Annotated in this window: 40 protein-coding genes and 1 pseudogene (1 of these 41 running past the window's edge); 23 read left to right on the top strand and 18 right to left on the bottom strand. The window is 46.4% G+C overall.

The annotated features are described in order from the left end of the window. The 8 genes from QUB10_RS17530 to QUB10_RS17495 all read left to right on the top strand — a co-directional run. The coding region annotated (locus QUB10_RS17530) for a calcium-binding protein (protein ID WP_445300790.1) crosses the window boundary (this coding region is incomplete at its 5' end): on the top strand, positions 1-531 show 531 of its 567 nt. 36 nt of the annotated region lie to the left of the window's left edge. A gap of 641 nt (positions 532-1172) precedes the next feature. Next, positions 1173-2180 (top strand): threo-3-hydroxy-L-aspartate ammonia-lyase, encoded by a 1008-nt coding sequence (locus tag QUB10_RS17525; protein ID WP_333204032.1) that lies wholly within the window; start codon positions 1173-1175, stop codon positions 2178-2180. After that, positions 2161-5388 carry a DUF499 domain-containing protein gene (locus tag QUB10_RS17520; protein WP_333204030.1) on the top strand — a complete coding sequence of 1076 codons (3228 nt, stop codon included), beginning with the start codon at positions 2161-2163 and terminating at the stop codon, positions 5386-5388. Before QUB10_RS17525 ends, QUB10_RS17520 begins: the two co-directional genes overlap by 20 nt. 218 nt (positions 5389-5606) lie before the next feature. After that, positions 5607-6035 (top strand): DUF7680 family protein, encoded by a 429-nt coding sequence (locus tag QUB10_RS17515; protein WP_333153784.1) that lies wholly within the window; start codon positions 5607-5609, stop codon positions 6033-6035. A 184-nt stretch (positions 6036-6219) separates the two neighbouring features. After that, positions 6220-6603 carry a hypothetical protein gene (locus QUB10_RS17510; protein WP_333204028.1) on the top strand — a complete coding sequence of 128 codons (384 nt, stop codon included), beginning with the start codon at positions 6220-6222 and terminating at the stop codon, positions 6601-6603. A gap of 329 nt (positions 6604-6932) precedes the next feature. Beyond that, positions 6933-9689, top strand: a complete 2757-nt coding sequence (locus QUB10_RS17505) for a DUF1156 domain-containing protein (RefSeq protein WP_333204026.1) — start codon at positions 6933-6935, stop codon at positions 9687-9689. A 379-nt stretch (positions 9690-10068) separates the two neighbouring features. Then, the gene (locus QUB10_RS17500) at positions 10069-13236 is read left to right on the top strand and encodes an SNF2-related protein (protein WP_333204025.1); all 3168 of its coding nucleotides are present in this window, start codon (positions 10069-10071) and stop codon (positions 13234-13236) included. A 221-nt stretch (positions 13237-13457) separates the two neighbouring features. Next, positions 13458-13763, top strand: a complete 306-nt coding sequence (locus tag QUB10_RS17495) for a small RNA NsiR4-regulated ssr1528 family protein (RefSeq protein WP_015178377.1) — start codon at positions 13458-13460, stop codon at positions 13761-13763. Positions 13764-13849: 86 nt separating this feature from the next. Here QUB10_RS17495 and QUB10_RS17490 read toward each other — a convergent pair whose 3' ends face one another. The 7 genes from QUB10_RS17490 to deoC form a co-directional block, all read right to left on the bottom strand. After that, positions 13850-14761 (bottom strand): NAD(P)H-dependent glycerol-3-phosphate dehydrogenase, encoded by a 912-nt coding sequence (locus QUB10_RS17490; RefSeq protein WP_333204022.1) that lies wholly within the window; start codon positions 14759-14761, stop codon positions 13850-13852. Positions 14762-14798: 37 nt separating this feature from the next. Beyond that, positions 14799-15029 carry a hypothetical protein gene (locus QUB10_RS17485; protein ID WP_333204021.1) on the bottom strand — a complete coding sequence of 77 codons (231 nt, stop codon included), beginning with the start codon at positions 15027-15029 and terminating at the stop codon, positions 14799-14801. Positions 15030-15090: 61 nt separating this feature from the next. Beyond that, entirely contained in the window at positions 15091-15519 is a 429-nt protein-coding gene (locus QUB10_RS17480; RefSeq protein ID WP_333204019.1) for an NUDIX hydrolase, read from the bottom strand. 90 nt (positions 15520-15609) lie between these two features. After that, positions 15610-16836, bottom strand: coding sequence for a glycosyltransferase family 4 protein (locus tag QUB10_RS17475; protein WP_333204017.1), 1227 nt, complete (start codon positions 16834-16836; stop codon positions 15610-15612). 27 nt (positions 16837-16863) lie between these two features. Further along, entirely contained in the window at positions 16864-18435 is a 1572-nt protein-coding gene (locus QUB10_RS17470) for an MFS transporter (RefSeq protein ID WP_333204015.1), read from the bottom strand. A gap of 231 nt (positions 18436-18666) precedes the next feature. After that, positions 18667-19542 carry a DNA repair protein RecO gene (gene recO / locus QUB10_RS17465; RefSeq protein ID WP_333204013.1) on the bottom strand — a complete coding sequence of 292 codons (876 nt, stop codon included), beginning with the start codon at positions 19540-19542 and terminating at the stop codon, positions 18667-18669. A 280-nt stretch (positions 19543-19822) separates the two neighbouring features. After that, positions 19823-20503, bottom strand: coding sequence for a deoxyribose-phosphate aldolase (gene deoC, locus QUB10_RS17460; protein ID WP_333204011.1), 681 nt, complete (start codon positions 20501-20503; stop codon positions 19823-19825). Positions 20504-20980: 477 nt separating this feature from the next. Here deoC and QUB10_RS17455 point away from each other — a divergent pair, with 477 nt between their 5' ends. Both QUB10_RS17455 and QUB10_RS17450 read left to right on the top strand, forming a co-directional pair. Further along, the gene (locus QUB10_RS17455) at positions 20981-21343 is read left to right on the top strand and encodes a hypothetical protein (protein WP_333204008.1); all 363 of its coding nucleotides are present in this window, start codon (positions 20981-20983) and stop codon (positions 21341-21343) included. 351 nt (positions 21344-21694) lie between these two features. Beyond that, positions 21695-22717 (top strand): tetratricopeptide repeat protein, encoded by a 1023-nt coding sequence (locus QUB10_RS17450; RefSeq protein WP_333204006.1) that lies wholly within the window; start codon positions 21695-21697, stop codon positions 22715-22717. 88 nt (positions 22718-22805) lie between these two features. On the opposite strand, the gene QUB10_RS17445 is transcribed toward QUB10_RS17450, so the two are convergent. From QUB10_RS17445 to QUB10_RS17435, 3 genes are all read right to left on the bottom strand, one after another. Beyond that, a complete protein-coding gene (locus QUB10_RS17445; RefSeq protein WP_333204004.1) occupies positions 22806-23552 on the bottom strand; it encodes a hypothetical protein in 747 nt (248 codons plus the stop codon). A 728-nt stretch (positions 23553-24280) separates the two neighbouring features. Next, positions 24281-25003: a pyridoxine 5'-phosphate synthase gene (locus tag QUB10_RS17440; protein ID WP_333204002.1), complete on the bottom strand. Its 723-nt coding sequence runs from the start codon at positions 25001-25003 to the stop codon at positions 24281-24283. Between the two features lie 191 nt (positions 25004-25194). After that, on the bottom strand, positions 25195-25980 hold the full coding sequence (locus QUB10_RS17435; RefSeq protein WP_333204000.1) for a nucleotidyltransferase domain-containing protein: 786 nt from the start codon (positions 25978-25980) through the stop codon (positions 25195-25197). Positions 25981-26253: 273 nt separating this feature from the next. Between QUB10_RS17435 and QUB10_RS17430 the strand changes: the two genes are divergently transcribed. The 3 genes from QUB10_RS17430 to QUB10_RS17420 all read left to right on the top strand — a co-directional run bounded on the left by QUB10_RS17430 (position 26254) and on the right by QUB10_RS17420 (position 29890). Next, complete coding sequence (locus tag QUB10_RS17430) at positions 26254-27114, top strand: Tab2/Atab2 family RNA-binding protein (RefSeq protein ID WP_333153802.1); 861 nt, start codon at positions 26254-26256, stop codon at positions 27112-27114. 353 nt (positions 27115-27467) lie between these two features. Beyond that, positions 27468-28763 (top strand): TldD/PmbA family protein, encoded by a 1296-nt coding sequence (locus QUB10_RS17425; protein WP_333203998.1) that lies wholly within the window; start codon positions 27468-27470, stop codon positions 28761-28763. A 170-nt stretch (positions 28764-28933) separates the two neighbouring features. After that, entirely contained in the window at positions 28934-29890 is a 957-nt protein-coding gene (locus QUB10_RS17420) for a GDSL-type esterase/lipase family protein (protein WP_333203996.1), read from the top strand. Positions 29891-30055: 165 nt separating this feature from the next. Here QUB10_RS17420 and QUB10_RS17415 read toward each other — a convergent pair whose 3' ends face one another. Further along, the gene (locus QUB10_RS17415) at positions 30056-35560 is read right to left on the bottom strand and encodes a S8 family serine peptidase (RefSeq protein WP_333203994.1); all 5505 of its coding nucleotides are present in this window, start codon (positions 35558-35560) and stop codon (positions 30056-30058) included. Between the two features lie 24 nt (positions 35561-35584). Continuing rightward, the gene (locus QUB10_RS17410; RefSeq protein WP_333203992.1) at positions 35585-35725 is read right to left on the bottom strand and encodes a hypothetical protein; all 141 of its coding nucleotides are present in this window, start codon (positions 35723-35725) and stop codon (positions 35585-35587) included. Between the two features lie 489 nt (positions 35726-36214). Between QUB10_RS17410 and QUB10_RS17405 the strand changes: the two genes are divergently transcribed. Together QUB10_RS17405 and QUB10_RS17400 are read left to right on the top strand one after the other, a co-directional pair. Beyond that, complete coding sequence (locus QUB10_RS17405; RefSeq protein WP_333203990.1) at positions 36215-39028, top strand: chloride channel protein; 2814 nt, start codon at positions 36215-36217, stop codon at positions 39026-39028. Between the two features lie 77 nt (positions 39029-39105). Continuing rightward, positions 39106-39384 (top strand): hypothetical protein, encoded by a 279-nt coding sequence (locus tag QUB10_RS17400; RefSeq protein WP_333203988.1) that lies wholly within the window; start codon positions 39106-39108, stop codon positions 39382-39384. Here the strand turns inward: QUB10_RS17400 and QUB10_RS17395 are convergent. Further along, positions 39359-40873, bottom strand: coding sequence for an FAD-dependent oxidoreductase (locus QUB10_RS17395; protein WP_333203986.1), 1515 nt, complete (start codon positions 40871-40873; stop codon positions 39359-39361). The two genes, QUB10_RS17400 and QUB10_RS17395, sit on opposite strands and share 26 nt — an antisense overlap. Before the next feature lie 101 nt (positions 40874-40974). Between QUB10_RS17395 and QUB10_RS17390 the strand changes: the two genes are divergently transcribed. Then, entirely contained in the window at positions 40975-41823 is an 849-nt protein-coding gene (locus QUB10_RS17390; RefSeq protein WP_333150991.1) for an ABC transporter permease, read from the top strand. A gap of 137 nt (positions 41824-41960) precedes the next feature. On the opposite strand, the gene QUB10_RS17385 is transcribed toward QUB10_RS17390, so the two are convergent. Further along, positions 41961-44021, bottom strand: coding sequence for a dynamin family protein (locus QUB10_RS17385; RefSeq protein WP_333203984.1), 2061 nt, complete (start codon positions 44019-44021; stop codon positions 41961-41963). 94 nt (positions 44022-44115) lie between these two features. Here QUB10_RS17385 and QUB10_RS17380 point away from each other — a divergent pair, with 94 nt between their 5' ends. The 3 genes from QUB10_RS17380 to QUB10_RS17370 all read left to right on the top strand — a co-directional run bounded on the left by QUB10_RS17380 (position 44116) and on the right by QUB10_RS17370 (position 47387). After that, positions 44116-44973, top strand: a complete 858-nt coding sequence (locus QUB10_RS17380) for an ABC transporter permease (protein WP_333203982.1) — start codon at positions 44116-44118, stop codon at positions 44971-44973. Positions 44974-45024: 51 nt separating this feature from the next. After that, positions 45025-46086 carry a spermidine/putrescine ABC transporter substrate-binding protein gene (locus QUB10_RS17375; protein WP_333203980.1) on the top strand — a complete coding sequence of 354 codons (1062 nt, stop codon included), beginning with the start codon at positions 45025-45027 and terminating at the stop codon, positions 46084-46086. Positions 46087-46298: 212 nt separating this feature from the next. Beyond that, positions 46299-47387 (top strand): ABC transporter ATP-binding protein, encoded by a 1089-nt coding sequence (locus QUB10_RS17370; protein ID WP_333203977.1) that lies wholly within the window; start codon positions 46299-46301, stop codon positions 47385-47387. Between the two features lie 156 nt (positions 47388-47543). Here the strand turns inward: QUB10_RS17370 and QUB10_RS17365 are convergent, their stop codons facing one another. Then, on the bottom strand, positions 47544-49823 hold the full coding sequence (locus QUB10_RS17365; protein WP_333203976.1) for a DUF255 domain-containing protein: 2280 nt from the start codon (positions 49821-49823) through the stop codon (positions 47544-47546). Positions 49824-49950: 127 nt separating this feature from the next. Here QUB10_RS17365 and QUB10_RS17360 point away from each other — a divergent pair, with 127 nt between their 5' ends. Further along, complete coding sequence (locus QUB10_RS17360; RefSeq protein WP_333203974.1) at positions 49951-51525, top strand: outer membrane protein assembly factor BamB family protein; 1575 nt, start codon at positions 49951-49953, stop codon at positions 51523-51525. On the opposite strand, the gene QUB10_RS17355 is transcribed toward QUB10_RS17360, so the two are convergent. Both QUB10_RS17355 and QUB10_RS34275 read right to left on the bottom strand, forming a co-directional pair. Then, the gene (locus tag QUB10_RS17355) at positions 51526-51726 is read right to left on the bottom strand and encodes a hypothetical protein (protein ID WP_333203972.1); all 201 of its coding nucleotides are present in this window, start codon (positions 51724-51726) and stop codon (positions 51526-51528) included. It lies immediately after the preceding gene. 38 nt (positions 51727-51764) lie between these two features. Beyond that, positions 51765-51878: pseudogene (locus QUB10_RS34275) on the bottom strand (DUF255 domain-containing protein); the annotation flags it as partial. Positions 51879-53058: 1180 nt separating this feature from the next. Between QUB10_RS34275 and QUB10_RS17350 the strand changes: the two are divergent. Continuing rightward, a complete protein-coding gene (locus tag QUB10_RS17350) occupies positions 53059-53778 on the top strand; it encodes a PEP-CTERM sorting domain-containing protein (protein WP_333203970.1) in 720 nt (239 codons plus the stop codon). Between the two features lie 62 nt (positions 53779-53840). On the opposite strand, the gene QUB10_RS17345 is transcribed toward QUB10_RS17350, so the two are convergent. After that, on the bottom strand, positions 53841-54014 hold the full coding sequence (locus tag QUB10_RS17345; RefSeq protein ID WP_333203968.1) for a hypothetical protein: 174 nt from the start codon (positions 54012-54014) through the stop codon (positions 53841-53843). A gap of 928 nt (positions 54015-54942) precedes the next feature. Between QUB10_RS17345 and crtA the strand changes: the two genes are divergently transcribed. Next, entirely contained in the window at positions 54943-55779 is an 837-nt protein-coding gene (gene crtA, locus QUB10_RS17340; RefSeq protein WP_333203966.1) for a cyanoexosortase A, read from the top strand. A 757-nt stretch (positions 55780-56536) separates the two neighbouring features. Beyond that, positions 56537-57409: an exosortase-dependent surface protein XDP2 gene (locus tag QUB10_RS17335; protein WP_333203964.1), complete on the top strand. Its 873-nt coding sequence runs from the start codon at positions 56537-56539 to the stop codon at positions 57407-57409. The last annotated feature ends 262 nt before the right edge of the window (positions 57410-57671 follow it).

Genomic DNA, 57671 nt, shown 5'->3' with positions numbered 1-57671 from the left:
AACGTCACCGGCACTGAGTTTGCTGACATCTTGAACGGCGGTTCTGGGGCCGACATTTTCGACGGCGGTTTAGGTAACGACAGCATCTTCGGCGGCGCGGGTAGCGATACTCTAAACGGCGGCGAGGGGAATGACACTTTAATCGGTGGTGTGGGAACCAATGTTCTCAACGGCGGTGCTGGTTTGGATGTGTTTGTGTTCACCGGAACTACTGCTGACGGCGGCGATTTTATTACCAATTACAGCACTGCTGAGGATCAAATTAACCTCGACAGCACTGGTTTTGCAGCCTTTACGACCGGATCTGGGCCTTTGGGTTCGAGTTTCTACGTTTACAGCAGCACAGTTTCTGTAACTGATCTCGAACTAAATTTAACCGGGCCGTCCATCATGGCTATCTACGACGGTTTGTCTGCGTCTACTAAACTGTATTACGATAGCAACGGTTCTACGGTTGGTGGTAACAGTTTGTTTGCCACTGTCGATGTCGATTTAGGAGTTTCCGGTAATTCTGAATTGTTCTTGTTCTAAACGGCAAGAATCCTAATCGGGATATCGGTACGGTTAGGGACACAGCAATGCTGTGTCCCTACAAGATACGGGTAAGGACACAGCCATGCTGTGTCCTTTTTTTTGGTAATTGTTAAACAATTTAGCTGCTATTTTTTTTGTAGGGAAATGGCATTGCCGTGTTCTCTTTTGCCTTGTTGTCGATGGTTGAAGTCGATCGCACTCGCGAGGGCAATTTCACCATCCAATCCGGTTTATTTTACCCGTTATATCCATGCCGATTGTATGGGAATAATTAAACCGCAGAGGACACAGAGGATACAGAGAAAGGGAAGAGAGAGATGAATAATTCCGATGCCAATGGATTTGATATTACCGAAAATCAGGACACTGCGCCGTGCTGTTTCCCTACAATTAATCGGGCGGTGGTTAAATTTGTATTCCTTAATCCCTCTCCTGTGCAAGTACAAACGCCCCTTTGATTTTTGATAGTAAATTGTCATAACTTTGATTTTAGTCCACAGCTTTTTTAACAATTAAGCGCAACCGCTAATGATAATTCTTAATAAGCTTATGATAAAAATTTATAATTTAATGGTAGGAGTAAAGCGGGAAATGCCCACCCTACAAATAGAGTCCTCGATCGCCCAGATCTAAAATCTATGAGTGCCGACTTCTGTGCCCAAAATCCTTTATCAGTCAGTTTTGCAGATGTGGAGGCGGCGGCAAATCGCTTGCAGGGCAAAGCTTTCAAGACGCCGGTGCTGACTTCGGAAACTTTCAACAAACGCACAAATTCTCAGGTATTTTTCAAGTGCGAGAACTTTCAGCGCACGGGTTCGTTTAAATTTCGGGGTGCTTGCAATGCTTTGATTCAGCTATCTGAAGCCCAAAAACAGCGGGGAGTGTTGACTTTTTCTTCGGGAAATCACGCGCAGGCGATCGCCCTTGCCGCACAGTTGCTACAAATTCCTGCTACTGTGGTGATGCCGGCAGATGCGCCAAAAGTCAAGCAAGAGGCGACTCGCGGCTACGGCGCAGAAATTATTTTGTACGATCGCACTCAAGTTGCGCGGGAAGATCTCGCCGCCAAAATTGCCGAGGAGCGACACTTGACAATTATTCCTCCTTATGATCATTCGTGGGTAATTGCGGGACAAGGTACGGCGACCCTGGAATTAATCGCAGAAGTTGGGGAGTTAGATTTGCTGCTGGTTTGCTGTGGTGGCGGGGGTTTGCTGTCGGGATGCGCGATCGCAGCAAAAACTTTGTCTCCGCAGTGTAAAGTAATAGGAGTAGAACCCCAGCAAGCAGACGATGCTGCGCGATCGTTCCGCACGAAAACGCTGCAAACTGTTACTAACCCGGATACGATTGCTGACGGTGCGCGCACGCCATCTTTGGGGAAATTAACCTTTCCTTTGGTTCTGCATTATGTTGATGATATGGCAACAGTTTCAGAAGAGGCAATTCGCAGCACAATGTTTTTTATGTGGGAACGCATGAAGATAGTTGTTGAACCGACAGGAGTGTTAGCGGCGGCGGCTTTGTTGTCAGGTGTGGTGCAGGCTGAAAATGCGAGGATTGGCGTGATTGTTAGCGGCGGAAATGTAGATTTTAATCATTTACCCAACACCAAAGGATCGTTAGATGCTGCCATTAATCTTTGATACCTGCGTGCCCAGAGATGAGATTTTATCGGGAGACTTGTCTCTAGATTTATTTGCAGCAAAATTGCGGCTGGTAGTCGAAGGAACTGCACCTCAAGTTTATCAAGATGCTAATAAATTCTTTGCCAATACCTTCGCAACTGATGGCATTAAAACCCTAATCCGGGAAGTTTTCAGCCGCTTGATGAAGCAAAGCGCCGGGGCGGGGGTGGTTCGTTTGGAAACGAGTTTTGGGGGCGGCAAAACTCACGATGAAATTGCACTCTGGCATATCTGCAAGCAAGGGCGAGAAATTCACGGATTGGAACGCTTTACAGATATTAGCGTTATTCCCGATCGCCCGATCGCCGTTGCAGCGATCGACGGTCGAGATTTAGACCCAGAACAAGGAGTTTATCACTCGGACAGCGGCTTGACAACCTACACTCTTTGGGGCGAAATTGCTTACCAAATTGGCGGGATTTCAGGCTATCAGTTAGTACACGGCAGCGATCAAAGCGGTGTCAGTCCCGGTACTTCGGTGTTAGAACGGTTGACGGGGGGACAGCCGACTGTGATTATTTTAGATGAAATTGCGCGGTATTTGCGATCGGCAAAAGCGAAAAAAATTGGCAGAAGCGATTTAGCCGAACAAGTGGTAGCTTTTCTATTTTCCTTGATGGATTTGGCCGCAGCCTGCGATAATTTAGTGTTGGTTTATTCCCTCGCCTCGACTGCAGATACTTTTGGGGAAGAAACGGCAGAATTGCAAGAAACGATGCGCGCTTCCGCAAGGCAAGAAAGGGTTTTGAGTCCTTCTACAGATATCGAAATTTACAACATCGTTAAACAGCGCGTGTTTGCCAGAGTTAGCGAGGAAGCGGCGCAAAAAGCGGCATCGGAATATTTGGCTGCTTATCGCAATTGCCGCGTTAATTTGCCCGATGGGTGCAAAGATGCGTCATACTCAAAAGCGATCGCCCAAAGTTATCCGTTTCACCCGGAATTGTTCAATCTTCTTACTAAAAAAATTGCTTCTATTCCCGAATTCCAGAAGACGCGGGGCGCTTTGCGATTGTTCGCGCAAGTCGTGCGGCATTTGTGGGAAAATCGCGACGGTTGGATGCCGATGATTCACACGCATCACATTCCTATAGGGATGGATGGCGAAATTACTAACGATCTGACTTCTCGGTTGCAACGATCGCCCCTGCGGAATGCGATCGGCGCTGATATCTACAATGCCGATGGTAGGGCGGCTTACGCACAATTGCAAGATGGGGAATGGATAGCAGCGGGAAAACCGCCGTTTTCTACTTGGGTAAGCAGAACAATATTTTTGCATTCTCTGACTCAGGGAAATTCTTCGGGTATTCGGCTGGCTGAGTTGAATTTGTCGCTGCTGACTCCGGGGGTTGACAGCGGTTTTGTCGATCGCGCTTTAGAAAGATTGACTAAGGTAGCCTGGTATTTAGACTCCGATCCGATCACATCTTTAGCCCGGTTTAAAGAAGAACCTTCGATCAACAAAATTATCACGGAGGAGAAGGAACAAGTTGGGAGGGGATTCGCGAAAGATGATTTGCGAACTCGCCGGGATAGCATTTTTGCCAAGAAATTCTTTACCTTAGTTTCTAATATCGAAAGTCCCGGAGATGTAGACGATAACCCGGATGATGTGGCTTTGTGCGCGATCGACTTTGACGATGCGACGGTGAATGCTTCTACCGACGCAGCCCCGGAATTAATCGAGAGAATTTTTAACAATAGCGGCGAATCGGGGAAGTTTCGCACCTACCGGAATCGGTTGTTATTTTTGGTGGCAAATCGGCTAGAATTAGAAACTGCGATCGACAATGCCAGAGAATATAAAGCTATTCAAAATATTCTCAAAAGTCAGAATCGGCTGGCAGATTTATCGGGAAGCCAGCAGAAGCAATTGAAGGAACGGGAAGGCGCAAAAGATATAGCTGTGAGAGTATCTTTGACTAATGCTTACCGCCATTTATTTTATCCTTCAAATGACCAAGTAAAAGCACCGAAAGGATTGATGCACTACACTCTTACCGCGCAGGATGCGAGTATGGTGAAAGGCAAAAACAACCAGCAAGATGTGATTCTTAAAGCCCTCAAAGATTGCGGCAAGATTCGCCCGGAAGAAGCTAAACCTTTCGCCCCGGCTTTTATCCTGCAAAAAGTTTGGCCTGCGGGGTTGGATAGTTGGACGACTAAGGCGCTGCGCGATGCTTTTGCTAAGGATTGGAGTTTGAATATTCTCCTTGATGCGGAAGTTTCGATGCTGCGGGAGACGATTCGCGACGGTTTGAAAATGGGCAATTGGGATATGAAAGTCGGGGAGAGACTATTTATCAAAACCGATGATAGCGTGTTGACACTGCCGGAGACGATCGAATTTAGCGATCGCGCCTCCCTATACAAGCGCGGCATTCTCGAACCTCCAGCGCCGAAAGAAGTGGAACTCAGCGCTCAATTGATGCCGAGTGCAGAAGCGGCAAAACCCGTGCGGGTGAGGTGGAAAGCGAAAGGAGCATTGACGGTTAGTTTGTATCAAGATAATACTTTAGTGCCGGGAAATTTCCGCCCTTCCGATGAGTATGACGCCACCATTGTTAATAACAGTATTTTTCGTGTGGTGGCCGATTACGGTAACGGTGAGACAGCAGAAAAAGCAACCAATGTCAATCTAAATCCTCAAGTTCCTAGCGTGCGAGATCCCAGGAATTCTGCTTATCTTGTAGAAACGCTACAGCCGAGTTTGTGGGATGCGAAACCGCCGATTATCGAACTCGACGGCACGATAAATGCGGTATTTGCGGGATTGGGCGATCGCATTAGCGACCACAAAGTGCAAGGCATCGAAGTGCTAGAATTGTCTGTGGATCAAGTAATGGATTATCGTAAATTGGGAACGGCAATTGCCCTATTGCAGCGGTGGCAACCGCAAATCGACCAAACCGCAACCATTCAAACCGGCGATCAATTTGTGCGGCTGGAATATCAAGGTCAAATGCGGGGATTTCAGAGCTTTTTCTCGACTATCAACAGTTTGTTGAACAGTCCCGACGCGCAAGCCGATGTTAGTTTGACACTCACCTTAGAATTCAAGCCAGCTTTGCCAGCAAATGCCTCGGATATTAGTAGTATAAAACAAACGCTCGATCGCAATCCAGTAGAGCGTCTAAATTTAATGGCAAGGGTCATATATTGAAACAGTTCGTATTTATCTGAGTCTAGATCCCCCTAAATCCCCCTTAAGAAGGGGGACTTTGAGTTACTTCCGGTCCCCCCCTTCTTAAGGGGGGCTAGGGGGGATCTAAGTTTAATTCTATTACCAACAATCTGTAACTACCTTTGAACTTAAGTTGATATCAATAAGCAGTGCCACGCCCCTAAAAACCTGGAATATGCTATAATTTTGATTATTTTATGCAAGAATTTCAATTACGAGTTTTGCCTTTACAAAATAACAATTTCGCATTAGAACTCTACCAATGTGCTTACAAGAAAGCCGGAGAGAAAAAACGTCCTGCTGCGAAAAAAATGGGGCGACTCAAAGGAAATGCTCTGGTTTTAGCCAGACAAACAATTTATGCAACTCTCAAAGCGAATAATTACGACCCTAAAAGTTTATCTCAGCAGCGACAAACTCCTTATATATTATCAGAAGAATCCGGCGTAAGTTTGGCGATTTTATTTCAATCGCTGCAACCGCTATCGAAAACCGAACGAATTGCGAATATTGCCGAGGGAATTATGGCGATGAGTAATGAAGAGGCACATTATTGGTTTGGAAAAATTGCCAATGGCAATCGTTCTAATGCTTTGAAAGCTTTGCGAATTTTATTGGGAGATTGATTCGATTTTACTAAAATCCTTGAGAAATCTCGTTTTTACGCTAAGTCTAGATCCCCCTAAATTCCCCTTAAGAAGGGGAGTAGGGGTTGACTTTGACTGCTTCCGGTCCCCCCCTTATTAAGGGGGGTTAGGGGGGATCTAGACTTCGATACAAACAAGCAAAATTTATTGGGAGATTAATCTGATGAAAGTTGCTGATTTGTCTAATGAAACTTTAGCCAAGATTAAAACAGTGCGGTGGGATCGGATTATTGAGAAGCATGAAGGGCCGGAGACATGGGAGTCGGAGTTTAGATACGGCGAACCTGAATTTATCGAGATTGAGGGGCGGTGGGTGTTATTGCCAGTTGAAGCATCTCGTCACCAAAATATCACGATTTTGCGGACAATTTGGAGCGCGGATGGCAACTCGCTGACTCTGTTTCTTAAGGATACAACTTTTGATGATGATATGTTTGTATCGGGATATATGGCTGTGTGCGATCGCCCAAAAGGAGAAGAGTTTTTCTTGGCAGTATTGTACCACGAATGGTTTATCATTGAAAAGACGGAGGTATTTGAAAGTTGAGCGAGAAATTTTGGGATAATACCAATGCACATAGGAGTTGGGAATGAGTCCTTTTAGGGGCTGGCTAGGAGGCACAACCCGGAGATCCCCCCTAGCCCCCCTTAAGAAGGGGGGGACAAGATTTCAAGTCAAAGTCAACCCCTACTCCCCACAATAAAATTAAATCTTTGTGGAACAGGCATCTTGCCTGTTCCGGGCGGGCTAGAAGCCCAACCCCCTACTCCCCACAATAAAATTAAATCTTTGTGGAACAGGCATCTTGCCTGTTCCTAAAAACAATAACCAACAACCAACAAATCATGCGCCCTCACCTCTTCATCGAGAAAATCATGCCCGTAAATCTGCTAAACGAGCAGGTTTATTACGAACACGGCGGCAATCCATTTAAAGGATTGCATCGCTGGTATTCGCGCAAACCATTATCGTTTTCTCGCGCTTCGGTGTTGGGGTCGATTTTACCCGCAGATATCTCTTTAGAAGAGTTTGAATATTTGCTGGGATTGGAACCGGGGAAGGAAATTAAACTCTACAAAACTCCCCCGTCTTCGGTGCGAATTAAAAAAGTTCACGACTATTGCGAGAAGGTGTGGGGGAATCGCACACCGACGATTTTAGATGCGTTTGCGGGTGGGGGAAGCATTCCGTTTGAGGCGGCGCGGTACGGGTTGAATGTGTTGGCGTCGGATCTCAATCCGGTGGCGGTGGTGACGATGAAGGCGGCGATGGAATATCCGCTGAAATTTGGCCCGGATTTGCAGGAGGATATTGATAAATGGGTGAAATGGGTGGGGGATGAAGCGGAGAAAAGATTAACTGAGTTTTTCCCTTCTTTACCGGGGGAAACTGTGCAGACTTATTTGTGGGCTCATACGGTGGTTTGTCCGAGTTGTCAGTCGGTTGTACCGTTGAGTCCGAATTGGTGGTTGTATAAGCGGCCCGAAAAGCAGAATTTACATAAATGGTGTGCGGTGAAACCGATTCCTAACTTGGAAGAGAAGCGGGTTGATTTTGAGTTTGTGAAGGGGAAGAAAGGCAAGGATACGACGATTAAAACGGATGCGGGTGAATACGATCCAAATACCTTATCTACTTTAAGTAGAGCCGTTGGCAAATGCTGCAATTGTAATGCTGTTATCACAGAGCAAGAGATCAAACTTTATACATCTGTTAATAATTTTGGACATCAGCTATATGCAGTAGCTTATAAAAAAAACAAATCTGTATTAGAATTCCGAACTCCTGCTAATCTAGATTTTTACGGTCTTCAAAAAGCACAAGATTATTTAAATCAAACTTATGCGGAATTTATTATTAAGGGATTAATTCCCAATGAAGCGACCAGTACCGACTTGCACAATTCACCGGGCAATTATGACTATGGCTTACGAAAGTATGAAGACTTATTCAATTCCCGTCAGCTTCTAACGCTTGTCACCTATGTAGAAATTATCAACGAAGCTAAGGCGCTGCTACAGGCTGAGTACGAACCGGAGAAGGTAGAGGCTATCGCAACTTACTTAGCTTTAGTATTAGATAGATGTGTAGACCATAATTCTAGATTATCAGGCTGGCATTCAAGCCGTGCAGTAGTAGATAGAGCCTCTAAAACTCACGCTCTAAATTTAACGTGGAATTATCCAGAAATAAATGGGGCCGCAGAATTATGGCATTGGTGTGCTGATGCTTTTGCGTCAGAATATAAAAGTTTATGCGCTTTATTCGGCACAAAACCCCACTCAACCGGCTTACTCGGTATCGAACAATACGACCCCAAAACCATCCAAATCGATAGCGCATCCGCCGATAGCCTTTACTACATTCCCGACAATTCAGTCCATGCCATTATCACCGACCCACCCTATTATTCCACAATTCCCTATGCCGATCTTTCCGATTTTTTCTACGTTTGGATGAAACGAACACTAGGCGATATATTCCCCGATTTATTCTGGTCAGAACTTACTGAAAAAGCGAGAGAAGCTGTAGCGAATCCTTTCCGCTTCCGCAACATGGGCACATCCCCCGATGAACTCGCCAAACAAGATTACGAAGCAAAAATGGCGCTAGCTTTTAGCGAATATTACCGAGTTTTGCGCGATGACGGCGTGATGACAGTCCAATTCAACCATAAAGAATCCGGCGCGTGGGACGTACTCACAAAATCCCTCATTGATGCCGGTTTCGAGATTACCGCATCCTGGGCCGTCAGTACCGAAAACCCGCAAAACTTGCACCAAGCGCAGAAAAACTCGGTTTCTAGTACAGTGCTCCTCGTCTGTCGCAAACGCGATCCTAACGCCGCCCAAGCTTGGTGGGATGATTTGCGCCCGGAAGTCGCCAATCTCGTCGAACAACGCGCCCCGGAATTTGAAGCCAACGACATCAAAGGTATCGACCTTTATTTAAGCGCCTTTGGCCCGGCTTTAAATGTGTTCAGCCGTTCCTATCCCATCCTCGACAGCAGCGGCGAAGAAGTGCGCCCGGAAGTTGCTTTTGCTGAAGCCAGAAAAGCCATTGCAAACTATCGCTTCCGCAAACTTGCACAAACCGATACCGCCGGATTTGACGCCCTGACTCAATGGTATTTCCTCGCGTGGGATGCCTTTGGCGCTGTCGAGTTCCCCTTCGATGAAGCGCGACAACTCGCCCTCGCCGTCGGCGGTTTCAACGTCGTTGATTTAGCAAAAGTCTACAAATTAATTGACTCGACTAGCGGCACTTGCAAACTTTTGACACCGAAACAGCGGCTGAAAAAAGGAGCTTTTTCGGTCAATACGCAAGATTTTTCGATTACCTATTTAGTGGATGGATTGCACGCGATTATCGGTTTGTATCAGGAGGACGGAGATATTCAAATCGTGCGCGAGTTTATGAAAAAAACGGCTTTGACTGATAACGATAATTTCATGCGGGCGATAGAAGTGGCGCTGAAAGTGATTCCGCGTATTGGGGATGAGAAGAAACGCATCCCGGAGGAGAAGGCTTTGTTAGATTTGTGGTTGGCGATGGATGAGATTAAGGCGAAGGTTGTTTATGAACAGATGGAAATTCAGTTTGAGGGACAGTTGAGTTTAGATTTTGGTTAGGTGGTTGAAAGAATCAGGGGACAAAAGGGATACGGCGTTGTGCTTATTGGTGTCAACTTAAGCTGTCAGTCCGCTAGTCCTCTCGCCAACCCGCCAGTCCGCCAGGGAATGAATTCCCTGTCTCAAAGCGAAAGTCCTCTGAAGAGGACTAATCGACATCTGCAGACAAGCCTGTAAAGGGCAAGCAGGATGTCTACCCCACAATAATTATTGAAGATGACTAATGAGTTTTTCAGTCCTCTTCAGAGGACTTTAGCTTTGAGGCAGGGGTTTCAACCCCTGTCGGACTATTGGTGGTACTTTAAGGCAGGGCAGCGTGTTTTCCGTTGCCATATTATCAATGGTTATAACAAATAACCAATAACAAATAACTAATAACATGAATTTAACAGATTATCCCTGGCGCATCAGCTATTCTAGCAACGAAAATAACCCGATCGCCGATTTCTACATTCCCGCGCTAGAATGTGCTCTACAGTACGATCGCAAATCCGGCTTTTTCAACAGCGCCATCCTCAGTAAAGTAGCGCAGGGATTGGGCGCAATGCTGCACAATCAAGGGCGGATGCGGTTAATCATGGGCTGTCAATTCAGCCCGCAAGACTTGCAAGCTATCCAACAAGGTTACGCCCTCCGAGATGCAGTTACCATCCGCCTCGATACCGATTTACAGCCGCCCAAAACCTTCGCCCAACTCAAACATTTTGAAATCCTCAGTTGGCTGATTCAAAACAGTTATCTCGATATTAAAATCGCCGTTCCCCTCAAATCTAACGGCTTACCAATAGATACTGAAAGTTTACTCGATCGCCAGCATATTTTTCACGAAAAAGTCGGCATTTTCACCGACTGTAACGGCGCACAATTAGCCTTTAGCGGTTCCAATAACGAATCTCTCAGCGGTTGGGAAAGCAACGTTGAATCTTTCCACGTTTATTGTGCTTGGGAAGGCGGCAGAGATGCAGAACGAGTTTCTGAAGAGATTTTTCGGTTTGAACAGTTGTGGAACAATTTATCGCCGAATGTGCGCGTTTTTGAAGTGCCGGAAGCGGTGAAAAATAAGCTGCTAAACTACGCGCCCAGCAGTAAACCTGTGTGGAATCGGGAGGAAGGTTCGGCAACGGATTTTGTAGCGGATGTAACGGATGAGGAAGGTTCGGCAACGGATTTTGTAGCGGATGTAGCGGATGTAACGGATGTTAGGAGTCGGGATTTAGGAGGAGTTGTTGGGGATTCTGAATTATTCCTAGATTATGCTAAATTTGAACCGCTTTTCAATTTGTACGCTTCGCCAAGTTGTCTCGATTATTGTTTGAAATCTATTCCGATCGCACCTTGGCCGCATCAGATTAAGATATTGCGTAGAGTGGCGGCAAATTTCCCGAAAAGTTTCTTAATTGCCGATGAAGTTGGATTGGGAAAAACCATCGAAACTGGGTTAATTCTGCGTTACTTACTCGTCAGCCAAAAAGTTAAGCGCGTGTTAATTTTAGCACCAGCCAGCATTCAGCCGCAATGGCACGAAGAATTGCGCGAAAAATTTAACTTGCACTTTTGGAGTTATAGCAAAGGTGAATTAAAAAATCCGCATGGGGAGAAAAGTCAGTCAGGGGAAGAAAATATTTGGAATTCCCAAAATCTCATTTTAGCATCATCTCATTTAGTCCGTCGGAGCGATCGCACAAAACAGCTTTTAGACGCGCAACCGTGGGATTTGGTGATTCTGGATGAAGCGCATCACGCCCGCCGCCAAAGCCCGCAAAACCGCAAGGAAACTCCGAATCGGTTGCTTGAGTTAATGCAGCAATTGAAAGAAAAAAGCCGATCGCTGTTATTATTATCCGCCACGCCCATGCAGATTGATGCGATCGAAGTTTTCGATTTATTGCAACTTCTCGGACTCCACGGACATTGGTCTTATGGTGAGAATTTCTGCAATTATTTTAGCACATTGTCGGAAAAGCCCGATCGCCAAAACTTGAATTTTTGGCAGCAGATGTCTGTGGATTACTTCCACCAAGGCGGTTCGCCCTGTACTCGGTTGCAGGAATATTTACAGAAGGGCGATCGGCTACTATATTATAAGTTGCGCGATGTCTGGGAAAAAAACCAGCGAGTCAACCCGAAACAAGTTGCTGAAGACACGGATTTTATCGCCGCTTCCCGCCAATATTTGACAGTGAATACTCCCCTCAAAGATTTGATGTTTCGCCACACCCGCGACACCTTGCGCCAATACTATCAGCGGGGATTGTTGGATCGCGATATTCCCCACCGCGCAGTCAGAGACAATGCGATTACATTAGAAAATAACCGCGAAGTGCCGCTTTATCTCGCCGTCAGCAATTACGTGCGCCACTTTTACAATCTAGCGCAAAAAGACAACCGCAAAGCGTTAGGATTTTTGATGACTCTTTACCGCAAACGCCTGACAAGTTCGTTTTATGCCATCCGCGAATCATTGCAGCGCCGCCTCGAAGGAATTAGCATTACTGAGGATGATTTTCAGGATTTAGATGATGCCGATGATGTGATTCTGGAAGGAATGGAATCTTATTTTGAACCAGCCGATCCTGAAGAAATTAAATATTTAGAAGATTTACTTTATCAATTTGAGAATACAGGCGAAGATAGCAAGCTTTCGCATTTTATCACAATTTTGCGTCAAGAACTAATCCAGCGCGAAAGTGCGATCGTCTTCACGCAGTACACCGACACAATGGACTATCTCAGAACTGCTTTACAACAATTATATGGTGCTCAGATTGCTTGCTATTCCGGGCGCGGCGGAGAATTGTATCAAAATGGCCAATGGCGAATTTTTCCGAAAGAACAAATCAAAACCAAATTCCGAGAAGGAATCATCAAAATTTTACTTTGTACCGAATCCGCATCAGAAGGGCTAAATTTGCAAACTTGCGGCGTTTTAATCAACTACGATATGCCTTGGAATCCCATGCGAGTCGAACAACGCATCGGCAGGCTCGATCGCATCGGCCAGATTTATGATACTGTAAGAATACACAATTTTTACTATGACGGAACGGTAGAGGCGAAGGTTTACAAGAAATTGCGCGATCGCATCGATGCTTTTCAAACCGTAGTCGGCAATTTGCAACCTATTCTGGCAACAGTTCCCACTTTCATCGAACAGGCTGTGATGAGTGCAGATCCCGAAGAAGAGGGCGTTTTGTTGGGAGAGTTCGATCGCATTTTAGACGCGCCGCCTCGCGGCCCGGCCCTCGATGAAATGGTAGCGATGGATGTAGAATCAGACTTGCAAGAAATCCGTCAACCTCTGCAGCCGACTTCTCTGTTTCCTGAAACAATCGAAAATTTGTTTGTCAATTCTTTGATTTTAAAGCAGATGGGCGCTATCTTCGATCGCTCGGAAAATCGCACTTGGCATCTCAACTATAAAAGTCGCGATTATTATATCACATTTTACCCGGATATCTTTGACGAAAATGCTTCCGTGCAATTGATGAGTTTTGGCAATCCGTTGTTTGAAGAAATGCTAAGTGCGATCGCCCTTGTGTTAAACTGATATCTTGCACCAATTTCAATAAGCCTTTTCTGAACAGGCAAGATGCCTGTTCCACAAAGAATTAATTTTCTTGTGGAACAGGCATCTTGCCTGTTGCTGACATTGGTGTAATATCTCAGTCAAATAGTCCTGAATCGAATATGTTTAGTTTATTTCACTTTTGGTACTTTTAGCTCTAAACTACTTTTAATGACGATCGTCCTTTTTATTTAATTTGCACAATGTCTTCAGAAACAAACTCAGCGGCTCAATCTACAACTGGTGCAGATGCGATCGATGTGGCGATCGCCTCTGGAATCGACTTTGACGGTACTCCGATTCCGCAAGCAAAATTAGACCTCTACAAGCAAGTGATGGGATTAGAAGCCGGCAGACAGCGCAGTGGCGTGTCAAATACAATGCGATCGCGCATTGTCCGAATCGGTGTCAAACACATCGGACAAGAGGAACTGGATAAAATGCTGGTGGCGGCCAACTTTGCACCGCTGAAAGAGAAAGAAATCGCTTTTTATTACGGCGGTAAATAGATAGTATTTATCCTATTTTTCCCAACTCTTGTGGGGTGGGCATCTTGCCCGCCCAAAAGCTTAAATTTTCATGCTAAAAAACTTACTCACTCCGGTTTCAAAGTGCGTTCCATCAGCGATAAAACAGCTTGTTCGGGAGTAATTTCCCCATTCAACAAGCGGTAAACTTGACGAGAAACAGGCACTTCAATGCCGCGTTGATTAGCCAAATCAATCAACACATTAGTAGTATTGACTCCCTCAGCAGTGCTCTGCAATTCGTGCAAAATTTGCTCTAATGATTTGCCTTTAGCCAATCCGAAACCAACCCGATAATTGCGCGATAAAGGACTGTTGCAGGTAGCGAGCAAATCTCCCAAACCAGACAAACCGTAAAAAGTTTCGGCGCGAGCTCCCAAACGAGAACCCACCCGAATCATTTCCGGTAAAGCGCGAGTCAGCAAAGCAGATTTAGCATTAGTTCCTAATTGTAAACCGTCGCAAACACCAGCGGCGATCGCAAATACATTCTTCAAAGTTCCCCCTAACTCAGTCCCCAGCGGGTCTTCATTCACATAAACCCGAAAAATATCGGAACTGTAAACATTTTGCACTTGCTTGGCCGCCGCTAAATCCAAACTCGCCGCTACCGTTGCAGCCGGCAAGCCCTGCTGAATTTCTTCGGAAAGATTAGGGCCGGAAAGTACCACAATTGAATTGTTAGGAAAGGCATTTTGCCAAATTTGAGATGGAGTCCGCGTGCTCGCGGGGTCTAAACCTTTGGTGACGGTAACTATAATTGTACTGGGACTTAACTCTAACGCAAGCAGTCGATCGACTGTTGCTCCAACTCCTTTCATGGAAACTGCCGAAACAACAACATCCGCACCTGTGATAACTGATTCTAGATTAACAGAACTGCTGCGCGACCACAAATTAACTCGATCGCCTTTTTTGCCTCCCAGATTGGCCAATGCCGAACCCCAAGCACCTCCGCCTAATATTGTCAAGCTTGCCATAGAATTTAGTTTAATGAACTCAGATTTTACACCATTCTCAAGAACGGGCTAGAAGCCCGTTCCACAATAACATTAATTTTTTTTTGTGGAACAGGCATCTTGCCTGTTCCTGACGTTCCACAATAACATTGAGTTTTTTTTGTGGAACAGGCATCTTGCCTGTTCCTGATATTATTACAATAACATTGAGTTTTTTTTGTGGAACAGGCATCTTGCCTGTTGCTGACATTATTACAATAACATTGAGTTTTTTTTGTGGAACAGGCATCTTGCCTGTTCCTGACATTAGTGCAAGATGTGAAATGAACAAAGAAACAAAAACTCCCCTCCTACAAACGCGGCCGCAATCCATAATGACGGTAACGCCAATAATCGCGCAAAATGCGATCGTGATCGAAACACAATTCACGAGGAATCTGCCAAGATTCAAAAATCTGTAAATTTTTAGCATCGTCAGCGGCTTGAGGTTCGCCCGTTGCAGAAGCCAAGAATACAATACTGATAGTGTGTTCGCGGGCGTCGCGATTTGGGTCGGAATAAACGTAAAATTGCTCAATTAATTCTACATTCAAACTCGTTTCTTCTAAAGCTTCGCGTTTTGCCGCCGTTTCTACCGCTTCCCCGTAATCGACAAAACCGCCGGGAAGTGCCCAGCCGTAGGGAATATTGCGGCGTTCGATGAGTATGATCGGCCGATGGGGGCGATCGGCTAACTCGATGATAATATCAACTGTAGGAGCGGGATTTTTGTATGTCATTTGTGAAGGAAGAAGGAAGGCACAACACGGATTTTGACACGGATACACGGATTAATTTCAACTGGTTCGGAGTTCCTTCTTCCTGCTGAATTATGCTAAACCGCGAAGTGGCACCCGCTGCTTTTGCAAAACCTCAGAGTACAGCTTTTCCAACTCAGTAATATTCTGACTGAGAGTGTAACGATCGATCGCCCGTTGGCGTGCTTTTTGACCAAGCAGCATTCCCAACTCAGGATGATCACAAAACAGCGGCAGCAAGGTTTGCAACTGACTTCGTACCCTCTGAGTGTTCAAAACTATCCCCGCGCCTTCCTCCAAGGCCTCGCCGTCAGCACCGGCATCGGTTGCCAAACAAGCTAAACCGCAGGCCATCGCTTCCAGCAAGGACAGCGACAGTCCCTCCACCAAAGAAGGCAAAATAAATACGTCAGCACCCCGGAGGATTTCGATCCGGCGTTCCTCCTCAGCAACAAATCCGAGCCACACAATGCCATCATCTTCGCCGTAAAACAGTTGCAGCGAGGCGGCTAGGGGCCCGTCGCCTACGATCGCCAATACGTTCCCAGGGCCAAAATTACAGTGTTTCCAGGCCTTGAGCAAAGCCTCGACATTTTTCTCCTGGGCAATGCGGCCTTGGTAAACAAAAATTCGATCGGCTTTTAATTCCGACTTCAACCCCGAAGGCCCTGGAGAATATTTAATGGCATCCACGCCGTTGGGAATCACGGCTACCCGTTCCTGTGGCACTCCCAACTTCACCAATATATCCCGCTGAATCTGAGAAAAAACGATCGTCGAGTCGTAGTTCGCCAAAAATGGAGCGTACAGTTGATACATCAGGTGTTGGGTTCCCGATGTCAAATTCCGCAATTTGCGATCGAACGGCGGGTGAAAAGTCGCCACCAGAGGCAAATTCAATTCTTGACAAATTTCCGGCAGCAAAAAGTCTAGGGGCGAAAGCGTCAGGGAAGCGTGAACAACATCGGGTTTGAGCCGCCGCAGAGATTTCATCAGCACTGTGCGGGACTTGAGAGTGGGAATCGTATAAATTTGCGATTTGTAGTGACAGGGTAAAGAGACTTCGTTGCAACTGGCGGACGAGAGCGAAGTGGTATATGAGGTTTGAGCAATTCCCTTGCCCCATGAACCATTTGCCATACTCCACCCCGTATTGTTCCTGTCCAGTGGGCCCGCTTCTTGGGCAAAGTGCAGGAAACTAACCTGGTATCCCCGGTCTAATAGTGCGTTGGTGACTTCCCTGGAGTAAGTGACGTTACCGCAAAAAGGTGATTTTTTTCCTAGCCAAGCGATGTGCATTCCAGTAAATCAGAGTTTGTTATTTATTTAGATTCGATCGACTTTGCTATTACTGCTACGGAAAATATACCAGGTTAAGACACCCCCAGCCATCGCTAATCCTGCTAAACCCAAAAATACTGTCGGCAAACCCAGAAAAGTTTCTGCTACCCCGGCCAAAGCCAACGGTAAACTCAAAGCGATATTAGTGGCATTGTTTTGCAGCCCGAAGACTTTTCCGCGCATTTCTTCTGGAGTTTCTGCTTGAATTGTAGTCTGCATCGGCACTCCCACCAATGAGGCAAATAAACCCAACAGGGTAATGAACAGCACCGATAGCCACAAATGCTGTGTAAATGCAGAAAGGCCCATCAGAGCAAGTGCCATGCCAATCGAGCCGATTAAACTCAGTTGGGAGTGAGAAAATTTATGGCCGAGATAGCCAACTGTCGTCGCCCCAGCAGCCATGCCAACGCCTACCGCCGCCAGCAAAAAGCCAAATTGTGATGCTTTCATACCGGGGAGGATTTCTGCCAGCCGCACTGCTAGAACTGCTAAGGCTGCAAAAATGGAAAATAGAATAATTAGTTGAATTAAAGCATTGCGGACTTTCGGTTGATCGTTGATGTAACGCAGGCCATCTCGCAAATCTGCTAAGGGGTGCGGCGGTTCGTGTTCGACTTCGTTTTTTTCGCCTGTTTGCATCGACAGCAACAGCACTCCGGCGAAGGCGTAACTTCCCCCTACTACTAATTCTTTGCCGATGCCGAGTCCGCCGCCGAGGTTGGAAAATAGGGTGTCGGCTAAAGCTAGTAAGGGTTCTCCCACTGCGAAGCCAATAATCACCGACCCCATCATGGTTGTGGTGTAGAGGGAGTTGGCTGATAGCAGGTGGCGGCGTTCCACAATTAGGGGAATCACTGACTGTTCTGCTGGCGCGAAAAATTGAGTTAAAGTCGAAACGAGGAATGTCACTAACAGCAGCAAGCAGAATCCGAGTGGCAGTTGACCGAGTTCCCACCCGTCAGAGAGCCACAGCAGCACTGGCAAGGTTAAAACGAAGGCTCCCCGCAGCAGGTTTGTGGCGACGAGCACTGCTTTTTTCGACCACCTATCGACATACACGCCTGCGGCGGCCCCGAACAGCACTGCGGGAATGGTAAAGGCGATCATGATTGCCGATACCCACCTGCTGATGGTTTGATCTGGCGCTTGAAAGCGGCTGGCCACGAGGGCGATCGTCAGTACGAGATAAACTTTATCTGCTAGTTGGGAGAAAACTTGCCCACTCCACAATGCTAGAAAATTTGGGTTTTTGAGCACTGGCAGAAATCCCGTTTGTTTTTCGGGAATTTCGGCTACTGCTTCGGGGAGTTCTGCTGCTGGCTCTGGTGTGGGAACCGGGGGGATTGCTTCGGGCTGTGGGCTATTGCCGTTGTTCCAGTCTGGTGCTGGAGTTGTGGGGTATTTATCCATTTCTGGGTCTGGGACGTTGCTCCATTGTCGATCGGCGGAGACGGGATAAGAGTCAAACTCTGGAAAATTTTCTCGTTCTTCCATCTTGTGGTGGGTTACGGCTAAAACAGATATTGTCAAATCAGAATCAGACAGTCGCATCATAGAATTTGGGGTGGATGGCCTGGGGTGGTTGAGGTTGGGGGGATGGGAATTTGAATTTGAGGTGTTAACCCCTAAGTTTATTAATAATCTCGTAACTTTATCTCTATCTATTATCTGATGTCGCAACTACCTTGAGAATTTACCTGAAAAGGCCGGCAGGTTCGGGTATCCGGCAGGCTGGGGGTGCGATGTACGATCGCCCCTTCACCTATTTAAATCCACACTCAAAATTTAAAACTCAAAACTCTCTAGGTAGGTGTCGATCGAGCTTCCCGATCGAATCGTGCAACCTAAATGATACTGGGCATATTGTCGCAAAATATTTTCGACAGATACCCAAGTTGTTCGATCGGCAATCCCCTCTCCTAGTTCTGGACTAGCCAACTGTTGCAACGCTGCTAATTCCTTAGCATTTATCTCGAAATTTGTCAAGTGTTTGCTGCCATTCGTTTGCCGGGAACGGGAAGCGGATTTGTACAAGCTACCGATTTCTGAAGAGAGTTCTGCCTCTAGCTTAGCTAGCTCGGACAAGCTGAAGGTTCCCCCAGAGGGTATACTAAACCCGGTTTGCCAGTTCGGATCGGTGAAATTTGGGATAAGCGGCTGTCTGGTGGCGCAGCAGACTTGGACTTGGGGCGCGAGGCCGGCTAAGGCTAGCAAGTGAAAAATGCCGTGGGTGAGGTGAGCAATCAGCACGGCGGCAGATTGGATTTCTGTGCGATCGGACAAACGCTCCAAACGGCTCAAATGTTCGCCCAGCAACCAAAAGAGTTCTTCTTGGGGCTCATCGGAAAGGGCACTGGCGATCGCCAATTCGGCCAGATATTGCGCGGCTGCGAGTTTCCCTAGGTTGCGGCTCAAACCCGGATGGGATTGTACCGTGTCGGCTTGGGTAATTTTGTCGAGCGATCGGCCTTTGGCAATTAGCAATTCGTTGACAACAAATAATTCGCTTCTACCGCCGATGGTCGATCGTTGTTTGCGAACACCCGGTGCTACGGCTCGAATTAAGCCGAATTCCCGCGTCAAAATTGTCAGCACTCGATCGGATTCCCCCATCGGCGCACTCTTGAGATTGATTCCAGTTGCTTTGTAAGTTCGAGTCACTCGATTTTAGATTTTAGATTTTAGATTTTAGATTTACTACAATACTTCGGACAGTTTCATTGTCCTCGTTGGTCGATCGACCTGGAACAGTCATTCTACAGTTGGCAATCAAAAACTGTCCGAAGTATTGTTATTAGACAGTAGCAAAAACAGTCCAGGACGCAGAACTTTTAGTTGTAGGGTGCGTAAGGGCGCACCAATTCCCAATTAGCTATTACCAATTAGCCATTGCTAATGACTACTAACTACTGACTAATGACTAATGACTACTGACTACTGACTAATGACTTTTATCTAAATTATCGCGCTGGCGGAGTAATTCCGGGCCACGAGAAGTCCCCAAACGAGTTGCCCCAGCTACTACCAAATCTAGAGCTTGTTCATGAGTACGAATTCCGCCGGCCGCTTTAATCCCAATCCGTCCCTTCGTAACTTCCTTCAGCAGTCGCACATCGTCAACTTTCGCCGGGCCAAAAAAGCCTGTGTTGGTTTTGATGTAAGCCACACCAGCTTCCATACAAATCTCAGCAGCTAATTGTTTTTCGGCATCCGAAAGCAGAGAACTTTCGATAATTGCTTTGATGGTGAGATTAGTTTCTTCGCAAATTTGGGCTAATTCTCGGTGGAATTCGTCGATTCTTCCAGCTTTCAACAATCCTAAGTTAACGGAGACATCTAACTCTACAGCTCCATTATCTGCTGCTTCTAGAGCTTCGTAAATTTTCACCGTTGAAGTCGAAGCACCGGTGGGAAAACCTATAACTGTACAGACTTTGGGACGTTTGCCGTGCAGCAGATCAACTGCTTGTCTGACGTAGGCGGGATACACGCAAACTGTGACAAACCCAAATCTCTCTGCTTGTTGGCAACAGAATTCTACTTGCTCTGGCGTGGCGGTGGGGTCGATCAGGCCGTAGTCGATCAAGGGGGCAATATCGATGTCTGCCTGGTTTGCAGCCATTGCTGTTTTTTCTCCGAAGTAACTACTTCCTTATTATGTAGCGAATTTACCAATTCTCGAATCGATTGACTTTTGCAGCCCAGCCCAAAATTGGAGCCAGGAGCCAGGAGTCAGGAGTCAGGAGGAAAGAGGAAGAAGGAAGGAGCCAGAATAAGTGTTTTTACAAATATGAGATGCTCCCCAATCTAAAATCTAAAATCTAACATCTAAAATCGATCGACTTTACTCCGGCCGATATCCATCACAAATACTCAATTCGCTGCTTGTAAAAACTCTTGTGGCGATTGGGAAACCAAATTTTTTTAAAAAATATAATTTTGTATCTGCCTTTAGATACATTTTTGATCTTTCTTTAGGTATACTTTGTTAAAAGGACTTACGGTAGAGCCTGCGTCAGCTACGCTATGGCAGAGCCTGGTAGCGGCTACTGTTTTTACTTTTAGTAGTGCTTTAAAAACATAAAAGCCAGTGCCAAGCATGAATCATTTAGAACTCGAACAAGAAATTGGGAAGATGGCTAGAGCGATGATGACTCGCAATAGCTTAATTGGTAAGGATTTGATTGCCGATCTCAGAGGGCGGCTGTCTGTTGACAGTGTAGCTGCTTTGATGATTGTCAGTATTGAGCGTTTGATTTGGTATGACTGCGAGTCCGTGATCTGGAGTTTGAGTTATTTGATTCCTGCTGACGTGATGGAAGAAATTCGCCGGATTACTGCCCTGGTTGTTTGCCAGCGGTTGATGGGCAAGGGTTTTGTGCTGGGGAAAGATTTTAGTATTGATGGAAGAGGCCAGTTGATGTTGAGTGAGAATGCTAAAACAGCGGTTGTGGTTGCTTGAGTTGGGCAAGCACAAGTTGGATCTATTAGCACTATGAGAGTTGCAGTTAGACTTGGGGCGCCCTAGGACTCTTTGTGTAACTGCAAACCTAATTCGGGATGGGGTAAGAGTTGCGTGATTCACGCAGAGTTAAGATTCGCAGCAGCTCTAAAAAACGATGAGTGCGGTTAGCTAAAAGACCATTTTACGAGAGAAAAATAGTTAGTATCAACGGCTAATTGTTGAGGTTGTTAGTAGCAGTTTGTACCGGCGATCGCCCTGTATCAAATTTTTCAGATTTTTAGTGGAATTACAGTTTTACTCCAGGTATGGTTTCATGTAGAATCATACCTAAGATAGATACAAAATATTATGAACTTAATTCAAAACTTGGAAGCGGCTTGGTATTACCATCTGGGCTCGCGCCACCTCGAAGCTAACGATGATCATGGTGCTCTGGCGAACTTTAACAGAGCTTTGAAGTTGCAATCAGATCATTATAAGGCTTGGTTCGGCCGAGGTATGGCTCTGGGGAAATTAGAACGGCACTTAGAGGCGCTGAAGAGTTTTGATGAGGCCTTGGCGGTGGAGCCGAATGCGAGCTTTGGCTGGCACAACCGGGCTATTGCTTTAGGAAAGTTGGGCCGCCCTTTGGAGGCTCTCAATAGTTTTGACCGGGCTCTGGAGTTCAGTCCGTGCGCGGCGAGTATTTGGCACAACCGGGGACTGACGCTGATCGATATGGGGCTTTACCAGAAGGCGGTTCTGAGTTTTGATCGCTGTTTAAATTTGTACCCGGAGGCTGCTTGGGCATGGTACAACCGAGGTAATGCCCTGTTGGAACTCAAGCTTTACTATCAGGCGCTCAACAGTTTTGACCGGGCGATCGAGTTTAACCCAGACGACGCAAAGGCTTGGTACAATCGCGGTATAGCTGCCAACTCAATGGGACTTTACAAACAAGCAGTGGCTAGTTTTAGCCGATCGATCGCTCTACAACCGGGCAGAGCCGATGCTGTGGGCGAACGGAGAGTTGCTTTGGAGAAATTAGTAGGTTTAAATCAGAGAAATGCCAAGTTCACTCCCACTTCTGAGCGTCCCTTTGAAGATTATTTAATTTGGTACAACCGGGGTGTGGAATTGGCGCGAAAAGGCTGCTACTCTGAGGCGATTGCTTGCTACGAAACAGTCTTAGAAATAACTCCTGATTTTGCTAATGCTTTTTACAATAAAGCTTGCTGTTATGCGCTATTGGGATTTGCTGATTTGGCCCTTGACAATTTGCAGCGGGCTGTTGAGTTTATCCCTAATTTATACCGAGAGCTAGCTTTAGCTGACTCTGATTTAAGCTGCATTTGGAAACAAGAACGTTTTGAAGCGCTGATCCAAGGTTGATTTTACAAAAAAAATAGCTCGCCAATGGGGCGAGCTATTTTTTTTGTGGCGCAAATTCGATCGCCCGACTGTATTTGTGCAATCTTTGCTATTGCACAGAAACTTTGATGGAGGACTTGACCGGCCTCTTGGCAACTACGATTACCCGGTAAGTGCCGGATTCCGGTAGTTGAGCAAAAGTTTGACCTTCGCCTTGATCCAGGAGTTGTCCCATCGGAGATTCGATCGCCAGATCTAGATTTTTGGTGCTAGCTGTCACCCTAATTGTCTGTCCCTGCTGGCCTTGAACCGTGATGGGCTGGATTTGGTAGCCGGACATTTTGAGTTTGACTGTGGCTTGTTTTTCCTTGAATGCTATGGGAATTGCGCGATCGGGCCTATAAGTCCACTTGGCGTTAAAGTCGCGTCCCAGTACGAAGCTGGTGGTTTCACCTTTCGGGGTAACTCGCACGCGATAGATGCCTGACTCTGGCAACTGGCCAATCCACTGATTGTCTGCTTTTTCAATAACCCCCATATTTTCACCATTGGGACTGTACAGTTCGGCTGTCAGTTGTCCCGCCCACAGGGAGAGAGTGAGTTCTCGCCCTTTGATGCCTTCAAAAATATAGGTGGTGGGTTGGTTGATTGTTTCTCGGATTTCCGAGGTTGACATTCGCTTGATCGGTTCGAGGTTTGAAACTGATTCAGAAGTAACGGGTTTGTTAAGGGTTTCTGTAATTTCCGAGGCAGCCATCAGCTCGCTCGGTGCAATTTTTGGGGCTACTGGGCTGGCAAATACTGATTTTGCCGTCATCATGAGTAGCATTCCAGTCAGTAAAATTAGTTTTTTCATGTCGCACTTCCGAGGGGGGTAAGGAATTGTATATGGTTACTTGTGTTTGCCTGTTTTCACCGGATTAAATCGGGCGATCGCACAGAGGCTACAGGAGGATATAGGATACACGTAAATATCCCGTACTTGCACAAAATCTGCTGGTAGCAAATTGGCAGTGCGGGAGCTAAGTAGTAGCCTCAGTTTGTCGGGGCATTTCAATGATACTCCCTACCTATAATATCATCACAGAATATTAGTAATTTGGTCGAGGAAAATTCCAGCTTTTTCCGAGGAGCTTGCTCAAAAAAATGCCCACACGCAAAAAACGCGGTGTCTTGGCTCTGGGAGGAGCGTTGCTACTAGAACACGGCTAGCACCCCACGGGGTTACGGCCCCTAGTGTTACTTCATTCTTTACCGAAAGCATCCAGGATACCCGCCACGTGATTCATCCGTCGAGAAATAAAAAACCTGTATCCGATGAAACTTGCCGAACGTATTTATCTCGCGCAAGTCAATGCTTCAATTCTAAAATCTAAAATCTAAAATCTAAAATCTAAAATCGATTGACGATCGCCTAATTATCTAGGGCGCTGCTAACCCCACCTTACCATATTTGTAGCGTGTCAAACCATTTTCTACGTAAGTTTTGATACTGTATGTTTGTAGGGCGGATTTAGTTATTATCTAAGATAAAAACGAGTTTATCACTACCAAATCCGCCCTACCACACGAGGTTAATTTGTACTACGAACCTGCCAGAATTTTTAGGTAAGCTTGTACTGTGTTGGACAACCCCATTTCTAGCGCTTCCGCAATTAAAGCATGACCAATTGATACTTCTAGTATATCAGGAATCGAGCAAAATTTAGCTAAGTTTTGCAAATTTAAATCATGTCCGGCATTCACCCCTAAACCTGCTGATTGAGCGGCTTTAGCTGCTAAGACATATTGTTGAAAAACAAAGTCTACTCTACCTTCGCGAAAAGCAGTTGCGTAGGGTTCCGTGTACAGTTCTACTCTGTCTGCTCCAACTTCTTTTGCTAGCGGCATGAGAGCAGCATCTGCGTCCATAAACAAGCTGACTCTGATGCCGTTGTCTTTTAATTTTTCAATGATTGGTAAGAGCCGATCGCGATTTTCGGGAATATTCCAACCGCTATCGGATGTTAGCACGTCAGGAGCGTCTGGCACCAAGGTACACTGAGCCGGTTTTACGTCGCAAACTATATCCATAAATGGCGGCTGAAATGGATTTCCTTCGATGTTGAACTCAACGGTTAGCATTTTGGCTAATTCGTAAACATCGGCGGCTTTGATATGCCTTTCGTCGGGGCGGGGATGGACTGTAACGCCATGAGCTCCAGCAGCAATTACTGTTTTTGCGGCTTCAGTAACGCTGGGGATGCCGATGTTTCGAGAGTTTCTGAGGAGGGCGATTCTGTTGATGTTGACGCTGAGTTTTGTCATGGGATGTTAATCTTTAAAGTTGAACTCACATCTTGCATCTTTCTCAAGAACGGGCAAGATGCCCGTTCCACAAAGAGTAGATTTTCCTGTGGAACAGGCCGAAAAGCCTGTTCAAAAAAGGATTATTGACAGTGGTGCAAGATATAAGTTGATAATACTATATTAATCGCTTTCGGGACGAAACTTTGAGCCTAGGGCGGTAGTGTTAGGGCATTGTCAGAGGAAAAATTAGCTTGTGCAAGCGGTAAAGTTTCTGCAAAAAAAGCCTCAGCTATTTGCTGTTTTACTGCCAAATCTTCAAGATTTGCAATGCAGAAAAGCGGTGCGACGCGATCGACTATTGGGCGCGGAAAATCTCGGCTAAAATATTTTAGTTCAAAATCGTATCTGTGGGGACGGTAAATCATGCCCAACAGTTCGACTAATGGTAGAAGCGTCCAATTGTGATAGTTGCCGATCGCATCTACTAAATGTCCGCGATAAATCTCTTTTTTTACCAGAGGTTGCAGTAAATCGAAACGGATTTTAAGGTCGTTGAATCTCGACTGCATTGTAGATAAATGTTTGCTTCGATCCAAAAGAGGCGGTACAATTAGATTAGCTTTGTCAAAGGCGATCGGCACTTTCCCGTGTCTCTCTATTTCCAGGAAATCGTTGGGGCTGCTGCGCCGAAAAACAGCGAAATCAATCAGCAAGAACGGCGGGCTTTCTTTCAGCCGCCAGAAGCACTGCGATTGACCGTGCCAAGCGGGTTCGGGAACTCGATATTTGAGTTCTATCTCGCCAATTTCTGCGAGGGCTTGTTCAACAATCTCAAATGTTTCTTCCACGCAGTTATCTTCAACCACAACCGCAATATCTAGGTCTGACCACTCGTCGGTGTATCCGTGGGCTGCTGAACCTCCTTGCCATAAAGCGAGAACATAATCTAAAGGTTGTAAAGTAGAAACAATCTTTTCGAGAATGATTTGTCTCATGGAATCAAGCTATACTGTTTGTTTTCCCTGGCTTGCACAAGTTTAACAAACGATCGCGTGTTGAGAGAGCTCCGCGACTGTTCTCCGAGGAGTTGCTAATGCTTCCGGTTGTGCACTCCTGCCAAAAATTACACGGGAAGCTGCAAGGGAGAGTGGCAATCTTTGAGAAAGTGCGATCGCCCTTGAAAGTGAAAATCAGCCTTAAATTGTCAGAATCAGAAACTTGCCCGCTGTCCGGTAACATGAGAAAGGATTAATTTTTAACAGCGCGGCATGGCTACTATTTGGGAACTCGACTTTTACAGCCGTCCAATCATAGACGAGCGAGAGAAAAAAAAATGGGAAGTGTTAATCTGCGAAAGCCCGCTGAATGTAGGCGACAAGGCCGAATCTCTGTTTCGCTACTCGCAATTCTGCTCCAGTTCTACCGTGAATTCCCTGTGGCTGGCGGGTGCAATTAAAGAGGCGATCGCCGCAGCACCGAAACGACCTGAAAAAATCCGCTTTTTCCGCCGCCAAATGGCGAACATGATTACTAAAGCCTGTGAGGATTTGGATATTCCCGCCGCCTGCAGCCGCCGCACCCTCGCCCTTAGCCTGTGGCTGGAAGAACGGATGCAAGACGTTTATCCCGCCGAACCGGGCTATCAACCGGTTGTGAACCCGAGCGTTCAATTTGTACCTGAAACGCCGGTTGCGCTGCCGGATGCTTTAATCGGCGAAAAATGGGCGTTTGTGAGTTTGCCGATCGCAGCTTTTGACGAAATGTCCGAGTGGGATATCGGATTTGGCGAAGCTTTCGGACTGCCGATGACACGCCTCGCCCCAGAAACGCAAATTCCGGGACTAATTATCTACTCGTCGAGAGCAACCGCTTTGGCAGGTTGGATGTCGGGTTTAGAGTTGGCTTTTCTGAAATTTGAGAGCGGCCCACCCGCTAGGCTGGTATTAGATACGGGAGCTAACGATCGCTGGATTTTAGCTAATCTCAGAGACGCAGCAACTGAGAGAGAAGCGAAAGGATTTGAAGCCGCGAAAAACCAAGCAAAAAAAGTACATTTCTTAGCAATTCAGTCGAATCCCGAATCGGAATCTTTTGCAGGATTTTGGCTCTTGCACGAACTAACTATTTAGTCATCAGTCATTAGTCATTAGTCATTAGTCATCAGTCAGTTGTTAGTAGTCAGTTGTTAGTAGTCAGTTGTTAGTTGTTAGTAGCAGTTAATAATCTACCGTTATTTAGTCTAGAGTTAACAGCTAGATTGACTAATAACGAATAACTCATATAGCGGTTCTCAAATAATTGAGGTATGCTTTTCAGTCCAAGACCCGCGAGGCCTATGCTCTACGAGCATCTCATGTTACTGAGCAAGGCTATAACTAATAACTACTGACTAATGCCAACTGCCAACTGCCAACTGCCAACTGACAACTGACAACTGCCAACTGCCAACTGCCAACTGACTAATTACCAACCACCGAGAACAATGACCAATCACCAATCAGCAGAACAACTGCTAGAACTAGCCACCAAAGCAGGTGCAGAAGCTGCTGAGGTATTGGAATCGCAATCGCTCTCACGGCCGGTCTTTTTTGAAGCAAACCGCCTCAAACAGCTAGAAACCGCCCAAGCAGAAGGCATTGCCCTGCGGCTGTGGCGGGATGGGCGGCCGGGTTTGGCGGTGGCCTACGGGCCCGTGGAACTGCAAATTTTGGTGGACAGGGCGATCGCGCTTTCGCAACTCAACGAACCGGAAACCATCGAACTCGGCACCGGTGAGAAAGTTGTTTATCCCGATCGCGGAGTGTCGGTGCCGGCCGAACAGCTAGTAAACTGGGGCAAAGAGGCGATCGCGATCGTCCGCGAAGCCTATCCAGAAAGCCTCTGCACCGCCGAACTCGACTGCGAAATCGAGAGCACCCGTTTGGTGAACACCAAAGGCTTGGATTCCAGTCACACCGACACCACCCTCAGCGGTTACTTGTCAGCAGAATTAGTGCGGGGCGAAGATTTCCTCAACATTTGGGAAGGCGAAACCGAACGCGGCACCCTCGACTTAAACACCAGCGCCAAGCGGGTTTTGCAGCGTTTAGAATGGGCAAAAGACAATGTAGCCCCCGCCACGGGCCGCGTGCCGGTGCTATTTACAGCCAAAGCCGCCGACTTGCTGTGGGGGACTGTCTGTGCGGCGTTGAACGGCAAACAGGTACTCGAAGGCGCTTCGCCTTGGAACGATCGATTAGGCCAACAAGTGACATCGCCCCTTGTCACCCTCTCGCAGCAGCCGGATATCGGGCCCTATAGCTGTCCTTTTGATGACGAAGGTACTCCCACTCGGGCGATCGTCTTTATCAACAGCGGAGTGTTACAGCTATTTTATACCGATCGCACCACCGGTCGAGCCTTGGGCAGCGGCACCACCGGCAACGGATTTCGCCCGGGTTTGGGCAGCTATCCCACGCCGAGTTTGTTCAATGTTTTGATTAAGCCAGGTTCGCTTTCGCTAATAGATTTAATCGCTCAATTAGACGACGGAATTGTAGTCGATCAAATGCTTGGTGGCAGTGCCGGAATTTCCGGCGATTTTTCAATTAACGTCGATCTCGGCTACCGAGTCAAAAAAGGTCAAATAGTCGGCAGAATTAAAGACACAATGGTAGCTGGCAACGTCTACAGCGTCCTCAAACAATTAGTAGAATTGGGAGGAGACTCCGAGTGGAATGGTTCTTGCCAAACACCGTCTCTAATTGTAGAGGGATTGTCCGTCATCGGCAAGAATTAAAGTCAGTTGTTAGTTGTCAGTTGTTAGTTGTCAGTTGTTAGTTGTCAGTTGGCAGTTGTCAGTTGTTAGTTCTCAGTTGTCATCAATCAACAGTCAACAGTCAACAGTCAACAGTCAACAGCCAACAATTCCCAATTCCCCATGCCCCATGCCCTATTCCCACACATAATATGCGTATTTGTTTTATCGGCGATTCTTTTGTCAACGGTACTTGCGATCCCAAATGTCTCGGTTGGACAGGACGGATTTGCGCGGCTGCTTGCGGACAAGGAAACGATATTACCTACTACAATTTAGGAATAAGGGGAGAAACCAGTGCCGATATAGAAACTCGCTGGTTCAGCGAAGTTTCTTGCCGCTTACCTCACTACTGTGACGGCAGAATCGTATTTTCCTTTGGCGTCAACGACACTTACCTAGAAAACGAAAAAATTCGCATAGAAGTTGAGAAATCAATTGAAAATGCCCGCTCTATTCTCACGTCAGCCAAAAATATATTTCCAGTATTAATGGTAGGGCCACCGCCAGTTATTGATGCCGATCGCACAAGGCGGATTGCCAACTTATCCGAACAGTTTTCCCAAGTTTGCCACGAGTTAAATGTGCCTTATTTAGATGTTTGCACCCCGCTGCAAAACTCGGAAATTTGGCATAAAGAACTTACCGAAAATGACGTTTCCCATCCCCGCGCCGCCGGTTATGCTGAATTGGCTAAAATAGTTCACAATTGGGACGGTTGGAAAGCTTGGTTTAAAAATATCAATATCTCAGATCAAGAGACAGTCACGCTGTTCCGAGCCGTCGGCAAAAAAGAAATGGAACTGATTAAAGAAAGCGATTTTCTGGCATTTCCGCCGCGACTGTCTTTTCAGCCTATTTTTTATCCCGTACTCCACAAAGCATATGCCATACAAATTGCACGAGATTGGAATACAAGAGATGCAGCATCGGGATATTTCGGCTATGTAACCCGGTTTCGAGTTTTGGCTGAATTCTTAAAAAAATATCCCGTCCAAACTGTCGGCAGTTCGATTCATCAAGAATATTGGATTCCGGCAGAAGAATTGGCTCAATTTAATCAAAACATTGTCGGAAAAATTGAAATTTTTGCGGAATATCAACCGTAGAATAGGAGGAAATCATCCTTGAATTCAATCGGTTTGAAGTGATAAATTTTGACTGGTACGGCACTCTGAATAGAGTGGGAAAGGGTAAAAAAACGCAGATCAACGCAAAATGGTAAAATTCATCTGCGTTAATCTACGTGTATCTGCGGTTAAAAAAAGCCGCTTCTAAATGAAAGTGAAATAAGGTTGATCGAGATTCAAATCCATCACCCCTTGCACCGTGGCAATTAAATCATCGGATTCACCGGGTTTTTTGAGGAAAATGCTAGTAACATTCCCCGAAAGCGACAGCGAATAATTGTCCTTAATTCCCGAAAGGACGATCGCATCCTCCGCAGAATTAAAGTCACTAATCACAGCATTACCATCACCAGAGTAGTAGATTTTATCACTATCTCCCAGCAAGAAACGGTCATTACCTTCCCCGCCAGTCAAAGTATCAAACTCCCCAACTCCTGGGTTAGTAGCACTCGGATCGATACCTGCTAAAGTATCATCCCCAACGTCACCGCTAACAACATCATTACCGCTGCCGCCGAGCAAGAAATCCTTATCTAACTGACCAAAAATGCTGTCATCTCCCGCATCGCCGCCGATAGAATCATCGCCCTTTCCACCAAAAATTATATCGTTACCGTCTCCTCCCAAAACAACATCCAAGCCTTTATTTGCGTACAGCGAATCATTACCGCCGCCACCTAAGATGCCGTCGGAAGCTTTACCGCTGTAAACAATATCATTGCCATTCCCAGCATCGATAAAGTCGGTGCCAGCATTGCCCAATAGCGAATCTTCGCCGTCATTGCCCTGGATATTATCAGCACCATCTAAGCCGAAAATCGTATCGTCTCCTGCTAAACCATCCAGTGCGTCAGCTTGGGGAGTTCCGAAGAACAAATCGCTAAGCTGCCCGCCATTGAAAGTAGAATCAACGGTAGTATTCGGACTCGGAATCGGAATGCTGGGCGTTAAAATTTGGGGGCCGTCAGGCGTGGGAGTTGGGGTAGGTGTGGGTGTGGTTGTGAGTGGGGGTAGAGATGGAGGAACAAAGCGATCGAGAATAGTATTTCCCGACAAACCTGCAACAGTTTCGATAAATCCGCTGCCGGGGCCATTGCTGGTGGGAGAATCGAAGAAATTGAGAATTTCGATGTCATCTGCGGCGTTGATTTTACCGTCTTGGTTGATGTCTACTAGCAAGGTAGTACCGCTGCGATCGACTCCGACTTTACCGGGACTTAGAAATAAAGCTGCGGTAACACCCGTGACAACCAGGCTGTCAGTGCCGGCACCTGCTTGAATCTTGCTGGCGGCGGATTGTGTGGGGTCGAGGATAAAGGTATCGTTGCCGCCACCACCGGTGAGGATGTCGGCGCCGCCGTTGCCGATTAAGCTTTCGTCGCTGCTGCTGCCGGTGATGGTATCGGCGAAAGTTGTACCGATGATAACTTCGATACCGGTGAGAGTATCAGTACCTTCGGCTGTGGAACTTCCCCCTGCGAGATTGATATTGACGGGACTCGGGAGAGTAGCATAAGACACCGTATCGATACCGGCACCGCCGACAATACTGTCATTGCCTTCACCGCCAACTAAAGAATCATCACCATCGCCGCCGTCGAGAGTGTCATTGTCTTCTCCGCCGAACAAAAAGTCATTGTCGGCACTACCAAACAAACTGTCATTCCCTTCAGCCCCGTACAGAGAATCTTTGCCATCTCCTCCATTGATAATGTCAGTACCTTCACCGCCCCACAGGCTGTCATCACCGGCAGCGCCTACCAGAGTATCGTTACCTTCGCCGCCGTCGAGAGTGTCGTCGCCATCGCCGCCATCGAGGTAGTCGTTGCCAATCCCCGTACCGAGAATTACGTCACCCTCCGCCTCACTAATCACAATGAGCTCGTCGCCGTTCAACACATCATTGCCAGCGTTGCCGAACAGCGAATCATTGCCTTGATTGCCCTCAATCTCATCGTTGCCGGCCAATCCGTCGATGCTGTCATCGCCGCTGCCACCATTGAGGAAATCATCTTCAGGAGTCGCCTTCAGCGGGAAACTCTTGAGAATATCTGCCCCTGAGAGATTGCCAACTTGTTCGATAAAACCGTCTCCTTGTTCGAGATTTGGTTCAGCGAAGAAGTCAAGAATCAACAAGTCGTCAGTCTCGTTAAAAATCCCGTCCTTGTTGAGGTCAATTAGCAAGTCGGTATCCAATTCGCCGCCCCGCGTGACGCCTGCCGTACCGGCGGCTAAGCCGATCGCCAGCGTGAGACCATTGAGAGTTAGACTATCGGTGCCGCTGTCGTCAGCAATGATGCTGCCCGCTGCGGAAGTACCATTTAACACGTAGAAGTCATTGCCAGTACCGCCAAACAGACTGTCGGCACCACCGCCACCTTCTAGGGTATCGTTACCGTCATCTCCGTAGAGTTCGTCATTGCCAAGGCCGCCATTGATACTGTCGTTATCTTCGCCGCCGCTTAGTTCGTCATTGCCGTCACCGCCTTCTAGGGTATCGTTGTCGTCACCCCCATCTGCAATATCGCTGCCGACACCGCCAGAAATAGAGTCATTGCCTTCGTTGCCATCTAAGTAGTCATCGCCGACATCTCCTGTGAGGGAGTCGGCACCGCTGCCGCCGCTTAGTTCGTCATTGCCGTCGCCGCCGGTGAGCAAATTATTGCCCAATTCATCGTCTAGGATGTCATTTCCCGCGCCGCCAATTAGGCTGTCGTTACCTTCGTCGCCATCTAAGTAGTCATCGCCGGCATCGCCAGAGAGGGAGTCGGCACCGCTGCCGCCGAAAACTCCGTCATCGCCGTCGCCGCCGGAGAGCAAATTATTGCCCGATTCATCTTCTAGGAAGTCATTTCCCTCGCCGCCAAAGAGGCTGTCGTCACCTTCCTCGCCATTTAAGTAGTCATCTCCGGCATTGCCTAGGAGGGAGTCATTTCCTCCTAGACCGGAAATTTCATCGTCACCTGCAAGGCCGTCGATGGTGTCGTTTTGGGCGCTACCTTCGATGGTATCATCGCCCGGTGTTGCCGGAGTTGGAGTTGGGCCGGGAGCTGGGGCTGGAGCTGGGCCGGGAGCTGGGGCTGGAGCTGGAGCTGGGGCTGGGCCGGGAGCTGGAGCTGGGGCTGGGCCGGGAGCTGGGGCTGGAGCTGGGCCGGGAGCTGGGGCTGGAGCTGGGCCGGGAGCTGGGGCTGGAGCTGGGGCTGGGGCTGGGGCTGGAGCTGGGGCTGGGGCTGGGGCTGGGGCTGGGCCGGGAGCTGGGGCTGGGGCTGGGGCTGGGCCGGGAGCTGGGCCGGGAGCTGGGGCTGGAGCTGGTGGAGAGCCGGGAATCTGACTGCTAGGCAGGTTGCCGACATTTTGGAAGCGGCCGCTAGTAGGCAAGTAAAAGTCTTCAATGGTCAAATCATCATTCACTTCTACCTTGCCGTCGGCATTCAAATCGATCAGCAAATTGTTACCTTTTTTGTCAATCCCGTTCTGCCCTACTGCGAGGGTGTTTGTCAGGGTGGCGTTGCTGAGGATTAAATTATTGGCGACACCACCAACATTTTTGATTTTGCTGCCTTTGGCTGTCTTGGCATCGAGGATGTAAGTAGTGTCTCCGATGCCTCCCACTAGAGAGTCGCTACCGCTGAAGCCTTCTAGGGTATCCCCGGTACCGGAGGCGACGAGGGTATCGTTGCCACGGCCGCCGTAGAGGGTGTTGGCTGCTTCGTTGCCGACTATTGAGTCATTTCCTTCGCCAGCAAAGGCATTTTCGATGATGCTGCCGAGGGCGATGGTGAGAGTTTGAGGAGGGAGTTCTTGTCCTGTAACTGTGCGGCCGGGTAGGGTACTTTGTCCACCGGGCGCTAGGTTGACGATAACGTTCTCACTGATGGCGGCAACGTTGATGATGTCGTTGCCATCAGTGTCGCTGAGAGTTTTGCGGGCAGAAGAGGCATCGGTGAAACTTGCGAACTCGTTGGTGTAGATGTAGGTGTTGTCGTTAATTAAGTCGTCGCCGTACAACCGCAAAGTTGCGCCGATGAGTTTGCCAGTGTTATTTTCACTGGTATTTTTGGGGTCGGGGGTGTCGCTATTATCTGAAATGTTCAGCGTCCAATCGCCAAGGCCGGTTTCTCCCCAGTGGCGGGCGCTGCTGAAGGTGTAGTTGATGGTTGTGCCTTTGAAACCGTAGTCTTTTGTTCCACTATTGCCAGCCTGGGTGTAGTAAGGGACACGATCGAGAATTATACTCTCGGTACCACCTGCGGTACCATCTGGTTTTGGAGCAATCAACTTGACTACTAAGTCTTGAAATTGACCGTGCTCGATATTCAAGTCTAGTTCGAGCTTGTCGATGTTGATGCCTTGAGTAATCTTGAAGGTTTGATCGATCCCTGCTGGCTTATTGTCGTCGATAACCACCCCCGATTCTGGCAGGGTCAAATTATCAATTTTCACTTCTCGGTTTATTTCATTGGCCGCAGTTGCTGCTTCATTTTTGGCAGTTCCCAATCCCGATCGCGGCTGCCAAGTTTCAGCCAAACGCACTGCTGCCGTAGCATCGACTAATCCGAAGCCGTAGTCGTGATTGACGTGGAGTCCGCCGCCGTTCCAGTTTTTAGCGCCGTTAAATGTCCAAGTATCGGCGTTGAGGCTAACGGCTGCGCTAACGTTCCCGATCGTGAAATTTTTCCACGACTGATCGGGGTCATTTTTCCGGGCTGAGTAAGCTAGGATTTCCTGAACGTCGCGGTAGCCGAGTTTGGGATTGGCTTGCAGGATTAAGGCTGCAACACCGGCAACCATCGGCGCCGCTGCTGATGTGCCGTTAAAGCCTGCGTGGTAGTTGGTGTTGGGAAAGTTTGTCTTGCTTTTGGCTGTTGCGTTTGTATTGTAGCCATCATTGCCTGTACGATCTATAGTGGCAATACTTTGGGGGAATTCGCTGCCGAAGGTTGAGACGAGAACCGGTGCACCCGGATTGCTGTATGTGGTAAAAACTCCTTGATTGTCGAGCGCTGCTACGGCAATTGTATAGCGGCTGTTTGACAAACGGCTTAAGTTGGCATTTCTCCCCCGCTGTTGCACTCCTGCTCTCAGGTTAGGGTTAAACTGTTGGCGATCGTTTCCCGCAGACCAGGCAAATACTGTTCCCAACTTATTGCGGCCGTTGGTGACAGCGTTTTGGATGCCTTTAACATCATAATCAACAAAGTTAAACAGTGGGCCCCAGCTATTGTTGGAAACGTCGAATTTATCCTGGGCCTGTAAACTGGTATTAGCCTCCTTAAAGTTGTAACCTGCGATCGTCGCTTCGTAAGCAATACCCACTGTACCGAGATCGTTTCTGTTAGCTCCGATAATGCCAGCTGCAGCCATACCGTGACTCTCACCAGGATTCTGTGGCAAGAAGCCGGGCTGGGAAAGCAGTTTATTGAAGTTGCCTGCGAAATCTTCGTGTTCCTCAACACCCTGATCGACGACACCTACTTTGATGCCTTTGCCCGTATACTGTGGCCACAGAGGGAGTACATTCAGGTCAATGCCGGGAGCATTTTCGACTTTCCTATTATTCTCAACTTTCTGTCCTGTGTTCAGCAGCCACCACTGATCCTTGGCTAGAGTATCTTTTAAGTCGTCTGGAAATCTGGATGAATTAGTCATAACAAGCCTCTCCTGATAATTTTCTTAACTGCTTCTGAAAGCGATCGGGTATGAGGAGAAGGCGATCTCATCTGCCATTAGATGAGATCGCCTTCTCCCCGCATCTCCCCTCAGATAGATGTTGTCATAGATTGGTGGCGATCGCTCCAGTAATTTACCAGACATAAAAATTACCTGTTAAAGTTCACAAATATCCAACTGCATATAGAACCCAAGCGATCGCAGGTTGAGTTTCGCTATCTCAATTATTTCTGTCGGTGGCTGTTTGTAGAAGTCGGAAAAGTCGGATCTTCCAGTCGGATAAGTCGGAAAAGTCGGATCTTTGGCGATGAGGGCGGTTGAGGGTTGACTTTTGAGGGGTGTTGTGTAACAGGAATTGAAGAGGTCAAATGGGCGAAAGAATCCTCAGCAAAGTGAGTCTCAACAAATCAGGGAAGTAGTTCTTCCGTACTTGTTATGGTAAATGGACTGCTGTGAGATATTCGACTGCTATGAGCGATCGCTGGCAATATATCAAATTGGTTCTATAAACATATAGAATTAATCAGGGTTAATCTGCGTGAACATCCGGTTAAAAATTAGTTATATTTTGCCAAGTCGAACAATTTTTCGATAAAGTGCGAGCAGACAATTCTCAGGTCATCTACGCTATTTATGCCGTACATAACTATCCCTAAACAATTTAGGGAACCTTCCAGGGTCATCAAATCTCAACTTTTTTTACGACCAAAACGCCTAGCCATTTTTGAAGCTTGTCTGATCGGTTTAATTTCAGGACTCGCTGGGGTTTTGCTCAAATCAGGAGTCGGATGGCTGGGCAGTTGGCGAGTTGCTACCTCGACAGTAATCCCAGCTTGGATATTACTGCCCAGCGTCGGTTTATGCGGCGGGTTGCTGACTGGTTTCTTGGTTGAGCGTTTGGCTCCCGAAACTGCAGGCAGCGGCATTCCTCACGTCAAAGCTGCTCTCGGCGGAGTCAATCTTTCCTTAGATTTGCGAGTAGCTGTCGCCAAACTTCTGACCACTATTTTAGCAGTTGGTTCCGGTTTAACTTTAGGCAGGCAAGGCCCTACTGTGCAAATAGGAGCATCTTTGGCTGGCTGGATAGGTCACTTGATGCCGACTTCCCCAGACTACCGCCGACAATTGATTGCTTGCGGTGCTGCTGCAGGATTGGCTGCAGGTTTCAATGCTCCCATTGCAGGAGTTTTGTTTGTAGTTGAAGAACTCCTGCACGACGTTTCGGGATTGACTTTAGGGACTGCAATTATCGCTTCATTTATCGGTGCAGTTGTCTCGCAGCTTTTGGGCGGCGATAGTTTAAGTTTGAACCTTCGCGCGTACCAAACCAGTTTTGATGCTCAGGAAATCCCGTTTTATATACTATTAGGAGTTTTAGCGGGATGGCTGGGAGCTTTGTTCACCAAAGGGATTATGGCTAGCTTGCAATTTAACAGGCGATCGCTCAAATTAGCTTTGCCTGTGCGAATGGCTCTAGCTGGTCTAATCTGCGGTTCAGTAATAGCTTTTCTTCCAGCAACTTTCCGCGATAATACGGGTTTGCGGGAGTTTATGCTGACAGGCGAAGCAAGCGGCATAACGAGTTTAATTGCCTTTATAGCTCACTTTTTTCTGACAATTATTTCTGCTGCTTCTGGAGCTCCGGGAGGATTGTTTTCCCCAGCCCTAGTTATGGGTTCTGCACTCGGTCACATGGTGGGAATTGTGCAGGCAGATTCCCTGGGTGTCGGTTTGCCGGTAACTTACGCTTTGGCGGGAATGGGAGCGTTTTTTTGTGCGGTTTCTAGGGCGCCGATTACTGCGGTAGTAATTGTGTTTGAAATTACGGCAGATTTCAAATTAGTGCTGCCTTTGATGATCTGTTCTGTAGTTGCTTATTTGGTGGCGGAAAAGGTGGACAGTGGCTCTTTTTACGATCGCCTTTTGGAGTTTAACGGCATTCAACTGACAAAGGCAAAAGCGGCGAGCAATACTTTGAGCGACTTGCACGCAGATGACGTGATGCAGCGCCGAGTTGAAACTCTTTCGAGTCTGCTGACTTTCGATGAAGTGATGCAGGCTTTTTCGCGATCGCACCACCGAGGATTTCCAGTAGTTGAAGATGGCAAATTAGTCGGAATTGTCAGTCAAACCGATTTGGCAAATGCCAGCGATCGCAATTTGTCCGGCAACTCCCTGCTCAAAGAATTTATGACTGTACAGCCGATCGCAGTCAAAGCAAGGGATACTTTAAGCGAGGTATTGTACAGGCTCAACAACTACAATATCAGCCGTTTGCCAGTCATAGAAGGCCGGCGTTTGGTGGGAATTATTACCCGCAGCGACATTATCCGAGTTGAATCCGATCGCCTCAGCGGAGAAACAACCCAGGGCCCGCATCCAGAACCTTCCTATGTTGTCTATCAAACCAGGGCTCCGCAAGTCGGAAACGGCCGCTTATTAGTGCCGCTTTCCAATCCCCAAACAGCACCCGCTTTGCTGCGGCTGGCGGCGGCGATTGCGCGCGATCGTAATTACGAATTAGAATGCCTGCAAATCATCTTAGTACCGCGCAACAGTTCCCCCTCCGAAAGCGCAGTGCGGACAACCAAAAGCCGCCGCCTGCTGCAACAAGCCGAACGAATAATTCGCAATTTGAACTTGCCAGTACACACCCAAATACGGGTAGCTCACGACGTGCCTAACGCGATTTTGGAGACAATTAAGGAGCGACATATCGATTTGATTTTGATGGGCTGGCAAGGCGAATTATCCACAAAAGAACGCATTTTTGGCGATGTGGTCGATACCGTAATTCGGCAAGCAGGCTGCGAGGTAATTTTGGTTAAATGGAGCGAAAAACTATTAGCAACACGTCAGAAAAATGAGTTTTCCGCCGCTTTCAGCGGGCGGAAATATACCTCTATCGAATGGGAGTTAAAGCCGGAAAAAGTTGAGGGCGCAGATAATCCCCCATTGGCGATATCCTCAGATTCATCAGCGACTCCAGAGACTGAACTTTCCCCGCCGAATTCTGACATTCCAGCCCCAGAATTGGGACTGCACACGCTGATGGGTTTGCACCGCTGGTTGGTGCCTATTCGGGGCAGTTACAAGCAAGCTGCGGCTTTGCGGTTGCTACCGGCTTTGGTGGCTGCGAGTGCTGTACCGGAGATTAAATTGTGTCAGGTTCACCAGCCTTCTGTTGCAGAACCCGATCGCGGAGAATTAAAGCAAGCAGCGGAGTTTATCAAGCGCCGGGTTAGCTGTTCGATAATAGCGACTTCGGTTTGCGCTAAATCGGTTTCTGATGCTTTAATTGATTTGGCTCAGAACGATCAGTGCGATGCGATCGTCCTGGGAGCGAGCCGTGAAGGGCTGCTGAAGCAGGTGATTCACGGGAACATCCCGGAAGCTGTGGCGCGCGGGTGCGACTGTACAGTCATTTTAGTGCGATCGGCCTCTTAGCTAACCAGACGGGAATCCCCCTTCTTCCTAACATCTGTTAAATCTCACATCTTGCACCATTCTCAAGAACAGGCAAGATGCCTGTTCCACAAAGAGTGAATTTTCTTGTGGAACAGGCATCTTGCGTTCCACAAAGAGTGAATTTTCTTGTGGAACAGGCATCTTGCCTGTTCATAAAAAGCTTATTGAGAATGGTGCAACATCTCAGTGGGGTCGGGCGGGTTTATAGAACCTATTTGCAAGCTTTAAGGCTGTTGGCGAACCCGCCCCTACGGCTAATTGAGAATGGTGCAAGATATCTGTTAAATGCTTTGCAGAATTTCCTTCTTCTTATGGTAGCCAAAAATCGGGAATGAAAGTTTTAGTCAAAGTGCGAGTAAACTGATTAATCTTTCTCCCGATTTGAATGTGCGGTTCGTCAGCTTCCACGGGAATAATTGCCGCTTTGTTTCCGATTCCGAAACGCGAAATTACCAAATTTGCCGCTTCCAAACCAGTAACATAAGCTTTTTCCTGCGACCAAGAACCGTGACGGGTGACAACCCAATCGCCACTCATAAATACATTATCATAACTTGTTACCGCCGGCAACAAATACTGATAGCTGCCAGGGGCAAAATGCGTCACCGCCCGCGACAGCCGAATCGCGCTGCTGTCAATTACTTTTGCCTCCCGAAAAGCGGGGATGCAAGTCGCTAAATCCCGCTGAACTAAGGAAACTATTTCCTCATCTTTTAGAGGAATTAATTGATTTGCGTGATAAAAGTCAGCTTCGACAACTGTTCCCGGTTCGTCTCGAAATTCGTCGTGCAAAGCATTCAAATCAAAAAACGTCCAACCTGTAGTTGAACTAAATCCAAAACAGGCATTAGAAGGCAGCGGAATGTCAATTTTTCTGTCAAACCACAGGCGAACAGCTAACACGTCAACTGCACCCAAATTCATCGCGTCCCGAAACTCTTGGCGACTTTGCAAAGCTGGGCTGCTGCTGATAATTTTTTGCATTCCCGTGACACCAACTGCAAAAATAACTGCATCTGCCTCGAAAGTTTCTTCGCCGCCACAAACAACGCCTGTTGCTCGGTTGTTGCTGTCAACTCTTAAATCAGTAACTCGCTGCTTTGTCAATACTTTTGCACCGAGTTTTTCAATGCGTTCGACCCAGGGGCGAAAGATTTTTTCTCCTACTGTGCCGCGACACCAAACTACATCAAAATCTGGTTGGTGTGCTAAGATAAAATAATAGAGCATTCCCAAAGCGGCGGCGGCCGAACATTGTTCTCCTGGTGCAAATAAACCTACTAATAACATAGGCTCAAAAGCATCGCGGTACAGTCTTGCAGAAACGCCAAACTGTTTGAATAGTTCGCGGGCTGTGACGCGATCGTACCTGCGCCAAGCTTCGTCGGAATTGTCGAAATCTAGGACGGCGTAGAGTAAGGGTAAGGCGGAAAGCCGATCGACTAATGGCAGTCTTTTAAATCTGGTATAAAGAAAGGTTCCTAACGGTGTAGGAAGGCGCGGTTCGTCCTGAAAAATCGGCGATTCTACTTCCAATCCGGCGGGTGAATACTGACAAGAACGAGTCCAAGGCGTGAAGGGATCGAGTCCTAATTCCTTGACTAAGGAAAAGATGTTTTTGTAGGGATACCAGAAGCCATGAATGCCTGCTTCTACGGAACGCCCGCCAGCGGTTTTCCACCCTGCAACTAAGCCACCCGGATAAGGGCCTGCTTCTAGCAGGGTGACATCATAGCCTTGCTGGGCTAGGTGATAGGTAGCGCCTAAACCGGCCCATCCTGCACCGACGACGACTATTTTGGGGGTTGACGATTCTGCTGACATTGCGTACCTCTTGATAATTTATTAATGATGACATAATTCATAAAATGCGGATTTGATATAAAATGTGTTGCATTATGTGCTAAATTTCGCTTGAGTGAATAATGAGTGTCAAAAACCGCCAGCAAACTAACCTGTTGCTGCTCTTATTTCCCGCTACCGCATGGCTGATGGTTTTCTTCATTTTGCCCGTGCTAATTGTACTGTTGTACAGTTTCTTAGAACGCGGTACTTACGGCGGTGTTACTTGGATATTTACTCTCAGCAACTACCAGCGTTTGTTCAGTGGACTTTTCTTAGGAGTAATTGGGCGATCGCTCTGGCTGGCTTTTCTAACAACTGCCGCTTGCTTGTTAGTTGGCTATCCCCTAGCATTCTTCATCGCCACCCGTTCTCCTCGCTGGCGAAATGCTTTGCTTTTGCTGGTAATTATTCCATTTTGGACTAACTTTTTAGTGAGAACCTACGCTTGGATCATACTCCTGCGTAGCGAAGGAGTAGTTAACACAGCCTTGCAAAGCTTGCAAATTATTAGCGAACCGTTAAACTTGCTTTTTACGCCTTTCGCTGTGGCGATCGGTCTTATTTACGGCTATTTACCTTTCATGGTTCTGCCTTTATATTCTAGCATAGAACGCTTCAATTTTTCATTGGTAGAAGCCGCTCAAGATTTAGGGGCAAATGATATTCGTACTTTCTGGCGGGTATTTTTACCATTAACAACTCGCGGTATTGTTGCAGGATCTATTTTAGTTTTTGTTCCAGCAGTCGGCGCTTTCATCACACCGGATATATTGGGCGGTTCTAAAACAGTTATGGTGGGAAATTTGATTCAAAATCAGTTTATGAAAGCTCGCGATTGGCCTTTTGGATCGGCGCTTTCTATGCTGTTGACGGTAATCATATTGATTCCTGTGTTAATTTACTTCCGCGTGTCTGACGAAACCCAATAGTAAGGTGCGAAATGGGCACCTTAAGCTGTTGGGCATCTAAATTGTATTTTTTGGGCGGGCTTTCTGGCCCACCCCACAAGACTTTTCTTAAATTTGACTCTACAATTTAAATGCACTTCAGCTTACTTGGATTTTAGCTAAAGAAATCCACCTACCAACTCAATTTGCTGCAATTGAGACAAAATATTGGCTTCCAAGTCTTTTAGACGTTTAGTTTCAGCGAGTATGTCAATTTCTCGCGATTGTTTTTGAGCGAGCAAACTATCTAACTCGGCTTTGCGAGAATTGATATCAGCATTCACGCGATCGCACACCTGTTCTTCGTAAGTCTCAAAACATTTCCTGACTGCTTGATAAATATATTGCGACTGTTCTTCAGCGATTTGTGGCAGATATTTGACAAACTCTTTCTTAGTCGCAGAAATGAACTGTTGGCGAACATACTCCGCTTGCAATGCTACAACACCTGTAACTACCAGAATTCCACCCAAAACTGAAAGAGTTAAAGAGGCAAAAACTACACCGATAATATTTAGCACCAGCGTCACCATGACACAAGCCAAGACACTCTGCCAAAACATATTGAAAGAATGAATACCTCTGTTGAGGTTGTCGGGAATCGAGGAAAACATATCTATTGCCACCTCAGCCCAAGTCGAGTTTTCTTCATGCTTGTAGCTATGTCCGACGGCGTAGAATCGGTAGCCTAACAGCTTCTTATTCATAGCCTCTACTACTCGTTCATATTCAATTCGAGAATCGGCTGCTTTTTCCTCAAGTTCAGAGAAAGCAGAGGCTATCTTCTGTTTGGCGATGAATTCCCAAGCAGCGAGGCGATCGTTCATATATCGCTCGAAAGCACGTTTGAATGAGGTATAGAACATTGCCCGGTTGTTTTTGTCGAGAAATTGCATGAAATCTAAATCGGGCTGAGTGCTTAAAAAATCCTTTTCAAAGGTGTTCTCTAAATCCAGGATATAGGTACGGAAAGAATCGCCTATTTCTTGGGAAGTTCGCTCGCGGACTGTTCTAATTTCTTGCTGGAATTGATTACCAATTTTCGACAAGTTTGCGAAGTCCGACTGAATCGAATCAATTTTCTCTTTCAATTGATCGACAGTTTCATCTAACAAAGGAATGCGGCGGGAGATTGCTGCTTGAAAGCGATTGCAAGCTTGAAGGGCGATCGCTCTTGCTTGTTCCCGTTCAGCAGCAGCTCGTTCCCCAGTCAGAAAATGATTGAGAGCCGCCAGAAACTCGACAAAGCCCGTGCCTTCTAAAGTAGCTTCTGAGTTTTTCAAACGACTACGCAAGGCATTGAGAGCAGAAATCTCAAATACTCGCTGCTGATAAATATCCCGACCCCGATCCTGACAATATTCACTCAGATTAGTCTGGAAAACTCGACGCAGTTTGTCCTCGGCTACTTGCAGTGCCTCAGTGTCTTCTGGATCGAAAAGTCCCTCTCGAATTCTATCCCAAGAATTGACTATGAAGAAGATAGTTAAACCTCGGTCTTTCAGGTAATTCTGGAGATAGCGGCGTTCCTCCAATGTGCAAGGTTGAGACGCACTCAACACAAAAAGTATGGCGTGACAGTTATAGATATAGTCGAGAGTAAGCTGGTTTCGCGCTTCCGTATCATTCAGTCCCGGGCTGTCCACAAATTCGATACCTTTGGCTAGCAGCGGTAGCGGATGCTCTACCACCGCATGACTGATATCTGGAAAAGCTAGCTGTTTACCCCGCTCTAGAATTTTTGCTTCTTCTGGATCAATTGTATAGCGCTGCTTAAACTGCTGAAAATCTATTTCTTCTGGTTGTTTGCTATCGTTATAGTAAATCGTCGCTTTCTCTGCAGTACCGTATGTCAGCACCGTTAACAAAGCAGTACAGGGAGTGACATCACTGGGAAGTAAATTCTGCCCTAGCAAAGCATTGAGAAATGTACTTTTTCCCCGCTTCATATCCCCTAATACTAAAAACCGAAAGACTCCTTGGCGCAAATTTTTACTTTGCTGGATGAGACGTTCAATCTCTTTAGAGAGTCCTAGTTTTCCAGATGTATTTTCTGCTTGTGATTCAGCTTGGGTGAGATTTTGGGCGATATCCTCCAACAAAGCTGCTATCTCGTTGCGAACTCTGACAAGGCGATCCAAGCTATGGAGCCAACCAGCCGCTTTTTCTTGACTGCTCATGGGTCTTCCCTCGAGTAAGGTCTAATTCGATCTTATCACCTTGACCGATCTAAATTTAGGGTAAGATGCGCTAATGACTAATGACTAATGACTAATGACTAAAACAAAAATAGATTTACTCGTGCGGGCGATCGGCAAAAAGTGGCTTTGGGTACAAGCTGCACTAGCATTTGCCTTTCTTTACTTGCCAATTCTCATCTTAATTATTTACTCCTTTAACGCCTCCAGATTCAATGCCGTTTGGCGCGGTTTTACCCTCGATTGGTACCGCAGTTTGTTTAGCAATGCAGGCGCGACGATTGCTACGAGTAGCAGCGCCGGAATCTGGACAGCACTCAACAACAGCTTGCTAATTGCAGCTATTTCGACGGTGTTAGCGACAATTTTTGGTACAATGCTCGCCCTAGCACTCGAACGCTTTCATTTTCCGGGGCGCAAAGCTGTAGAAGCTTTACTGTTTTTGCCGATTATCATGCCCGAAATTACGATCGGCATTTCGCTGCTAGTTTTCTTTACCCTAGTATTTCGGATCGTAGAAAATCTTACAGGAATTCGCCTGAATCTCGGCTTACCTACCGTAATTATAGGTCACATTGTCTTTAATATTTCCTTTGTGACTATTACTGTCAGGGCGCGTTTGGCGGAACTAGATCCCCAATTAGAACAAGCAGCTTTTGACTTAGGCGCTAACGAATGGCGGGCTTTTTGGCGCATCACTCTCCCTCTGATTTGGCCCGCTATTTTCAGCGCGGCACTGCTGGCTTTTACTCTGTCGCTAGACGATTTTGTCGTGACATTTTTTACCACGGGTGTCGGTTCGATGACGCTGCCATTATTTGTTTATGGCATGATAAAATTTGCAGTTACGCCAGCGATTAATGCCATTTCAACTTTGATGTTGTTGGCTTCCTTGTTGCTGGTTGTATCATCGTTAAAAGTTCAGAAAAGTTAAAAAAATTGCTTTCTGTGTCATAATTATTGTCGTCTGCAACTAACACAACCTATGAAACGCCTGCTGACTTTCCTACTTTTGTTTGTGATGAGTGCAACCGTGGCTTTCGGCTGTAGCCCCACAGGTGGCAACCAGCAGCAAGTGCTCAGCATTTACAATTATGCAAGTTATATCGCCCCAGAAGCGATCGCCCAATTCGAGAAAGAGAACAATGTTAAAATTCAATACGACACTTTCGAGAACAGCGACGCACTCTATGCCAAACTCAAACAGGGAAACCCCGGTTACGACTTAATATTTCCTGCCGATTACATGGTGAAAATCATGACCGCAGAAAATCTAATTGAGCCGCTGAATTTAAACAATATTCCCAACCAAAAAAACCTCGATCCTAAGTTTATCAATCAAGCTTTTGATCCGGGAAATAAATATTCCCTGCCCTACCAGTGGGGAACGATGGGAATTGGCTACAACCTGAAAGAAACCAAGGGCGATATCAACAGTTGGGCGGCGATGTTTGACCCAAAATATACCGGAAAAGTCGCGTGGCAAGACGATGCCAGATACACATTTGCAGGAGTTTTAATGTATTTAGGATTTGACCCAAATACAACCAATACCGAAGAGATTAACAAAGCCCGCGATTTGCTAATTAAAAGTAAAAATATTATTGCAGCTTTTGTCCCCGACACCGGGCAAAATATGCTAGATCAAGGAGAAGTAAATTTGGCAATGGAATGGAGCGGTGATATTTTCCAAGTGATGACAGAAAATCCTAATATCCGTTACGCTATTCCCAAAGAAGGAACAATCATTTTTTCGGACAACATGGCTATTCCCAAAGGTGCGGCCCACAAAGAGTTAGCGGAGAAATTTATTAACTTTATTTTGCAGCCAGAAGTCGGCGCCCAAATTTCCAATTTTACCCACTTCGGATCGCCCAACAAAGCAGCAATCGATCAAGGTTTAATCGACCCGAAAGATTTTAAAAATCCTCAAATTTACCCCCCGGCTGAGGTGTTTGACAAAATGAAATTATTGCAGGATGTCGGGAAAGCAACTGCATTGTATGATAAAGCTTGGACGGAAGTTAAAGCAGGGGCTGGAAAGTAGATATAACACAGGTTTCTGCGGGGGCTGGTTCACTTAAGTTTTGAGTTTGCAGGGGAGTTGCACCCTCGTCAAGAACGGGCAAGATGCCCGTTCCACAAGAAAATTAAGTTTTGTGGAACGGGCATCTTGCCCGTTCCTAAACAAGTAATTGAGAATGGTGCAAGATATCAGGACTCGAACTCAGATTTTTATTACTCACAAATACTAACACAATGCACTCTGTCGAAGTTTTAGAAGTTTCCAAAGTATTTAAAAGTGCCCGCAGTCAAGATTTCTTAGCTGTAGATAACATCAACCTGCAAATTTACGATCGAGAATTCTTTTCTTTACTAGGCCCTTCCGGCTGCGGCAAAACTACAACTTTGCGAATGATCGCTGGTTTTGAAATTCCCACAGCGGGCGAAATTTACATTCACGGCCAACCGATGCAAAATCGCCCGCCATTTCACCGCCCAGTAAATACGGTATTTCAAAACTATGCTTTATTTCCGCACATGACAGTAGCACAAAATGCCGCTTTTGGGTTGGAAATGGAGAATTTGCCTCAGCAAACAATTCGCGATCGCGTTGCGGAAGCCTTAGCATTAGTACAGTTAACCGAGGTAGAAAAACGCTATCCCCGCCAACTGTCAGGGGGACAGCAGCAGCGAGTAGCATTAGCAAGAGCATTAGTCAAACAGCCGTCTGTTTTGCTGTTGGATGAACCTTTAGGAGCGCTGGATTTAAAATTGCGTAAAGAGATGCAATTAGAATTGAAAAAAATGCAGCGAAAATTGGGAATTACGTTTATTTATGTAACTCACGATCAGGAAGAAGCCCTAACGATGTCGGACAGAATTGCAGTGATGGATGGAGGAAAACTGCAACAAGTCGGCACGCCTGTTGATATTTATGAATATCCTAAAACGAGGTTTGTTGCTGATTTTATTGGCGACAGCAATTTTTTAAGTGGTCGAGTAGTAGAAAAGCAAAACGGTAAAATAATCGTGTTGGTTGACCAGGAGTTGCCCGTGTTAGTTGCGACAGCAGAAGATATGCCCGCTGGGAAAGTTGTTACCCTGGTGTTGCGACCAGAAAAAGCTGCTATTTATCCGGCTAATTATGATGTTGAAAATAGCTGGCCCGCCATAGTAGAAGAGGCTATTTATATTGGCACTGATACGCGCTATACGGTGCGGTTGACTGCTAAAAGTTCGATCGCCCTTCGCCGACAAAACTTGCACAGAGATGACTTGCAGCGGCACAAAGTCGGCGACAGCGTTCGAGTTGCCGTGCCGCCGGAAAGTATCTACATTGTTTGACACTCAAGCGGGCTGAAGCCACGGAGATTCTTTGGAAGATTGAGGAGCCGATTGAAGATGTACTTCCTTCCCGGTAGGAGATAATCTACTTCTTCCTTCTGCTTCCTCCTTCTTCCTTCGCGTCTTCGCGGTTCAATAATATAGACAGTATTGGTGCTAAACTCGCGTTTGACTGTGCAAAATTTCCTCCAACAGTCGCTCTTGACTTTTCGCAGGTTCCTTGCAAGTCAAACACTCGCAAACTAACCCGATAACACCTTCAGGCAAATCAGCCTCAATCTGACAGACAGCAGTCGGATAATACTGCGAAATCAACCCCGAAATCTGGTCGGGAGTCGTGCGAATCAGGGTAGAATGCTGATACCAGTCGATCGCCGAAAGTAGACTCGGACAAGCTTGCGGAGCATCTTGTACAATACTGCTGAAAGCTTGCAGACCTTGCTCCGCGCGATCGAGATATTCCAAATTCGGGCCCAACAGCGCGAGGCGAACCAAAGAGGCGATCGCAATTCCATTCGCCGCCGGAGTTGCATTGTCTATATAGCTGCGTTCCCGCACCAACAAATCTCCGCTAGCATCCTTAGCAGTATTGTAATATCCTCCCAATTCCACACTCCACAAAAACTCATCAAACTCTTCTTGCACCTGCACAGCTTTCTCCAACCAAAACTGAGAATTCGGCAACTGTTTTGCCTCTTCCCCATTGCCTAAAGTCAAACTCGCTTGATGCAAATCCAACAAAGCTTTCACAAACAAAGCATAATCTTCCGACTGCGCGGTTACAGCAGATTGTCCGTCATAATTCAGCCGCTGAAACCGCCCATCCGTCCACTGATTGTCTAAAATAAAATTAGTTGCTTTCACAGCTAATTCCAGATATTCCAAATTTCCAAAAACAGCGGCAGCGCGGGCTAAACCCGAAATCATTAAGCTATTCCAAGCAGCAATCATTTTCGTGTCAGTAACTGCGGGAATTCTACCCGGCCAACTGTCGTTTTTAGCTTCTTGATTGTTGCGCGCTGGCGGAAAGGTTTTTACAGTATCGGGATTGCCACCGTAGCGAACTTGAAAGAGTTTAGCCAAAGCCGTTTCTACCGTGTCGCTCAGTTTTCCCGGATGGCGGCGCTGCAATACATTCTTGCCTTCAAAATTGCCGTTGCGACTAACAGTAAACTGTGCTTTAATTTCTGCCAATTCCTCAGCAGTTAATAGTTTTTCCAGTTCCGCATAAGTCCAGACATAAAATGCTCCTTCTTCCGGTTCTGACCCCCCCGTTGCCCCCCCTTGGTAAGGGGAGGTTGAATTTTCTGCCCCCCCTTGGTAAGGGGGGGTTGAATTTTCTGCCCCCCCTTGGTAAGGGGGGGTTGAATTTTCTGTTTCCCCTTGATAAGGGGGGGTTGAATTTTCTGTTTCCCCTTGATAAGGGGGGGTTGAATTTTCTGCCCCCCCTTGGTAAGGGGGGGTTGGGGGGGTAAAGCTGTCCGCATCCTGTGCAGCATAAAAATAGCCTGTCGGCGCAATCATTTCTCGCTTCAACCATTCTACTGTCCCCGCGATCGCAGTTTCAAAAGCCGGTTCTTGTATTCCCGCGCTCCACAAATTTGCTAAATACTCAACAATTTGACCGTTGTCGTAGAGCATTTTTTCAAAGTGTGGCACAGTCCAAGTAGCATCAACCGTATAGCGGTGAAATCCGCCTCCTACGTGGTCGTAAATGCCGCCCAATGCTAAGTCTAATCCGCGCTGAGTGCAGACTTGTTTGCTGTCGTATTTTGATTCAAAATTAAATCGCGTTCCCCGCAGTGCTAGCTCAGCATAAGGTATCATCGGAAAACTGGGGCCGGGGTTGCTGCCCGCAATAATTCCGGTGTTGATTTCTAAGCCTTTTTGGAAGATTTGGCGATTTAATTCGGCAGTTACTCCTGACAGCGCTGCCGACTGTTGGAGGTTGCTTAAAATTTCTGCTTTGAAGGCTTCTACTTTGCCTTTTTCTGTGTCGTAAAAGCGGCGAATTGCTTGCAAAACTTCTAAAAATCCCGGCCGTCCGTAGCGCGGTTCTACAGGGAAATAAGTGCCTCCGTAGAAGGGAACTCGCTCGTCTGGAGTGAGGAAAACGTTGAGTGGCCAACCGCCTTGACCGGTCATCATTTGCAAGGTTTGCATATAAATGCTGTCGATATCCGGGCGTTCTTCACGATCGACTTTTATCGGTATAAAATGCGAATTCATGTATTCGGCGATCGCGCGATCGGAAAATGCTTCCCCTTCCATCACCGTACACCAGTGGCAGCTAGAGTAGCCAATTGACAGGAAAATCGGTTTATTTTCGCTTCGGGCCGTTTCTAGGGCTTCGTCGCACCACGGCCACCAGTCGATCGGATTTTCGGCGTGTTTCCGCAGGTAAAGGCTTTGGGATTGAGCAAGACGGTTGACCATAATCAAATATACTTTTACTCGTGCTGGGTAAGCTTGTCAGTCCTATAGCAGTTTAGCGCGAGATGTTTTAGTTGAGTTGTTGCTGATAATTATGTTTTAATATTATGGCTGATTATCTCGATCTAATATGAGCTTATCATCTCGGAGAACCTTCAATCAACACCTAGGACAATTTTTGCTGAGTGCTGCTGTTCCTCCTGCTGTTCTCAAACTGAGCCAAACTGAATCCTCGGAGCAAGCTTTATTAGAAACTAATCTTAACAATCTTCTGGCTAAAGCAGACCCAGAAATAGAATTATTAGTCCCGACCTTTTTAGGTAACGACAAGCGTCGGTTCTACGGCAGAGGTGTTCCGAAAAGCTTGAAGTTAATCGACAAATTTCAACTAGGCGGCGGCCGGACTTTTCTGGGAAGGCGGTCTGTAGTTTGGAGCGGTGCCGGTTGGACAGGACAGCCGACAATTACCAGAGACGGGGGGAAAACTTATTTAATTATAGGTGCTTATGACCACAATTTGCGAAAAATAGATATTGCTACTAATAAAGAAGTTTGGCGCTATAAATTTGATGATGTGATCAAAGGATCATCAACGATTTATATCGATCAAAAAGCGAGCGCCGAAAACAGAATTGTGATTTTGCAAGGCAGCCGCAGCGGCGGTGGTGGCAAAAGTGTCGTGCCGAGTTTTAGGGCAATATCTTTTAGAACTGGCAAAGAACTTTGGAAATTGGACATCAGGAAAACGCCTAGCTACAGCCGGGATAATGACAGCAGTGCTTTGGACATCGGCGGTGGCGTTTTGTTCAATGCGGGGGAAAATGCGATCGGCTATTTTCTCGATAGTTCCACAAGCAATGCAAAAATCAAACAAGGCATCAAGCAGCCAAGTATCTTGTCGGAAGTACAGCTTTATGCAGCAGCAGATATCCGAAAGCACGGCGGCAACTTGGTAGCGGAATCATCGCCATCAAGACTCAAAGATAGAATCTTCATAGCTGCTGGTTCCGGTCATATTTACGGTATTAGCATTGAAACTAAAAAGATAGTTTGGGATTTTTATACTGGTTCAGATTTGGATGGAAGTGCTGTAATTTCTAAATCAGGGAAACTGTTTTGTGCCATTGAAAAACAATACATTCAGGGCAACGGCGGAGTGCTGAAGCTGAATCCCAACAAGGAACCGAATGCCAGTGTTGAATGGTTTTTGCCGACGGGAAATCGCCGACTTTCTAGCTGGGAAGGTGGGATAATTGGCTCGGTGGCGTTGAATGACGAGTACAATTCAGGGGAGTTTCCGGCGCTGTTTGCCACAAATGCACTTGACGGCAATTTGTACATCGGTTCCCAAGATATGATTACAGGTAAAAAAACTTTTGTGCCTTGGCGAAACCAGTCTTACGATACTCCGGTAATAGTATTTAAAAAAGCGATTGGTTCTTCAATTTCGACTCCGATTTTTACCGATGGCAATAAACTGATCAGTGCGGGATACAACGGTGTTTATTTGTTCAATTTGAATTGGGAACGAGCGAAGTCGGGAGATCAGAATGCTTTGAAAAATGCTAAAGGGGAGTTTTACCGTTTGAAAGTAATAGAATCGGGGAGATTTAAGCCGGGTTTGTCATTTGAGGCGACGCCTGTAGTTTGGGACGGAATTGTGAGAATTTGCGCCAGGGATGGCTGGATGTATACTTTGGGTTAGTTATTGGTATTTTGTACCTTTATCGGGAACAGGCAAGATGCCTGTTCCACAATAAGTAGACTCTTTTGTGGAACAGGCATCTTGCCTGTTCTTAAAAGGGTGTTGAAATCCGCCACCTATTCCTACCTGCGGTTTAACTGCGGTTATATGTATGAGAGAAATAATTTCGGAAATTATCGGAAACTCGTTATGGCAACTCATGAAACTCACATAAGTCAAGTTTACGGTTGAGAGGATGCTCAGGGTATTTTACAGCTTGCGATCGCCCGATCGCCAAATACTTCACCTTCCATCACCCTACACCAGTGGCCGCTAGAGTAGCGAATAGACAGAAAAATCGGTTTATTTTCCCTCCGGGCCCTTTCTCAGGCTTCGTCGCACCAGGCCCACCAGTCGATCGAATTTTCGGCCTGTTTTCGCTTTTGCTGGCTAAGCTTGTCATATTATGTCCGATCTATAACCCCTAATATGGTACGGGCTCCCCTCACCAACAATACCTGCCAATAATTGACAATCCCAAAAACCCGCCCCTTGTATCTTAAAAGAGTGAGACGGTAGGGGCAGGGCTGTTTCATTCTCTTGTAGGGGCAATCCCCCCGTGGTTGCCCCAATCCCGTGACTGCCCCAATCCCGTGGCTGCCCCAATCCCACCAAATGCCTAACAAATCCTGGATGGGTGGGCATTCTTGGCACAACCCGTACAAAAAGCTGGTTTTCCGTAGGGGCAATCCGACCCCTACTCCCCGTGGTTGCCCCGAAACAGCCCTGACGGTAGAGGCGTTCCGAAAACTATGTCGCAGAAAGTCGAGTCGTCCCTTTAGTCGGGTAAAGTTCCGGCGTCACAGATAATAACGAGCACCGAAACCATTCCTCTCCAAACTGAAATGTTGCACCCTCATCAATAAACCTGTTTTGGGCGGAATCTCCCGCCCAACCCCTACTCCCCACAAGAAAACTCATTCTTTGTGGAACGGGCCCCAGAGCCGGTTCTTGATCATGGTGCAACATATAAGTCTAAATGGCGCTGGTTGCTGAATCCGAAAGCGAGAATCGACGCACCGAATACGATCCAAGATTTTGTCCTGAGTTATAGCCCAGATTCCGCAGCTTCACCTGTCACCATCGGTTTTTACTTATTTTTACCGAGCAATCAAGCTCTCACTTAAACTTTTCTACCGTACATTCACGGATAAAAAACTTTTTAAGGGCATAATTTAGAGGTTAAAAAGAGTTTTATCAGTAATTATACTGTGTGACACACCTGTTTAGGAAGGTGGGTTATAGCTTTTTGAAAGAGAGAAAAGTCAGGAAGAAAATCCGGATGGCAGCACCCCTATTTTTTGATGCAGGCCATAGGAAATAGCTAGCTAGAAGCCATCAATTTAGGCATTTTGCCTAAATCCAATCAGCTTATTCCCAATCTTCATCGAATCTTTATCAAAACTACTTGCATTCACCTGTGCTTTGCTTTAGATTGAATATGTGAAGGAAAAAAACCTGCTTCCAGTCAACTTAACAATAAAGGTGTCAACCATGAAATTCACATTAAACTTAGTCAAATCTATTTTAGCTGTTGCCGGTGTCGCCGCTCTTAGTGCAGTCTCCGCAGCACCTGCCTCCGCCATCGGCTTTGCACCTAACTCTTCCTACACCTTTGGCTTTAATAATATCGCTGGTAAGGATACGCCGGGAGATGCCTATAACAGCAACTTCAAATTTGATGTAATTGACAAGGGTACATCAGTTCTTTTTAACATCTTCAACTCTGGAAATGCCGCAGCCCCTAATATGTTTATCCGTCAAGTTTTTTTTGATGATAATAACTATCTGTCTAATCCCGTGACTAACGTTGGTAACGATGTTACCAAAGTAATGTTTAATCGTAACGCTAAGGCCGGGCAGCTACCTCAAGGTGGTAATGGCTTCGTCTCAGACTATGAATTCACAAGCGCGACTGGTAATGGTAATGCATTTGGTATCCAAGGTGGCGAAATGTTGGGATTGCAATTTACTGGAAATTATGGTGACGTACTTACCGCGTTGACTAAGGGTTCCTTAAAATTAGGTTTGCACGTCCAGAGTCTTCCTAAACTTCCTGGTCAGTCCACTAGCGATTCTTACATCAGCAGCACTATCGGCACTAGCAACACTGAAGCTACTCCTGAACCTTTAACAATGCTGGCTGCTGGAGCCGCTGTTGGGTTTGGTACTATGTTCAAAAAGCAACGCGCTCAGGCTCAAAAAGCTGAATAGGCAATCATTTGAACTGGTTTTCGATTCTGGCTTGATGCCAAACTGATTATTGTATGTTCGAGCTAAAAACCTGGTTTCTTGGTGAAACCAGGTTTCTGAGTATCTGATAGCGCGCCACCGTGAAAACCCCAGACTTGGAAGCCTATCTCAAGCGAGCATCTCATATTTGTAAAAACACTTCTTCTGGCTCCTTCCTTCTGACTCCCAACTCCAATTTCTAGCTTGGCTGCTTTCATTGAGATGCTCCCGTCAAATCGCCCCTAAACAGCGCATTTAAGAACTACCGTAAGGCTGTTTCTGAAGAATTTCCGATATATAGCAATCTTTGCAGGAGTCGTAAATTTTTTACCCCACCCCAACCCTGCCCCCAACCCGCTGGGAGTCCGTAAGAAATTCCCAAATGATGCGAGGATTGCTATAAAGCAATACGGTTGGGCTAAAACTATTTATTCCGGGCGAGATCCCCCTAAATCCCCCTTAAGAAGGGGGACGCAAGAGTAAGTTCTTGTCCCCCACTTGAGAAGGGGGGTTAGGGGGGATCGAGCTTAACTGAACCGTATTGTGCTATAAAGACACGCTCGATTCTTGAAAAGCAGATAATCACCATTGAGCATGGCTCGAACTCTAACTCGCTGAGCCGTATTTACTCGAACCTCAGTGTCACACCGTGCGCGGTGCCTATTGCGTCTCCTCTCAAGAAATCCCAGCCTCATTAAGGCTACTTATTTTTAATTTTTCTTGAATTCACTCGCTTTTTAGTCTTTGCTTACAGGGCTGAGTAAGCAAGTGCTAGGCACCCAACCAATCATTTCGAGTAGCAGTCTTTTTACTAAGTGTCCTAATGCTGAGCTATGCGTTGCATCTGAGTCTCACCATCAAATTCCAGAGTGTCTACTAACATCATCTCCAAAATTTACGGCCTTTAAAATCCCCCGAGTCCTTTCCGTAGGAGGGGTTCAAGCTACTGAGTTGTCCACATCCCGTACTATTTTTATGATATGCTCTAACAATAGTCTGGACTGTTTTTAGTTCGTACTCTGAAACCCTCGATTTTCCGTGGGTACTTTGATTGCCGAATCGCCGGGAAACCCTGATTCTAGGGTTTGCAATCAAAAACTGTCCCAAGTATGGCTCTCCTCAATCAACTAATAACTAATATCTAAAATGTTCAAGAGAAAACTTTTTTGGCTCATCATTATCGCCACAGCTTTAGTAACTCTGAATATGACACTCCTGTGGAAACTGGACGATGTTGCTCATTTTTGGATGAGCATAGTTTTTTGGTGCGCTGTGGGTTCCCTGCTGTGGGATAACCAGGATATTCTCAAAAAGAGTGAGATACAAAGTGACCTATTATCGAGAATAGCAGGGACGCTATTAATCGCTTTTATTTTATTTAAAAGTGCTGTGGTTTCCAGTAAATTCGATCCTTTTTTAAGACTTGCACCTTTTTTGTCTGGTTTAGGTTTGAGCCTACTTGCGGTAGGTTTTCATAACTTAAAACTATATTGGCGTGAATTGGTAATACTATTTTTTCATGGCACCCCCAGTGTCCTTACGTTACCTTTCGTGGATTTTGTTACCTCACTTACTGCTAAATTTGCTCATTATTCTTTGTGGTATGTCGGTTTTGATGTAACACGTGACGGTAATTATGTTGCTTTGCCAACAGGAAGGGTGTTGGTAAATGGGGGTTGTTCGGGTATAGAGGCAATGAATTACTTATTAGGTTTAGCTGTAGTTTGTTTGGTGATGTTCCCTACTAAACAAAATAAGGCTTTGGTAATAGGTGTCGCTGTCCTTTTTGGTTTTATTATTAATGTTTTTCGAGTGGCGGGAATGGCATTGTTAGTTGCATCTAAGCGCCTAGATTTGTTTAAATATTGGCATGAGGGTGAAGGTTCTTTAGTCGTGGGAATGATTGCGGTGATTTTGTTTGGGATATTTTATCAATTTATGTTGAAACGAGATAGCAAAATTAGTCAAAGTTCGGCAAATTAATTAGTTTAAAGTTGAGGTAATATAGCCTTTCTCAGAAAGATGAGGTACGACTGGGCATAGGGCATAGGGCATAGGGCATAGGGCATCGGGCATCGGGCATACCTCACTTTTTTGAGAACTGCTATATATCGGTTATACGAATTTTTTATGAGGCTGCATAGAATCAGATCCCCCCTAGCCGCCCTTATACCAATTTCATAAAGTAGCGCTAGATATTACCCCCCCAACCCCCCCTTAGTAAGGGGGGGCTAAGACTTCATCCATAGCACATCTTTATAAAAATGGTATTAATAAGCCGGGGACAAGATGCCACTCAAAGTCTCCCTACAACCAGGGGGATTTAGGGCGATCGAGATACAGCAGATTCCACGTTGATGAAGTACACCCGTCAAGCGATCGATCGCTGTAGGGAAACGGCACTGCCCTTCTTCGTGTCAACTTAACGTCAAACCCTGCCACAGACTTTCGCTAAATCAACAGCTTAATTCTCAATAGGTCCGACAATAAAAACTTTCAGGGTTTCTTAATAAGAATGGATATTTGAGGATTATTCGATCAAATGGTTACACCGTATAAGTTTTACTGCTTTTCACATGACCTGAATCCTTACGAACTAAGAGCCTGAACCTGGCTAGTGTGAAGTAGCCGTAAAGCATTTATGAAGATTCTACTAAAACTGACCTCTAGGGTAACAATCATCCAAAAGTAGTACATAATCAAGATATAGCGAATCGTCACTCACTGAGAAGTAATTGCCATGAATACCAAACTATTCCCCACCTTGGCTACTCTTGCTGCCACTTTAGGCATGATTGCAGTTCAATCACCAGCTAAAGCCTTTAATTTTACAACTAACTTGACCACTTCCGGCGTTCCCGATGCTAAAAGCGATATTTGGCTAAAGTCAGTTACATACGGCGGTAAAACAACTAGCGATTTTGCCTTCGTCAACGCTGTAAAGATCATCAACAACACGCCGATCAAAAGTGGTTTAGACCCAAAGAAACAAACGAGCAACCCTGAAGATAAGACAAAAAATAACGACAACAGCGGTGCAGCCAGTACAGATAAAGGCGATAAAGCCAGCTCCCCAATAGTAAATGGACAAGCAGTAGATGTATCGGGAATTAAGAACCCAACTGGCGGCGAAATGGCTGCTTACCTGGGTAACAACAACCTTAACAACATCATTGACACTGAAGATGCGGGTTCGTTTAAACTTAACTTATCGTTTACTAAAGCAGTAGGGAACTTGTTTTTCTGGGAACGGGGTATGAATAGCACCATCAGAGTTCAAGCTTTGGATGCTATGGGAAACACGATTGGAAAGCTCCTGAATCTTAATTCCGGCAGTTGGGGACAGGCTGGATACAGTATTAACACCCAAGAAATTGACACTACTCACAAAGTAGGCGCATGGGGCGTTAGCTTAGCAGATTTGGGAGTGAGCGGCCCGATCGGCGCTATCCAAGTCAGCACCCTCGGCTCACCGGATAATGGCCCTGACTTTAAAGTAATAGGTGAAACTGAAGCTACTCCTGAACCTTTAACAATGCTTGCTGCTGGAGCCGCTGTTAGTTTTGGTGCTATGTTCAAAAAGCAACGCGCTCAAGCTCAAAAAGCTGAATAGGCTATCCTTTTAACTGGTTTTCATCATGGCTTGACGCCACACTGATTATTGTTTCATAACTTTAAGAACCTGGTTTTCCTAAGAAACCTGGTTTCTTAGTGTTTTAGGGCAAGAACGTGAGATCAACTAATAACTAATATCTAAAATGTTCAAGAGAAAACTTTTTTGGCTCATCATTATCGCCACAGGGTAAGAGCATCTTAATCAGGCTTGACACAAGCACTTGAGAATCTGCATCATATAGTCATCATTCATCGCCGCT

Origin of the sequence: Microcoleus sp. B5-D4 (assembly GCF_036705145.1) — a bacterium.
GTDB lineage: Bacteria > Cyanobacteriota > Cyanobacteriia > Cyanobacteriales > Microcoleaceae > Microcoleus.
The sequence above is the reverse complement of the archived record's forward strand: the minus strand, read 5'-3'. Positions and strand labels throughout refer to the sequence as shown.

Excerpts from the sequence above, each read along its gene's own strand:
- QUB10_RS17365 (WP_333203976.1), bottom strand. The coding sequence starts at position 49,823 with ATGGTCAACCGTCTTGCTCAATCCCAAAGCCTTTACCTGCGGAAACAC.
- QUB10_RS17380 (WP_333203982.1), top strand. The coding sequence starts at position 44,116 with ATGACTAAAACAAAAATAGATTTACTCGTGCGGGCGATCGGCAAAAAG.
- QUB10_RS17475 (WP_333204017.1), bottom strand. The coding sequence starts at position 16,836 with ATGCACATCGCTTGGCTAGGAAAAAAATCACCTTTTTGCGGTAACGTC.
- QUB10_RS17345 (WP_333203968.1), bottom strand. The coding sequence starts at position 54,014 with ATGAAAGCAGCCAAGCTAGAAATTGGAGTTGGGAGTCAGAAGGAAGGA.
- QUB10_RS17400 (WP_333203988.1), top strand. The coding sequence starts at position 39,106 with ATGCCTGTTCCACAAAGAGTGAATTTTCTTGTGGAACAGGCATCTTGC.
- QUB10_RS17390 (WP_333150991.1), top strand. The coding sequence starts at position 40,975 with ATGAGTGTCAAAAACCGCCAGCAAACTAACCTGTTGCTGCTCTTATTT.
- QUB10_RS17415 (WP_333203994.1), bottom strand. The coding sequence starts at position 35,560 with ATGACTAATTCATCCAGATTTCCAGACGACTTAAAAGATACTCTAGCC.
- QUB10_RS17350 (WP_333203970.1), top strand. The coding sequence starts at position 53,059 with ATGAAATTCACATTAAACTTAGTCAAATCTATTTTAGCTGTTGCCGGT.
- crtA (WP_333203966.1), top strand. The coding sequence starts at position 54,943 with ATGTTCAAGAGAAAACTTTTTTGGCTCATCATTATCGCCACAGCTTTA.
- QUB10_RS17335 (WP_333203964.1), top strand. The coding sequence starts at position 56,537 with ATGAATACCAAACTATTCCCCACCTTGGCTACTCTTGCTGCCACTTTA.
- QUB10_RS17370 (WP_333203977.1), top strand. The coding sequence starts at position 46,299 with ATGCACTCTGTCGAAGTTTTAGAAGTTTCCAAAGTATTTAAAAGTGCC.
- deoC (WP_333204011.1), bottom strand. The coding sequence starts at position 20,503 with ATGGCTGCAAACCAGGCAGACATCGATATTGCCCCCTTGATCGACTAC.
- QUB10_RS17470 (WP_333204015.1), bottom strand. The coding sequence starts at position 18,435 with ATGATGCGACTGTCTGATTCTGATTTGACAATATCTGTTTTAGCCGTA.
- QUB10_RS17515 (WP_333153784.1), top strand. The coding sequence starts at position 5,607 with ATGCAAGAATTTCAATTACGAGTTTTGCCTTTACAAAATAACAATTTC.
- QUB10_RS17520 (WP_333204030.1), top strand. The coding sequence starts at position 2,161 with ATGCTGCCATTAATCTTTGATACCTGCGTGCCCAGAGATGAGATTTTA.
- QUB10_RS17375 (WP_333203980.1), top strand. The coding sequence starts at position 45,025 with ATGAAACGCCTGCTGACTTTCCTACTTTTGTTTGTGATGAGTGCAACC.
- QUB10_RS17425 (WP_333203998.1), top strand. The coding sequence starts at position 27,468 with ATGACCAATCACCAATCAGCAGAACAACTGCTAGAACTAGCCACCAAA.
- QUB10_RS17420 (WP_333203996.1), top strand. The coding sequence starts at position 28,934 with ATGCGTATTTGTTTTATCGGCGATTCTTTTGTCAACGGTACTTGCGAT.
- QUB10_RS17440 (WP_333204002.1), bottom strand. The coding sequence starts at position 25,003 with ATGACAAAACTCAGCGTCAACATCAACAGAATCGCCCTCCTCAGAAAC.
- QUB10_RS17410 (WP_333203992.1), bottom strand. The coding sequence starts at position 35,725 with ATGTCTGGTAAATTACTGGAGCGATCGCCACCAATCTATGACAACATC.
- QUB10_RS17430 (WP_333153802.1), top strand. The coding sequence starts at position 26,254 with ATGGCTACTATTTGGGAACTCGACTTTTACAGCCGTCCAATCATAGAC.
- QUB10_RS17435 (WP_333204000.1), bottom strand. The coding sequence starts at position 25,980 with ATGAGACAAATCATTCTCGAAAAGATTGTTTCTACTTTACAACCTTTA.
- QUB10_RS17500 (WP_333204025.1), top strand. The coding sequence starts at position 10,069 with ATGAATTTAACAGATTATCCCTGGCGCATCAGCTATTCTAGCAACGAA.
- QUB10_RS17510 (WP_333204028.1), top strand. The coding sequence starts at position 6,220 with ATGAAAGTTGCTGATTTGTCTAATGAAACTTTAGCCAAGATTAAAACA.
- QUB10_RS17495 (WP_015178377.1), top strand. The coding sequence starts at position 13,458 with ATGTCTTCAGAAACAAACTCAGCGGCTCAATCTACAACTGGTGCAGAT.
- QUB10_RS17490 (WP_333204022.1), bottom strand. The coding sequence starts at position 14,761 with ATGGCAAGCTTGACAATATTAGGCGGAGGTGCTTGGGGTTCGGCATTG.
- QUB10_RS17485 (WP_333204021.1), bottom strand. The coding sequence starts at position 15,029 with ATGCCTGTTCCACAAAAAAAACTCAATGTTATTGTAATAATGTCAGCA.
- QUB10_RS17480 (WP_333204019.1), bottom strand. The coding sequence starts at position 15,519 with ATGACATACAAAAATCCCGCTCCTACAGTTGATATTATCATCGAGTTA.
- QUB10_RS17505 (WP_333204026.1), top strand. The coding sequence starts at position 6,933 with ATGCCCGTAAATCTGCTAAACGAGCAGGTTTATTACGAACACGGCGGC.
- QUB10_RS17395 (WP_333203986.1), bottom strand. The coding sequence starts at position 40,873 with ATGTCAGCAGAATCGTCAACCCCCAAAATAGTCGTCGTCGGTGCAGGA.
- QUB10_RS17405 (WP_333203990.1), top strand. The coding sequence starts at position 36,215 with ATGCCGTACATAACTATCCCTAAACAATTTAGGGAACCTTCCAGGGTC.
- QUB10_RS17360 (WP_333203974.1), top strand. The coding sequence starts at position 49,951 with ATGAGCTTATCATCTCGGAGAACCTTCAATCAACACCTAGGACAATTT.
- QUB10_RS17385 (WP_333203984.1), bottom strand. The coding sequence starts at position 44,021 with ATGAGCAGTCAAGAAAAAGCGGCTGGTTGGCTCCATAGCTTGGATCGC.
- QUB10_RS17450 (WP_333204006.1), top strand. The coding sequence starts at position 21,695 with ATGAACTTAATTCAAAACTTGGAAGCGGCTTGGTATTACCATCTGGGC.
- QUB10_RS17355 (WP_333203972.1), bottom strand. The coding sequence starts at position 51,726 with ATGAGTTGCCATAACGAGTTTCCGATAATTTCCGAAATTATTTCTCTC.
- QUB10_RS17445 (WP_333204004.1), bottom strand. The coding sequence starts at position 23,552 with ATGAAAAAACTAATTTTACTGACTGGAATGCTACTCATGATGACGGCA.
- QUB10_RS17525 (WP_333204032.1), top strand. The coding sequence starts at position 1,173 with ATGAGTGCCGACTTCTGTGCCCAAAATCCTTTATCAGTCAGTTTTGCA.
- QUB10_RS17455 (WP_333204008.1), top strand. The coding sequence starts at position 20,981 with ATGAATCATTTAGAACTCGAACAAGAAATTGGGAAGATGGCTAGAGCG.